Origin of the sequence: Methanofollis sp. W23 (assembly GCF_017875325.1) — an archaeon.
Lineage (GTDB): Archaea > Halobacteriota > Methanomicrobia > Methanomicrobiales > Methanofollaceae > Methanofollis.
This window is the reverse complement of sequence record NZ_JAGGMN010000001.1, coordinates 1781789-1839459: the sequence shown is the minus strand read 5'-3', so window position 1 is coordinate 1839459 and position 57671 is coordinate 1781789. Positions and strand designations below refer to the sequence as shown.

53 protein-coding genes, 1 tRNA gene and 1 CRISPR repeat array (1 of these 55 cut by a window edge) are annotated in these 57671 nt (G+C 62.4%); of the genes, 36 read left to right on the top strand and 18 right to left on the bottom strand.

Annotated features, from left to right (window positions below; genetic code table 11):
* The first annotated feature begins 335 nt into the window (after positions 1-335).
* Genes acpS through J2129_RS07845 form a run of 3 tightly spaced genes read left to right on the top strand, consistent with a single transcriptional unit; the run spans position 336 to position 2589 of the window.
* Entirely contained in the window at positions 336-800 is a 465-nt protein-coding gene (gene acpS, locus J2129_RS07855) for a holo-ACP synthase (RefSeq protein ID WP_209630341.1), read from the top strand.
* Positions 773-1024 (top strand): acyl carrier protein, encoded by a 252-nt coding sequence (locus J2129_RS07850; RefSeq protein ID WP_209630340.1) that lies wholly within the window; start codon positions 773-775, stop codon positions 1022-1024. The genes acpS and J2129_RS07850 overlap by 28 nt, the downstream gene beginning before the upstream one ends.
* Positions 1021-2589 (top strand): class I adenylate-forming enzyme family protein, encoded by a 1569-nt coding sequence (locus J2129_RS07845; RefSeq protein ID WP_209630339.1) that lies wholly within the window; start codon positions 1021-1023, stop codon positions 2587-2589. The genes J2129_RS07850 and J2129_RS07845 overlap by 4 nt, the downstream gene beginning before the upstream one ends.
* On the opposite strand, the gene J2129_RS07840 is transcribed toward J2129_RS07845, so the two are convergent.
* The 3 genes from J2129_RS07840 to J2129_RS07830 form a co-directional block, all read right to left on the bottom strand.
* Complete coding sequence (locus J2129_RS07840; RefSeq protein ID WP_209630338.1) at positions 2517-3605, bottom strand: hypothetical protein; 1089 nt, start codon at positions 3603-3605, stop codon at positions 2517-2519. The two genes, J2129_RS07845 and J2129_RS07840, sit on opposite strands and share 73 nt — an antisense overlap.
* A 5-nt stretch (positions 3606-3610) precedes the next feature.
* Entirely contained in the window at positions 3611-4576 is a 966-nt protein-coding gene (locus tag J2129_RS07835; protein WP_209630337.1) for a polysaccharide deacetylase family protein, read from the bottom strand.
* A gap of 610 nt (positions 4577-5186) precedes the next feature.
* A complete protein-coding gene (locus J2129_RS07830; protein ID WP_209630336.1) occupies positions 5187-5768 on the bottom strand; it encodes a YIP1 family protein in 582 nt (193 codons plus the stop codon).
* A gap of 286 nt (positions 5769-6054) precedes the next feature.
* Positions 6055-7121: direct repeats of the CRISPR family, unit length 29 nt; unit sequence GTGTTCCCCACACGCGTGGGGATGAACCG.
* A gap of 668 nt (positions 7122-7789) precedes the next feature.
* Here J2129_RS07830 and J2129_RS07825 point away from each other — a divergent pair.
* From J2129_RS07825 to J2129_RS07755, 15 genes are all read left to right on the top strand, one after another.
* Complete coding sequence (locus J2129_RS07825) at positions 7790-9118, top strand: D-aminoacyl-tRNA deacylase (protein ID WP_209630335.1); 1329 nt, start codon at positions 7790-7792, stop codon at positions 9116-9118.
* Entirely contained in the window at positions 9102-10196 is a 1095-nt protein-coding gene (ftsZ, locus tag J2129_RS07820; protein WP_209630334.1) for a cell division protein FtsZ, read from the top strand. The genes J2129_RS07825 and ftsZ overlap by 17 nt, the downstream gene beginning before the upstream one ends.
* A gap of 9 nt (positions 10197-10205) precedes the next feature.
* On the top strand, positions 10206-10406 hold the full coding sequence (locus J2129_RS07815; RefSeq protein ID WP_209630333.1) for a protein translocase SEC61 complex subunit gamma: 201 nt from the start codon (positions 10206-10208) through the stop codon (positions 10404-10406).
* A gap of 5 nt (positions 10407-10411) precedes the next feature.
* Positions 10412-10882 (top strand): transcription elongation factor Spt5, encoded by a 471-nt coding sequence (locus tag J2129_RS07810; protein ID WP_209630332.1) that lies wholly within the window; start codon positions 10412-10414, stop codon positions 10880-10882.
* Between the two features lie 125 nt (positions 10883-11007).
* The gene (locus J2129_RS07805; RefSeq protein ID WP_209630331.1) at positions 11008-11484 is read left to right on the top strand and encodes a 50S ribosomal protein L11; all 477 of its coding nucleotides are present in this window, start codon (positions 11008-11010) and stop codon (positions 11482-11484) included.
* A 53-nt stretch (positions 11485-11537) separates the two neighbouring features.
* Positions 11538-12182 carry a 50S ribosomal protein L1 gene (locus tag J2129_RS07800; RefSeq protein ID WP_209630330.1) on the top strand — a complete coding sequence of 215 codons (645 nt, stop codon included), beginning with the start codon at positions 11538-11540 and terminating at the stop codon, positions 12180-12182.
* Position 12183: 1 nt separating this feature from the next.
* The gene (locus J2129_RS07795; RefSeq protein ID WP_209630329.1) at positions 12184-13206 is read left to right on the top strand and encodes a 50S ribosomal protein L10; all 1023 of its coding nucleotides are present in this window, start codon (positions 12184-12186) and stop codon (positions 13204-13206) included.
* Between the two features lie 45 nt (positions 13207-13251).
* Entirely contained in the window at positions 13252-13584 is a 333-nt protein-coding gene (rpl12p, locus tag J2129_RS07790; RefSeq protein ID WP_209630328.1) for a 50S ribosomal protein P1, read from the top strand.
* 358 nt (positions 13585-13942) lie between these two features.
* Entirely contained in the window at positions 13943-15079 is a 1137-nt protein-coding gene (locus J2129_RS07785) for a hypothetical protein (protein ID WP_209630327.1), read from the top strand.
* 595 nt (positions 15080-15674) lie between these two features.
* On the top strand, positions 15675-16847 hold the full coding sequence (locus tag J2129_RS07780; protein WP_209630326.1) for an aminotransferase class V-fold PLP-dependent enzyme: 1173 nt from the start codon (positions 15675-15677) through the stop codon (positions 16845-16847).
* On the top strand, positions 16819-17187 hold the full coding sequence (locus J2129_RS07775) for a hypothetical protein (protein ID WP_209630325.1): 369 nt from the start codon (positions 16819-16821) through the stop codon (positions 17185-17187). The genes J2129_RS07780 and J2129_RS07775 overlap by 29 nt, the downstream gene beginning before the upstream one ends.
* A 52-nt stretch (positions 17188-17239) precedes the next feature.
* A complete protein-coding gene (gene thiM, locus J2129_RS07770) occupies positions 17240-18046 on the top strand; it encodes a hydroxyethylthiazole kinase (RefSeq protein WP_209630324.1) in 807 nt (268 codons plus the stop codon).
* Positions 18046-18720 carry a thiamine phosphate synthase gene (gene thiE / locus J2129_RS07765; RefSeq protein WP_209630323.1) on the top strand — a complete coding sequence of 225 codons (675 nt, stop codon included), beginning with the start codon at positions 18046-18048 and terminating at the stop codon, positions 18718-18720. The genes thiM and thiE overlap by 1 nt, the downstream gene beginning before the upstream one ends.
* Positions 18721-18729: 9 nt before the next feature.
* A complete protein-coding gene (locus J2129_RS07760) occupies positions 18730-19587 on the top strand; it encodes a 4Fe-4S binding protein (RefSeq protein ID WP_209630322.1) in 858 nt (285 codons plus the stop codon).
* Positions 19588-20005: 418 nt separating this feature from the next.
* Positions 20006-21205, top strand: a complete 1200-nt coding sequence (locus J2129_RS07755) for an aldo/keto reductase (protein ID WP_209630321.1) — start codon at positions 20006-20008, stop codon at positions 21203-21205.
* Between the two features lie 8 nt (positions 21206-21213).
* On the opposite strand, the gene J2129_RS07750 is transcribed toward J2129_RS07755, so the two are convergent.
* The 4 genes from J2129_RS07750 to J2129_RS07735 form a co-directional block, all read right to left on the bottom strand.
* A complete protein-coding gene (locus tag J2129_RS07750) occupies positions 21214-21774 on the bottom strand; it encodes a hypothetical protein (RefSeq protein ID WP_209630320.1) in 561 nt (186 codons plus the stop codon).
* Between the two features lie 690 nt (positions 21775-22464).
* Positions 22465-22794 carry a CGGC domain-containing protein gene (locus J2129_RS07745; protein WP_209630319.1) on the bottom strand — a complete coding sequence of 110 codons (330 nt, stop codon included), beginning with the start codon at positions 22792-22794 and terminating at the stop codon, positions 22465-22467.
* Positions 22795-23651: 857 nt separating this feature from the next.
* The gene (locus tag J2129_RS07740) at positions 23652-24167 is read right to left on the bottom strand and encodes a hypothetical protein (protein ID WP_209630318.1); all 516 of its coding nucleotides are present in this window, start codon (positions 24165-24167) and stop codon (positions 23652-23654) included.
* 611 nt (positions 24168-24778) lie between these two features.
* Positions 24779-24849 (bottom strand) — tRNA-Gly (locus J2129_RS07735).
* Positions 24850-25095: 246 nt separating this feature from the next.
* Here J2129_RS07735 and J2129_RS07730 point away from each other — a divergent pair.
* From J2129_RS07730 to J2129_RS07705, 6 genes are all read left to right on the top strand, one after another.
* A complete protein-coding gene (locus tag J2129_RS07730) occupies positions 25096-25554 on the top strand; it encodes a 30S ribosomal protein S15 (RefSeq protein ID WP_209630317.1) in 459 nt (152 codons plus the stop codon).
* Between the two features lie 3 nt (positions 25555-25557).
* Entirely contained in the window at positions 25558-26784 is a 1227-nt protein-coding gene (locus tag J2129_RS07725; RefSeq protein WP_209630316.1) for a DHHA1 domain-containing protein, read from the top strand.
* Positions 26781-27017 carry a KEOPS complex subunit Pcc1 gene (locus J2129_RS07720; RefSeq protein ID WP_209630315.1) on the top strand — a complete coding sequence of 79 codons (237 nt, stop codon included), beginning with the start codon at positions 26781-26783 and terminating at the stop codon, positions 27015-27017. The genes J2129_RS07725 and J2129_RS07720 overlap by 4 nt, the downstream gene beginning before the upstream one ends.
* A gap of 64 nt (positions 27018-27081) precedes the next feature.
* A complete protein-coding gene (locus J2129_RS07715) occupies positions 27082-27681 on the top strand; it encodes a 30S ribosomal protein S3ae (RefSeq protein WP_209630314.1) in 600 nt (199 codons plus the stop codon).
* A gap of 122 nt (positions 27682-27803) precedes the next feature.
* Positions 27804-28712, top strand: a complete 909-nt coding sequence (locus J2129_RS07710; RefSeq protein WP_209630313.1) for a polymer-forming cytoskeletal protein — start codon at positions 27804-27806, stop codon at positions 28710-28712.
* Positions 28666-29505, top strand: a complete 840-nt coding sequence (locus J2129_RS07705) for a hypothetical protein (RefSeq protein WP_209630312.1) — start codon at positions 28666-28668, stop codon at positions 29503-29505. The genes J2129_RS07710 and J2129_RS07705 overlap by 47 nt, the downstream gene beginning before the upstream one ends.
* Positions 29506-29530: 25 nt before the next feature.
* Here the strand turns inward: J2129_RS07705 and J2129_RS07700 are convergent, their stop codons facing one another.
* From J2129_RS07700 to J2129_RS07685, 4 genes are all read right to left on the bottom strand, one after another.
* The gene (locus J2129_RS07700) at positions 29531-29695 is read right to left on the bottom strand and encodes a hypothetical protein (protein WP_209630311.1); all 165 of its coding nucleotides are present in this window, start codon (positions 29693-29695) and stop codon (positions 29531-29533) included.
* Positions 29696-30780: 1085 nt separating this feature from the next.
* Positions 30781-32799, bottom strand: a complete 2019-nt coding sequence (locus tag J2129_RS07695) for a DEAD/DEAH box helicase (RefSeq protein ID WP_209630310.1) — start codon at positions 32797-32799, stop codon at positions 30781-30783.
* Positions 32796-33608 (bottom strand): MarR family transcriptional regulator, encoded by an 813-nt coding sequence (locus J2129_RS07690; RefSeq protein ID WP_209630309.1) that lies wholly within the window; start codon positions 33606-33608, stop codon positions 32796-32798. The genes J2129_RS07695 and J2129_RS07690 overlap by 4 nt, the downstream gene beginning before the upstream one ends.
* On the bottom strand, positions 33589-34059 hold the full coding sequence (locus J2129_RS07685) for an ArsR family transcriptional regulator (protein WP_348632338.1): 471 nt from the start codon (positions 34057-34059) through the stop codon (positions 33589-33591). The genes J2129_RS07690 and J2129_RS07685 overlap by 20 nt, the downstream gene beginning before the upstream one ends.
* Positions 34060-34157: 98 nt before the next feature.
* On the opposite strand from J2129_RS07685, the gene hypF reads away from it, so the two are divergent.
* Complete coding sequence (gene hypF, locus J2129_RS07680) at positions 34158-36377, top strand: carbamoyltransferase HypF (protein ID WP_209630307.1); 2220 nt, start codon at positions 34158-34160, stop codon at positions 36375-36377.
* Between the two features lie 732 nt (positions 36378-37109).
* Here the strand turns inward: hypF and J2129_RS07675 are convergent.
* The gene (locus J2129_RS07675; protein WP_209630306.1) at positions 37110-37796 is read right to left on the bottom strand and encodes a hypothetical protein; all 687 of its coding nucleotides are present in this window, start codon (positions 37794-37796) and stop codon (positions 37110-37112) included.
* A gap of 139 nt (positions 37797-37935) precedes the next feature.
* Here J2129_RS07675 and J2129_RS07670 point away from each other — a divergent pair, with 139 nt between their 5' ends.
* The 4 genes from J2129_RS07670 to J2129_RS07655 all read left to right on the top strand — a co-directional run bounded on the left by J2129_RS07670 (position 37936) and on the right by J2129_RS07655 (position 44352).
* Positions 37936-38130, top strand: a complete 195-nt coding sequence (locus tag J2129_RS07670; RefSeq protein ID WP_209630305.1) for a hypothetical protein — start codon at positions 37936-37938, stop codon at positions 38128-38130.
* A gap of 851 nt (positions 38131-38981) precedes the next feature.
* Complete coding sequence (locus tag J2129_RS07665; protein WP_209630304.1) at positions 38982-39749, top strand: hypothetical protein; 768 nt, start codon at positions 38982-38984, stop codon at positions 39747-39749.
* On the top strand, positions 39746-42919 hold the full coding sequence (locus J2129_RS07660) for a tubulin-like doman-containing protein (protein ID WP_209630303.1): 3174 nt from the start codon (positions 39746-39748) through the stop codon (positions 42917-42919). Before J2129_RS07665 ends, J2129_RS07660 begins: the two co-directional genes overlap by 4 nt.
* Entirely contained in the window at positions 42916-44352 is a 1437-nt protein-coding gene (locus J2129_RS07655) for a hypothetical protein (protein ID WP_209630302.1), read from the top strand. The genes J2129_RS07660 and J2129_RS07655 overlap by 4 nt, the downstream gene beginning before the upstream one ends.
* A 746-nt stretch (positions 44353-45098) precedes the next feature.
* Here J2129_RS07655 and J2129_RS07650 read toward each other — a convergent pair.
* On the bottom strand, positions 45099-45437 hold the full coding sequence (locus J2129_RS07650) for a P-II family nitrogen regulator (protein WP_209630301.1): 339 nt from the start codon (positions 45435-45437) through the stop codon (positions 45099-45101).
* On the bottom strand, positions 45434-46795 hold the full coding sequence (locus J2129_RS07645) for an ammonium transporter (RefSeq protein WP_209630300.1): 1362 nt from the start codon (positions 46793-46795) through the stop codon (positions 45434-45436). The genes J2129_RS07650 and J2129_RS07645 overlap by 4 nt, the downstream gene beginning before the upstream one ends.
* A 233-nt stretch (positions 46796-47028) precedes the next feature.
* Here J2129_RS07645 and J2129_RS07640 point away from each other — a divergent pair, with 233 nt between their 5' ends.
* Positions 47029-47334, top strand: a complete 306-nt coding sequence (locus tag J2129_RS07640) for a zinc ribbon domain-containing protein (protein WP_348632311.1) — start codon at positions 47029-47031, stop codon at positions 47332-47334.
* An 824-nt stretch (positions 47335-48158) separates the two neighbouring features.
* Here J2129_RS07640 and cca read toward each other — a convergent pair.
* Together cca and thpR are read right to left on the bottom strand one after the other, a co-directional pair.
* On the bottom strand, positions 48159-49529 hold the full coding sequence (cca, locus tag J2129_RS07635) for a CCA tRNA nucleotidyltransferase (protein ID WP_209630299.1): 1371 nt from the start codon (positions 49527-49529) through the stop codon (positions 48159-48161).
* Positions 49519-50088: an RNA 2',3'-cyclic phosphodiesterase gene (thpR, locus tag J2129_RS07630; protein WP_209630298.1), complete on the bottom strand. Its 570-nt coding sequence runs from the start codon at positions 50086-50088 to the stop codon at positions 49519-49521. The genes cca and thpR overlap by 11 nt, the downstream gene beginning before the upstream one ends.
* A 149-nt stretch (positions 50089-50237) precedes the next feature.
* Between thpR and J2129_RS07625 the strand changes: the two genes are divergently transcribed.
* The 4 genes from J2129_RS07625 (at position 50238) to J2129_RS13150 (ending at position 55444) form a co-directional block, all read left to right on the top strand.
* Positions 50238-50507, top strand: a complete 270-nt coding sequence (locus J2129_RS07625) for a glutaredoxin family protein (protein ID WP_209630297.1) — start codon at positions 50238-50240, stop codon at positions 50505-50507.
* Between the two features lie 2 nt (positions 50508-50509).
* Positions 50510-54016 (top strand): anaerobic ribonucleoside-triphosphate reductase, encoded by a 3507-nt coding sequence (gene nrdD, locus J2129_RS07620; RefSeq protein WP_209630296.1) that lies wholly within the window; start codon positions 50510-50512, stop codon positions 54014-54016.
* A gap of 3 nt (positions 54017-54019) precedes the next feature.
* A complete protein-coding gene (locus J2129_RS07615) occupies positions 54020-55051 on the top strand; it encodes a DUF1786 domain-containing protein (RefSeq protein WP_209630295.1) in 1032 nt (343 codons plus the stop codon).
* 267 nt (positions 55052-55318) lie between these two features.
* Positions 55319-55444, top strand: coding sequence for a hypothetical protein (locus J2129_RS13150; RefSeq protein WP_281069798.1), 126 nt, complete (start codon positions 55319-55321; stop codon positions 55442-55444).
* 264 nt (positions 55445-55708) lie between these two features.
* On the opposite strand, the gene J2129_RS07610 is transcribed toward J2129_RS13150, so the two are convergent.
* A complete protein-coding gene (locus tag J2129_RS07610; protein ID WP_209630294.1) occupies positions 55709-55870 on the bottom strand; it encodes a hypothetical protein in 162 nt (53 codons plus the stop codon).
* Between the two features lie 106 nt (positions 55871-55976).
* On the opposite strand from J2129_RS07610, the gene J2129_RS07605 reads away from it, so the two are divergent.
* Both J2129_RS07605 and J2129_RS13145 read left to right on the top strand, forming a co-directional pair.
* Positions 55977-56276: a hypothetical protein gene (locus tag J2129_RS07605; protein WP_209630293.1), complete on the top strand. Its 300-nt coding sequence runs from the start codon at positions 55977-55979 to the stop codon at positions 56274-56276.
* 742 nt (positions 56277-57018) lie between these two features.
* Positions 57019-57150, top strand: coding sequence for a hypothetical protein (locus J2129_RS13145; protein ID WP_281069797.1), 132 nt, complete (start codon positions 57019-57021; stop codon positions 57148-57150).
* Between the two features lie 187 nt (positions 57151-57337).
* Here the strand turns inward: J2129_RS13145 and J2129_RS07600 are convergent, their stop codons facing one another.
* Positions 57338-57671 carry the end of a Coenzyme F420 hydrogenase/dehydrogenase, beta subunit C-terminal domain gene (locus J2129_RS07600; protein WP_209630292.1) on the bottom strand. Its footprint extends 680 nt past the window's final position, so only the last 334 of its 1014 coding nucleotides appear in the window; the start codon falls outside the window, past its right edge — the gene reads right to left on this strand; it ends in the stop codon at positions 57338-57340.

The window sequence follows — 57671 nt, the reverse complement described above, 5'->3', positions numbered from 1 at the left end:
GGTGAAGGTCGCCCAATTCTGATCCGGCGGGTGCCGCCCCCGACCAATCTTCATGAGGAGGCGAGCGAGGAGGACCAGGCGGGTACTTTTGTATCGTTCGCCGGGGGCCTTGCCCCCGGACCCCCGCGGTGGTGATTGGCGGGGGATGGGAATCCGTGACCCTGGTGAGGGTCTCCCAGTTCTAATCGGGCGGGTGGTGTTCCTGCGTGATCTTCATGAGGAGGCGATCGAGGAGGATCAGGTACGTGTCTTCTCATCATCCGCCGGGGGACTCCGCCCCCGGACCCCCGCGGTGGTGATTGACGGGGGATGGGGATCTGTGGACCTGGCGAAGTTTGTTCAATTCTAATCGGGGGGGTGGCGTCCTCCACAACATCTATATCCCCCTCCCGACAACCCCCGGCCAGATGATACCAGGCATCGGGACCGACGTCGTCGTGATCACCCGATTCAAAGGAAAGACCCTCGACCACGACCGTCACTTCCTGGAACGAGTCTTCACCCCGGCCGAACTCGCCGCCTGCTTCTCGCGAGGAGACCCCGCCCCCCACCTCGCCGCCAGGTTCGCCGGGAAAGAGGCCGTCACCAAAGCCCTCTCTTCCATCGGTTTTGACCGCCTTGCGATGAACAAAATCGAGATCACAAACACCCCGTCAGGGGTGCCGTCCGTTACCTTAATATCCCCCAATGCCAGTATGGTCACTGTCCTTGTCAGCCTCTCGCACGACGGGGACATCGCGGTCGCCTGCGCAGTCGCGATGGAGGGGGACGGATGGAAAAAGGACCACATCAAAGAATAGAAAAAATCTTCTGCGAGATCATCGGCGTTCGAGCCTCAGACCTCACCGACGAGATCGGGTACAACACCCACGAACTCTGGGACTCGCTCAAACACCTCGAACTCGTGGCCGCCCTCGAGGAGGCCTTCGGGATCACCCTGGACATGGACGAGATCGTCGAGATGGAAGACTTCGGCAAGGTCAGGGCCGTCGTCTTCTCCCACCTGGAGGAGGGGGCGGTATGAACTTCGTCGACTACCTCTTCGAGCACACCAGGGAGCGTGACACCCTCTTTCTTGCCGGGCCGAAGGAGACGATCACCCACCGTGACCTCTTCTGGCAGGTGAACGCCCTTGCCAGACACTTCGGAGAGACCTACGGACAGGGGAACCGGATCCTCGTCCTCGCCGAGAACAGCCTCTACTTCACTCTCTGCTACCTCGCCGCCATGAAAAGCGGGAACATCGCCGTGCTCGTCGAGACCAGGGTCGCACAGGACCAACTCGCAAAGATCGGCGCCCTCTGCGAATTTTCCTGCTGCTGCGTCCAGGAGAAGTTCAGGCCCAAACTCGGCGAGGAGTGGCCGGTCTTCTCTGAGGCCGACCTTGCCGCCCTCGTCGCCCTTCGTCCCACCGACGAGGCATGGGTGGACGAGACCGACGCCGACGAGACCGCCCAGATCCTCTTTACCTCAGGGAGCACCGGCGAGAAAAAAGGCGTGATGATCCCGCACCGCCACCTCATCACCAACTCTGAAGCGATCCTCGCCGTGATGCGCCTCACCGACGCCGACCGCGCCTGCGCCGTCCTGCCCTTCACCTACTGCTACGGGGTCTCGGTCCTCCACACCCACCTCAGGGTCGGCGGGAGCCTGGTCCTGCACACCTCGATCTTCCTTGGCACCGTCATCCCCGAGATCGAGGGCTACGGGTGCACCGGGATCTACGGCGTGCCGAGCACCTACCAGATCCTCATCCACCGCACCCCCTTCCTCACGAGCGCCCTCCCGAGCCTGCGCTACATGACCTGCGGCGGCGGGCACCTCGACGAGAAATATGTCAGGACGATCACCGAGACCTTCCCTGCCAAAGATCTCTACATCTATTACGGCGCCACCGAGGCGACGGCACGGATCTCGATCCTCGACCCCGCCCTCCTCCACGAAAAGATCGGGTCGCTTGGCAAGGGGATGCCAGGCGTCAGCCTCGAAGTCCTCGGCCCAGACGACCGGCCCGTGGCGCCCGGCGAGGTCGGCGAGATCACCGTGCTCGGCCCGACCCTGATGCAGGGCTACTTCAAGGACCCCGAGGCCACCGCCGCAAAACTGCGAAACGGCAGGCTCTACACCGGCGACCTCGGCACCGTCGACGAAGACGGCTACATCTATTTCAAAGGCCGGGACAACACGGTCATCAAGTCGGCCGGACACCGGATCACCCCCCGCGAGGTCGAAGACCTCATCAACACTCATGCCGGGGTGAGCGAGACCGCGGTCGTCGCCGTCCAGGACACCCTCATGGGCGAGGCGGCGGTGGCCGTCGTCCAACCGGTCCGCGACCCCTCGGCCGCGCTTCACGACGAGATCATGAGCCTCTGCCGCGCCTCCCTCCCGTCGTACAAGGTCCCCAGGGCCGTGGTCTTTGCGCAGGCCATGCCGCTCAACGCCTCAGACAAACTGGACCTGGTCAGGCTCCACCATGTGGTCGCCGCCCTCAAGGCCGGGGACGAGGTGCAGGGCTACAGCGTCCCGCGGTCAGGGTCGACGGTCGAGGGGAGCAGCACCGCCGGTCCGGCCCGGCCCCAGCGGTAGAAATACCCGTAGTCGGTCTGCCTGGAGGTGGTGGCCTCGGCCTTGAGCACCTCCTCCATCCTGCGCGAGGCCGGCCAGAACGCAACGGTGGCGGCGTCCTTCTCCTCGGCCAGCGCCTTCCCTGCGGCGACGGCGGTCCTGGCAGTCGCACGGTCAGGGAGGAAGGCGTCGCGGAGGATGAGCACCTGCACCCCGGCGCCGTACGGGGTGAGCAGGTCGAAGGCGCAGTAGCCGGCGAGTTCGCCATCTTTGTCCCGGCACGCCACGACGGTCCGTTTCCCGGCGACGGGCTCTGAGAAGTAGAGCCATTCCAGGGTCTGTGCGTCGCGGGCGACCGAGGCGGTGCCCGGCCGCCTGAACTCTTCCCAGCAGGCGGTGAACTCTCGCCCGCACCTGGTGCAGACCTCCCATGCACCGGCGGCGGCCTCGGGCCCGCCTCCGGCACGGTGGCGCAGGAGGAGCGGCGAGACTGCGGTGAGCGGGCCGCGGGCAAGGGAGGTGAGCGCCCGTTTTGTCCCGCCGGTCCCCGGACTTGCACCGTACAGCGCCGCCGCCCCGCCATAGTCGCGGACGCACAGATATTCCCGGCCGCCGACCGGGAAGGCGGCCCGTTCGAACCCCAGACGCGGGAGCATCGCCTGGACCAGTTCGTTCGGGGTCGTCCTGATAAAGAGGTCGGCGTCCTTCTGGCGCGAGTAGGCGATGTTGAGCTGGAGCCCGAGCACCCCCCGCACCTCGGGGCGGACATACCAGGAGGAGGCGGCACGGGCGAGAGCGAGGTGGCCGTCGACCCAGAAGGGCACCGGGATGTTGCCGAGGAACCCGGCGATCTCGTGCTCGTCGTCCTCGATCACCCATCCCCGCGGGATCCCTTCGGCCATGGCGGGGTTGTTCTCCCACCACATGCCAAACCTGCTCAGCCAGAGTTCGGCCGGGTCGGTCTCGACCTGCGTTGCAAGGAAGGCCGCAAGGCCTTCATACTCGTCGGTGTTGATGGTCCGCACCTTCATCTTCATACTAATCACCGCCTGAAATGGAACCTGGCAAGATCGGCAAACGCCCCTGAACCGAAGAACTTGAAGGTGTCGAAGTCCCAGCCAGAGAAGACCCGGTTGAGCATGAAGGGGTTGGCCCCGGCCCTCACCTGCCCGGGCACCCCGCAGAAGGCCGAGAGGTACCCGGCCTCCTTGACCAGTGTCTGGACCTCGACCGAGGTGTCGGTGGCGCTGCCATTGGGGTAGGAGAGGAAGTGGACCTCGGTCCCGGTCTCTTCCTCGATTCGCCGTTTCGAGTCCCTGATCTCGGCCGCTGCCTGCCTGACCGGGAGGTGGGTGAGCTGCGGGTGGGTGACGGTGTGCGAGCCGAAGGTGACGCTGTCCTGGGCCATCTCCCTGACCTGGTCCCAGGTGAGGATGTAGTCGTCCCCGATCTCGGGGGGGTCGACGGCGAGGTCTTCTTCGATCGCACGGATGTATGCGAGTTTCTCGGCCTCCTCGGCGACCTTGAGGACCGAGCGCTCGATTGAGGTGACGGCCCTGAACCTGTCGGTCTGGGTCCGAAGCGGGAACCTGCCAAACCCTTCCATCTCAAAGCCCCTCTTCTCGGTGGTGTGGATGATGTGCCTGAACCGGTCGAACCAGAAGAGTTCCCGGCGGTCCATGGGGCCGGTGGTGAGAAAGACCGTGGCCGGCACCTTGTAGTTCTGGAGCACGGGCCAGGCGTGGGTGTAGATGTCCTGGTAGCCGTCGTCGAAGGTGATCGCCGCGGTGCCGTCGGGCAGGGCCCGGCCTTCCTGGAGGGCGGCGACGATCTCGTCGAGGGGGAGGAGGCGGTGGGTCCTGGTCAGCCACCTGACCACCTGCTCGAACTCGGGGGTCTCCATCGTCGGGATGAGCCAGTCGTGACGCTGGGGGCCGACGCGGTGGAAGGTGTAGATGGTGGCTCCGCCCTGGATGCCGCCCCTGATGTTTCTGTATGCGTCGAACACACCGGAAGGACTCAGTACGGATGAAAGAAGAGAGATGGCCCGGCGTTCAAGATTGACTTCCCCCCGCATGTCCCCATCTGGATAGGTAGCAATATATATATGTTTCCCGATGCGGGATTCCTATGGGATTTTACAGGCTGGCGAGGAGATGCGTGCTCGTTTCTTCTTCGTCGTGAAGAGGGAACCGGGGCTGGTGGGAGGGGGGAAAAATGGGTGCCGTCCATCCGACCTGCTGGTCGACGATCTCTTATTATTCGTCCTCCTGGGGTGAGGCCTGTGCGGTGTTCCCGACGATGGTCGATCGTTCTCTCCATGCCAGGGGCCGCGGGGTTTTCCGATCTATTCCATTGCTCTCTTCTGCGAGGGGGAGGGGGGGGAGAGTGGTGGGATGACCCCGATATGAGACTCCTCACCTGCACCCACTCTCCCTCCCTACACGGGGCCATGGGGGCTTTCGGCCCCAGGTCTCCCTCTCATGAAGATCGGGCGAGGACGGCACCCGCCTGATCAGAATTGAACAAAGGTTACCTGGTCCGCCGATCCCTGTCCTCCCCCAATCGCCTCTTCTCAGGTGCGGAGGATATAAAAAAAAAGATGGGGGGCGTCGTGTTCAGGCCGCCACATTGGCGGCGATCACCACTGCGGCGATGGCGGCGATGACGAGGACGAAGAGGACCGCGAGGGCGACCACCGGCAGGACGACGGCGACCGCCGCCCGTCCGGTCGTGGTCTCGTGGAACTCCCTGATCCCGATGACCGAGAGGATGACGGTCCAGACGAAGGCGAGGGGGCCGATGAACGGGATCCAGCCAAAGAGCATGCTGGGGGTGGAGGCATATGCCAGGGCCTTGGCCGTCGCTTCGATGCCGTTGCCGCCGATGAAGAGGGCGACGAGGACGTGGATGATGAGGGTGACGACGAGCAGCCCGATGATCTCGCCGACAAAGGTTGCGAGGATCACGCCGATCGCGGTGCCGATCCCGACGCTGCCGAAGGTGTCGAGGAACCCGGAGGTGTCGAGGTATACTCCAAACCCGCCCATCGTCATGAGTCCGGTGAGGCCGGCGTAGATGGCGAGGATGACGGCGTAATATTTAATCGCCTCGCCGAGTTCGTCACCTCGTGCGTTCCTGAATGTCTCTACAGGGTCCAGGATGAACCCTCGTACTTGTTCGATGATGTCAGGTGACATGATAGAAATGCAAGGGGTGTGGATTTATCTTTTCCGCGTGAATGCTGGAGAAGAGGGGCGGATATCAAGGTTTGCCAGGATTCTGTGAGAGATCGGTAGCCTCGCGCCATGGTCGAGGGGTAGGGGAGACTGAATCCAGAAGGTTCATCTGATCGCTCTTCTAAAGTGAGACGTAATGACGCCGTGGTCTCTTCTGTTCCCAGGGCATTGTGGTGGTGCCGGGAATCCACGGGGTCATGGGGTCGGGTAGGAAAGAAGGTTCTTTCCGGGGGTCATAACCAGTAGAGTGTTCCCCACACGCGTGGGGATGAACCGAACTGCAGGCGAAACTCAGGGCTCTGAACCGCGTGTTCCCCACACGCGTGGGGATGAACCGACCACCCTCCCTGAATTGCAGCAACAACTCTCGTGTTCCCCACACGCGTGGGGATGAACCGGTCCCTCTCCGGGGCGGGGGGTACGCAGCGGTGTGTTCCCCACACGCGTGGGGATGAACCGGACGACTCGCCCGCGTCGATCTGGATCGCTCCGTGTTCCCCACACGCGTGGGGATGAACCGTACGGTGTCCCGACGCCCCAGCCGAGAAGTTCGTGTTCCCCACACGCGTGGGGATGAACCGAGGCCGGCGTCGACCATCCGGACGACTACATCGTGTTCCCCACACGCGTGGGGATGAACCGGAGGCTGGGGAGCGTCTGATAAACTGGACCGCGTGTTCCCCACACGCGTGGGGATGAACCGGCGTAGGATGTGGGCAGGGTCTGTGCTGACGGGTGTTCCCCACACGCGTGGGGATGAACCGATGGCGGATTCAGAAAGGGATTCAGAAAGCAAGTGTTCCCCACACGCGTGGGGATGAACCGCCTAATATCTCCTTGACTCTAGGGATAGTGACGTGTTCCCCACACGCGTGGGGATGAACCGGGAGTGATCGGTGATCATGGGGGTGTCGGTCCCGTGTTCCCCACACGCGTGGGGATGAACCGAACGCGCTCTGTGCGTTAGAGAGGAAAAGGATGTGTTCCCCACACGCGTGGGGATGAACCGGAGGCCCCGTGCATGAGGAGCCAAACCACCCAGTGTTCCCCACACGCGTGGGGATGAACCGTTCAGCCTGTCTAACAGGAAGGTGGACTTGCCGTGTTCCCCACACGCGTGGGGATGAACCGCCGAACACAGACGACAAGGGAGTCACTCTCAAGTGTTCCCCACACGCGTGGGGATGAACCGAAGTACAGAATAAACCCGACGATTGCGAGCGTGTGTTCCCCACATGCGTGGGGATGAACCGGATTCTCAGTGCTCTACGGGCGGCACGAAACAGTGTTCCCCACACGCGTGGGGATGAACCGCTCGGTCGATACGCCTCTACGTCTGACGACCAGTGTCGTGTCATCACTCACATATCCGACCAGGATGCCGCGGATCACACTCTTCACGACAGGACCGCGAGCGGGATCGCCGCTTCCTCGCCGCCCCCCCGATCCCCATCGTGAGGGGTCAGGGGGGTCTCCCCCAGCGCGAGAGAGTGACAACAATGTCTTCGTTTTTCTGTGGGGGCGGCACCGTGGATCGACGTCCCTTCCCGCGCCCTCGCCCCTGGGGCGCGGCTCCCCCTGAGCCCGGGATGACGAGAGGGGCGAGAACATGAAGAGGATAATATCACGACCGCTCTTCACGCGAGGAGAGAGCCCTCTCGTTCTATTGCATCGTGGTGACGACTTTTCGTTCTTGACTCGACACTGGTGTTCCCCCCACGCGTGGGGATGAACCCGCCCTCCTCCCCCACACAAAAGGCCACCCCCCTCATGAAGAAGAGCGTGAGACCACAGGGCACCAGGCCAGAGTACGATCAGACCCCCCATGTGACCCATTCCACACTACATACCTCCCCCCTCGATCTCATCTCATAGAACAAAAACCGATACCTCCCGGCCATGCACCCGCCCCCAGAAAACCCCGCGAACCCCTCCCGCCCCTCACTGACAAGACTTTAGCCCTGCAGCACCGATCTTGTACCATGCATATCGCACTCCTCTCGTCCCGACTCGACCCCGCCGGCACCAACCTTGCCCGGCGGCTCAGCGCACTCCTCAAGGAGCGGGACGACTGGCCCCTCCTCGGGGTTGCAGACCTCACCTTCCACGAAATCGACGGACGACTCATCTACGCCGAGGCGATCGACCACGACCTCGACGCCGACCTCGTCCTCTTCCTCTCCAGACACAGCAGCAGCCACCCCACCCCGGCCCTCACCGTCCACGTCACCGGGAACTTTGGCGACGCCGTCTACGGCGGCGACGCCCAGACCCTTCCCCCCGCCGCCCCGGCCATGATGCACGCCGTGCTCCGCGGCCTCGCCCGCCACGCCCCGCCAGGCTACCGGGCCAGCTACGAAGCCACCCACCACGGCCCCACCACCCTCGCCACCCCCTCGCTCTTCGTCGAGATCGGGTCGACCGAGACCGAATGGAACGACCCCGCCGCCGCCGACGCCGCCGCGCGCGCCGTCCTCGAAGCCGTCCCCGAGTCCGTGATCCCGCTCGTCGGGTTCGGCGGCACCCACTACGCCGTCAGACAGACCGAGATCACCCTCACCTCCCGCGGCGCCTTCGGCCACATCGCCCCCACGCGCGTCGTCCCTGACCTCGACCGCGGCCTCATCACCCGCATGACCGAAGAGACCGGCGCCCTCGCCGCCTACCTCGACCGCAAAGCCCTCTCGAAACACGAGGCCGCCACCCTCGAAGCGCACCTCGACGCCCTCGGCCTCCCCATCCTCTCAGAAGGAGAGATCGCTGAGATCGGCGCCATCTCATGGGAGACCTACACCGCCCTCAGAACCGCCGCCGCCGATCTCGTCCCAGGCGGCCGGCTCCATCCCGGCGGCCTATCCGGCGACGGCGACCTCATCGAGGTCCAGGTCCCTCACGCACTCCTCAAAGAAGCCGAACGCTCAGACCCGCACACCTTCAGGGAGCGCCTCGCCTCTCTCCAGGCCGCCCACATCGCCACCACGACCGGCGCCACCTCCCCGACCTTCATCACATTCAAGAATCAAAGCGAAGAAATAATACATGATGTCATATCCCTGTGTATTGAAATCATAAGTGTACGGTGGAGCACTGCCGCCGACGGGGACGACCTTGTGATCACCAGAACACGTTTTGATCCACAGAAGGCCCGGGCGCTCGGAGTTCCCAAAGGCCCCCTCTTTGGAAAACTCTCCGGCGGCCGTAGCGTCGAAGTCGGGGACGAGACGGTCACCCCGTCCATGGTTCAGTCACGCAGTGTAACCCGCATCCACATCCCGGGGTTGGAGAGGTATATCAATGAAGTCCATTGTTGAAGAGGCATTGTCACGGGCACAAGATGAATATGAAGCGCCCGTCCAGCCTGACGACGAACTCGAGGCACTCCTGCAAGAACTCAGGACCGAAGTCGTCGTCGTCGGGTGCGGCGGCGGGGGCTCGAACACGATGAGCAGGATCGCCGACGAAGGCATCAGCGGCGCCGAACTGGTGGCAATCAACACCGACGCCCAGCACCTGATCCGAACAAAGGCCGACAAGCGGATCCTCATCGGCAGACAGCGGACCCGCGGGCTGGGCGCCGGGTCGATCCCCCAGATCGGCGAAGAGGCCGCCCTCGAGAACGAAGACCAGATCAAGGGCGCCCTTTCCGGGGCCGACATGGTCTTCATCACCACCGGACTCGGCGGCGGGACCGGGACCGGTTCCGCCCCCGTGGTCGCCAAGGCCGCCAGGGAAGAAGGGGCACTCACCATCGCCGTCGTCACGCTCCCGTTCACCTCAGAAGGCACGATCCGTGCCGAGAACGCCGAAGCCGGCCTGGAGCGGTTGCGCGACGTCGCCGACACCGTCATCGTCGTCCCCAACGACCGTCTCCTCGAAGTCGTCCCGCGCCTGCCGGTCCACGCCGCCTTCAAGGTGGCCGACGAAGTGCTGATGCGGGCGGTCAAGGGGATCACCGAACTGATCACCGTCCCCGGACTCGTGAACCTCGACTTCGCCGACGTGCGCACCGTGATGGAACGCGGCGGCGTCGCCATGATCGGGATGGGCGAGTCCGACTCAGAGGACAAAGCGGCCGACGCCGTCAAGAAGGCGCTGCGCTCCCCGCTCCTCGACGTCGACATCTCGGGCGCCACCGCCGCCCTCGTCAACGTCGTCGGCGGCCCAGACATGACCATGTCCGAGGCCGAAGGCGTGGTCCAGGAGGTCTACGACCGCATCGACCCGAGTGCGCGGATCATCTGGGGCGCGCAGGTCGACCCCGAGATGGAGGGCAGTATGCGCACCATGCTCGTGGTCACCGGGGTCAACTCCCCACAAATATATGGGCGAAACGAACGCAAATCTCTCCCCAAGGTTTCCAAGGAATTTGACATCGACTTCCTGAGGTGAAAACTATATATGGCTATCAGCACTGAGTCAGTGAAGATGAGCTCCATCAACGAGGAGTTCTTTAAAAAGTACCTGCGCGTCCTCAAGCTGGCGCGGACGCCGACCCGGGACGAGTTCACCAAGATCGCCATCGTCGCCGCGATCGGTGTCCTGATCATCGGACTCTTAGGGTTCATTATCTATGTGATCATGACCGCGCCGATGCACTGATACGCATGACAGAAGAACCTGAAATCAAAATCTTTGCCATCAAGACGACGGCAAAACAGGAGCGTGCGGTCGTGGACTCGATCTACCGTGCAGTGCTGCACGATCCTTCATTTAAAGTGCTCTCTGTGCTCTCGCCAGACGAACTGAAAGGCTATGTCCTCGTCGAGGCGGCCGAACCGTTTGCGCGGATCGCCGAACTGATCGAGAGCGTGCCGAGCGCCAGGACCGTGGTGCCGGGCGCGACGAAAATTGAAGAGATCGCGCATTATCTCGAGCCCAAACCGGTGGTGGCCGGGATCGACGAGGGTACCATCGTCGAGTTGATCGCCGGACCGTTCAAGGGCGAGAAGGCCGTGGTCAAACGGGTCGATTCAAACAAAGAAGAGATCACCGTTGAACTCTACGAGTCGATGGTCCCGATCCCGATCACCGTGCGCGGCGACAATGTCAGGGTGATCGACCGGGGCGAATCCTGATCTTCCACCCCCCTCTTCTGACACGTCTCCCCCTCACGGGAATGTGATACTTTTAATAGTCTGCCCGGGAAACCTTAGTCAACCCAAGCAAAGTACCCTTACGGGGAACGCATGGTGATAGATCTATGGCAGAAACGGTCGAGGTATTGGTACCCGGAGGCAGAGCGACTGCAGGTCCACCTATTGGTCCTGCCCTGGGTCCCCTCGGTATCAACGTAAAAGCGGTTATTGACGAGATCAATAAGAAAACCGCAGAATTCAATGGCATGCAGGTGCCGGTGAAGGTCGAAGTCGATGACAAGAAGAACTTCACCGTCTCGGTCGGTGTCCCACCGACTGCGGCCCTGGTCAAGAAGGAAGTTGGTATCGAGAAGGGGTCCGGTGAGCCTGCCACCCAGTTTGTGGGTGATCTGCCGCTTGAGGCCGCTGTTCGGATCGCACGCATGAAGTTCGACGACATGCTCTCCTACCGTCTGAAGATGGCAGTGAAAGAAGTCGTCGGGACCTGTGTCTCTGTCGGAGTGACGGTCGAAGGCCGTGCACCCAAGGAGATGCTGGCCGCGATTGATGCGGGCGAGTATGACAGTGTCCTTGAGGCGTAAACGGTATTCATCCATAGGAGATCGAAGACGGTCGCAAACTATGGAGGTCCTCAATGGTTGAGAAACAACAGATATTGGAAGCCGTGAAAACGGCTCTGGAGACTGCACCTGAGCGCAAGTTTCAGGAGAGCGTCGATATTACCATTAATCTCAGGAATATCGACATGTCCCAGCCCAAAAACCGTATCGACGAGACTATCGCTCTCCCGAACGGTCTGGGCACCCAGAATAAGGTTGCAGTCCTCGGAAAGGGCGAGATCACGACCCAGGCCAAGGAGGTCGGGGTCGATCTGATCATCAGCCCTGAAGAGATCGAGCGGCTCGGCGGCGAACCTCGCGAGGCGCGCAAGGTCGCAAACGAGTATCGGTTCTTCCTTGCAGAGACGAGCGTGATGGGCCAGGTCGGTCGTTGGCTGGGTCCGAGGCTCGGTCCGCGCGGGAAGATGCCGATGCCGGTCCCGACCGGCACTGATGTCCGCCCCCTCATCGAGCGCCTCAGGGTCTCGGTGCGGGTCAGGTCGAAGGATAAGAAGGTCTTCCACGCCCCGGTGGGCAGCACGCAGCAGTCCGCCGAGGAGATCGCAGACAACATCGACCTGATTCTCAGGAAGGTCGAGTCAGCGCTGGAGCAGGGGTCGCAGAACCTCCGCTCGGTCTATGTCAAGACGACGATGGGCCCGGCAGTGAGGGTGATCTGAGATGAGTCTGTACACGCACCACCTGCCCGCGTGGAAGCGCGAGCAGGTCGAGGGGATCAAGCAGCGCTTTGTGGACTACCCGGTGGTCGGGCTGGTCAATATGCACGGGATTCCGGCAACCCAGCTCCAGGACATCAGGCAGAACCTCCGCGAGGTCGCTGAGATCAAGATGGCCAGGAAGACCCTCACCAGGCATGCGCTGGACGAGATCGGCGGCGACGTCGTCGAGATGGGAGAGCACATCTCGGGCCAGAGTGCGCTCATCTTCACGAAGGAGAACCCCTTCAAGCTCTACAAGCACCTGGAGCTGACGAAGACGAAGATGGCCGCGAAGCCGGGCGAGGTCGCACCTGAAGATATTGTCGTCCCGAAGGGGCCCACGAGCTTTAAGCCGGGGCCGATTGTCGGGGAACTCCAGCAGGCTGGGGTCCCGGCGATGATCGAGGCCGGCAAGGTCAAGATCAGGGAGACCAAGACGGTCGTCAAGAAGGGTCAGGTCATCGATGCGAAGATGGCCGGCGTGCTGGCGAAGCTCGAGATCAAGCCGATGGAAGTGGGCCTGATCTTGCAGGCGGCGTTCCAGGACGGCACGATCTTTGCGCCTGAGACCCTGGCGATCGACGAGTCGGCGTACCTCGCCAAGGTGACGCTGGCGGCCCAGCAGGCATTCAACCTCTCGGTGAACGCTGCGATCCTGACGCCGCTTACGGCGGAGACCATCGTCGGTAAGGCAGCTCAGGATGCCAGGAACCTGGCGGTCGAGGCGTGTATCTACGAGAAGGATGTCGCGGACCTCATCGTCGGCCGGGCATACCGTGAGATGCTGGCTATCGCCATGAAGGCCTCGGAAGGCGGGTTCGAGCTCGACGAGTCGATTACCCAGGCCGTTGCGGCAGCTGCTGCCGCACCTGCAGCCGCAACGCCGGCTGCCGAAGAGGCCCCCGCCGAGGAAGAGACCGAGGAAGAGAAGAAGGAAGAAGAGGAAGAGTCCGGGATGGCCGGTCTTGGTGCCCTCTTCGGGTGAACATGAATACAATTTCAAGTTTGTAAATCGAGATAGGTGAGAATCATGGAGTACATCTACGCTGCACTGCTCCTGCACAACGCAGGCAAGGACATCAACGAGGAGAACGTCAAGGCTGTTCTCTCCGCTGCTGGTATCGACGCTGACGACGCCCGTGTGAAGGCCCTGGTGGCCGCACTCGACGGTGTGGACATTGAGGAGGCTATCTCCAAGGCTGCGGTCGCTCCGGTCGCTGCCGCTGCGCCGGCCGCTGCGCCGGCCGCCGCGGCCGCCGCCGCACCTGCCGAGGCTGCTCCGGCTGCCGAGGAGGAGTCCGAGGAAGAGAAGAAGGAAGAGGAAGAGTCTGGCATGGCCGGGCTCGGTGCCCTCTTCGGCTAAATTTTTTTTTCTTTTCTGTGCGGGTCCGCCGGCGCATGGCCGGTGCCGTGAGTATGTGCATTCTGCACGACCGTGAGGTGACGCCACGGCGACGTCGGGGTGTCACTCCCCTAGTCCTCATCTGAAAGAGCGTCGGCGACGGCGAGTCGTCGGGGTGGTCAGGTGCAGCGCTATTTCTTGGTAAGTGCTCTCTTGTGGGGGGATCCCCGCAGCACTCTCATCGCCGCCGTCCACATTGTGCCTTCCTGGTCCTCTCATCATCTCGGGGGTCAGGGGGCAGCGCCCCAGGCGCGGAAGGGGGCTCAGTTCAGATCATTTCGGAATGTTCATGGGCTCTCTAGGGGAAGAGAGGTTCTGAATGAGTATGCGGCGGATCAAGTTCTTCTCTTTTATTGTTCTTTCCATTTTTCTCTGCACGTTTCCGGTGGCGGCGATTCTCCCTGACGATCCCGACCCGGTGAGCGGGATGATGACGGCCCTCGTCATACTCGCGGTGTTGCTCACACTCGCGTGCATCTTTGCTGCGGTCTGGGGTGCGGTGGTTGCGGGGATCTTTCTCCTCCTTGAACGTCTCCCGATGCCGCGGGTGCGTGCGGCGATCCCGCCGGTCGTCCTCGTCCTCATCGCGGGGGCGGCGCTGGTTGGGACGTGGGGGCGGCACTCCATGCCGTTCCTGGTCTCGATTCTCATTCTTGCCATGGCCGTGCTCGTGCCCTGGCCGGTGGTGGCGTCGAGGTTTGGAGCAGGGCGGCGGCCCTGGGTGCTGGTGCTCGTCGCCGCGTTCACGACGCTTATCCTCGCCAATCCGTTGCACTTCTTCCCCTATGCCGGCGGGCCTGGCGGGGTCCCCTACTTTTTCCCTGGCTCGCAGGGCATGTTCCTTGAGATCGGCGAACTGGTCTGTATTGCGTGCTTTGTCTGGGTGCTGATGCTCCTGCTCAGTTATCTCGAAGAGGGGGAGCGGGTCTTCCTCGCGGCGCCGGCAGTCGCCCTTGCATGGGTCGTTCCCAGCGGGGCGCTGAGTTCGGTCTTCCCTGAGGGGGCGTTCATCGCCGGCGGGGTGGCGGCGGTGCTCCTCCTTGCCGCCGCCCCTCTTGTCGGTCGGCGGCGGCGGGTCTGGGCGCTTCTGCTCGTCGTCTCGGCGGCCCTCGCGGTGGCGGGCGGGCATCCTCTTCTCCTGACGCCGGGAGGCGAGTGGGCCATCCTCAGCATCGCCCTCTTCATCGTCCTGATGATCGGCTTCGGCACGGCCGCCGGGGTCCTCCTTGTCCCTCCAGGAGAGTTTCCCTGGTGCATGGGCGCGGTCTTTGCCGCCCCGCTCCTCGTCACCCTCGTGTACCGGCTTGTCGGGGGGACCAGGACTGAGATCTGGGAGCAGGTCGGGGCGTCGGTCCCGTCGCTTCTTCTGCTTGGTGCGGTGAGCGTCGTTGCCGCGGCGGCGGTCGGCGGGGTGGTGCGGTGGGCGAGGTCCAGATATCGAGGGACGGCCCCCTGACCTTTGGAGAAATCCTCATGACGGCTCTCTCTGCGGGGGACGTCCCGCCCTCCTCGTAGGATCTTTCCTGTCATCTCGCGCCTGGGGGCGAGTGCCCCCCGAACCCCCCGCGATGAAGATAGGGGTGGGGCGGCGATGGAACGAGGTATCATAATGGGGGAGATCAAGTGACGAGAAATCTATATTGCGTATGCGTGAGCCCGAGGTTCATGCCCGATTCTACAGAACCGAACCAACAGGATTCCCGTATCGAACGCGCCCGTGGACTCACTCTGCAAGGCCGCCGCTCCCAATCACAGGATCTTCACCGTCGTCTCTGCGGGGGGGTCGCGTCGTCCGGACCCCCGCGACATGATGGGGTCGAGGACGGGACCTCTCCTTCTTCATGCTCGTCAGTCGTGCTGTCCCGGCGCAATCTCTGGAACGTGCATCTCCGATCAAGGACGCACCGCCTTATCCCGGCGGGTTGAGTATGCCGACATCGTCCGGTGCCTGATCACCGACATGGACCTCGGCTACGGGGTGGTCCGTCCTGTTTGAACCCTGATCATCATATTTTTGGTGCGTTCGGTTGAGTACAGTCACAGAGCAGAGCATGAAAGAGAAAAAACCATTGATATACCTGAACAACGCTGCGACGACCTGGCCCAAACCCCCTGCGGTCGTCGAGGCGGTCACGGCCTCGCTTGCCGCCCCGGTCTTTGGGGCCGGGCGGACCGCCGGGACCGAGGGGGAAGACTACCCGAGCCTCGCCCGCGAGGCCCTGGCCCGCCTCTTCCATGCCGGGCCTCCCGAACACTATATCTTCACGCAGAATGCCACCGACTCGCTCAACCTCCTCATCCACGGATTTCTCGCCGCCCATCCCGGGCCCTGCCATGTCCTGACCACGGCCCTCGACCACAACTCGGTGCTGCGCCCGCTCCACGAACTGGAACACGAGGGGCGGATCAGCCTCACCGTCGTCCCCTTCGACGAGGACGGGACGGTCTCGCCCGCGGCGGTGCGGGAGGCCGTCCGCCAGGAGACGCGGCTGATGGTCATGGCGCATGGGAGCAATGTGCTCGGCACCGTCCAGGACGTCGGGGCGATCGGGGCGATGCTCCACGAGCACGGGGTCTACTTCATCGTCGACGGGGCGCAGACCGCCGGGCACATCCCGGTCGACCTCGGAACACTCCAGGTCGACGCCTACGCCTTCACCGGGCACAAGGGCCTCTTCGGGATCACCGGGACCGGCGGGTTCTATCTGCGCGACCCCGACGCCGTGGCCCCGGTGCGGGTCGGGGGCACCGGGACCGACTCGTTCTCCCTCCTCCAGCCGCGGGAGATGCCTGAGAAGTTCGAGGCCGGGACGCCCAATTACCCGGGGCTTGCGGCGCTCGCGGCCGGGGTGGAGTGCGTCCTCTCGGTCGGGACCGAGGCGATCGCCGAGAAGGCCGAACGCCAGACGGCCATGATGATCAGGACGCTCAAGGAAGAACCCAACATCCTCGTCCACACCGCACACCCGGCGCTCCCGATCGTCTCCTTCTCCGTCACGGGGATGGACGACGACGACCTCGGGTTTGTCCTGGCCCGCGCCTACGGGGTGGTCGGGCGGACCGGGCTCCACTGCGCCCCGCTCGTCCACCAGGCGATCGACGGCGGGAAAGGATGCGTGCGGCTCAGTCTCTCGTGGTTCACGACCGACGACGAGTGCAGGACTGCGGCCAGAGCGATCACGGAGGTGGCACGCCATGCGGATCATTCGGTCGATTCGGCATAAGTCGTGTGCCGACGGCACCATGATGAAGGAGTTCGTGCTGAGCGCTCCCCTGACCGAGGAGTTCTTCATGTACCTCAAGGGGTTCGGGGAGGTGACGGCGAAGCCCGGCATCGGCGAGGGGTTCTACACCTTCGAGAAGCCGGATTGTTTCTCCATCAAGGGGTTTGTCGGGGACACGAGCGTCGAGGTGCGGTTCAGGCGCGAGGTGATCGACCTGACCACCGACTTCGTCTACTCGCTCTTCTCGCTCTACCGCGACGGCGACCCTGACCTCGTGACGCTGCACCGGCGCGAGGCCAGGGTCGTGGCGCGGGTGCACGAGCACCTGTACGGCAGGTGAGTGCCCCCACCGCAAGACCTCTCACCTCACCCGCCCTATTTTTTTCACAATCATGGACGCGAAGATCTGCGCTGCCCTCCTCTCGCAGGTGCGAGAGACCAGGCCGCTCGTACACCACATCACCAACACCGTGACGATCAACGACTGCGCCAACATCACCATCTGCGCCGGGGCCGCCCCGGTGATGGCCGAGGCCGCCGAGGAGTCTGCCGAGATGGTCACGGCGGCGGGGGCGCTGGTCCTCAACATCGGGACCCTCAACCCTGCCCAGGTGGAGTCGATGCTCCTCGCGGGCAAAAAGGCGAACGAACTCGGGGTGCCGGTCGTCCTCGATCCGGTCGGGGCCGGGGCGACCGGACTGCGGACCGAGGCGGTGCTGCGGATCCTCAGAGAGGTGAAGGTCGCGGTGCTGAAAGGGAATGCCGGGGAGATCGGCGTTCTCGCCGGGGCCGGCGGGAAGGTGCGGGGCGTGGACTCGTGCGGGCTTGCCGGCGACCCGGTCGAGACGGCGAAGGCCTGTGCACGGGCGACCGGGACCGTGGTGGCGATGACCGACGAGACCGACGTCGTCACCGACGGCGCGCGGGTCGTGCTGGTCAGAAACGGCCACGTGATGATGGAACGCCTCTCAGGCACCGGGTGCATGGCCTCCTCGGTGGTCGGGTCGTTCGTGGGCGTCGCCGACGATCCCCTCGTCGGGGCGGCCGCGGCCCTGGTCGCCTTCGGGCGTGCCGGGGAGAAGGCGGCCGCGGCGACGGGCGTGCGGGGGCCGTACTCTTTCAGGACGGCGCTCTTCGACGAACTCTATGCCCTGACCCCTGAAGACCTCGAAGCGGAGGGGCGCCTGGAGGTCGCCTGATGGGCTACGACCTCTATGTCGTCACCGACCGCGAGGTCGGCGGCGGGCGTTCGCACCTCGACCAGGCCCGTCTGGCGGTCGCCGGCGGGGCCGACGTCGTCCAGGTGCGGGACAAGGAGATGAGCACCGCCGATCTCCTGAGGACGGCGCAGGCGGTCAGGGCGGTCACGGCGTCGGCCGGGGCCCTCCTCATCGTCAACGACCGCCTGGACGTCGCCCTCGCCGCCGGGGCCGACGGCGTCCACCTGGGGCAGGACGACCTGCCGGTGGCGGCGGCGCGGGCCCTCGCCCCGCCTGGGTTCGTCATCGGGGTCTCGGTCGGGGACGTGGCCGAGGCACGGGCCGCGGTCGCCGGCGGGGCTGACTATCTCGCGCTCAGCCCCATCTTCTCGACCTGGACCAAGGCCGACGCCGGGCCAGGCCACGGCCTCGCGACCCTCCACGAGATCAGGGGCGCGGTCTCGGTCCCTCTTCTCGGGATCGGGGGCATCGGGCCTGAGAACGTGGCCGAAGTCATCGCCGCAGGTGCCGAAGGGGTGGCGGTCGTCTCCGCGGTCGTCGGACAGGAGGACGTGGAGGGCGCGGCCCGCCAGATGAAAACTCTCATCGCGGCGGCAAAGGCGGATCTCCCGGCAGCTACGGGCAGATTGATGCCCGGTCAGGTCGAACCATAACAGAGAGCGATGACTGGGAAGAAACTGGGCGGCATCCTGCCGCAGAAAGAGAAGGGCTATGTCTCGGTGAGGGTGAAGAGTCAGGCCGGGAACCTCACGACCGAACAGATGGAGGCGGTCGCGGCGGCGGCCAGGGAGTACGGCCGGGGCTATGTGGGAGCGACTGTCAGGCTGAACCCCGAGATCCCCTGGGTGAAGCGCGAGGACGCCGGGGCCGTCGCCGCCGCCCTGGAGGCGGTCGGGCTTGAGACCGGGAGCACCGGTCCGACGGTGCGCTCGGTCGTCGCCTGCAAGGGCACGGTCTGCCGCCACGGGTGCGCCGACACCCAGGGGCTTGCCCGCACGATCGAGGCGGGGCAGGGCGGACGCCCCCTCCCGAGAAAGATCAAGGTCGGGATCGCCGGGTGCCCGAACAACTGCGCCAAAGTCCAGTTCAACGACATCGGGCTGATGGCCCGTGCCTACCCGGCCTTCGACCCCGACGCCTGCACCGGGTGCGGGGCGTGCGCACGGGTCTGCCGCGAGGGAGCGGTCGAGGTCGAGGAGGAGGTCTGCACCTTCTCGCCTGCGCACTGCATCGGGTGCGGGGACTGCATCGCCCTCTGCCCCAAAGACGCCATCGCGGTCCGCGACCAGGGGCTCACCCTCTTCCTCGGCGGTCAGGCCGGGCGGCGGGTGCGGGCCGGCACCCGCGTCGCCGGGCTCGTCCCTGAAGCGGAGGCCGCCGCCCTCGTCGAGAGGGTCATCGACTACTTCGCCGAGCACACCCAGGAGGGCGAGCGTCTCGGCCAGATGCTCGACCGTCTCGGGCAGGACGAGGTCTTTGCGGCCCTCGGGCTTGCGGCGGCCGCTCCAGAAGAAGACTGAACGCGGCGGGAGGGCGTCAGGTGCCCTCCTCCCCCTGATTTTTGTGTATATTTGGCTCTGTAGAAACCCTCACCTCTTGTGTGGGGGAGACATGTGTCACCCACCTTCCTCCCCCTTTGGCCGGGGGCACTTGCCCCCGGACCCCCCGGCGATGAAGATTGGCAGAGGATTGCGTCCCGTCTTCATGATCTTAACTCTACCCTCCTGTCCCCATCGCCATCCCTGGGGTGCGGGGCGGCCCTCGCCCCCCACTCGTCCCCGGCGCGAACATGAGGGAAGGCGTGATGATCAGGCGTGCCGCCCTCGACCGATCTTCATCATGAGAGGCCGGGGTATACCGTCTTCTGCGATCGCCTCCCTGCACCCTGAGAGATCCAGAGCCCTTTTCCCCTCTCCTGACCCACCGACGTGGAGACCCATGCACTACAGGACCGTACCAAAAAACGGCGACAGACTCTCCGCACTCGGGTATGGCGCCATGCGCCTCCCCACCCGGATGGGCCGGGTCGACGAGGGCCGGGCAATCCGCCAGATCAGGAGCGCCATCGAGGGCGGGGTCAACTATGTCGACACCGCCTACCCCTATCATGGCGGCGAGAGCGAACGAGTCCTGGGCCGGGCCCTCAGGGACGGCTACCGGGAGCAGGTGAAGATCGCCGACAAACTCACCCCCTGGCTCGTCGCCTCGCGGGCCGAGATGGAGACGATGCTGGCGGTGCAGCTCAAACGGCTCCAGACCGATCACATCGACTACTACCTCCTCCACATGCTCGACGCACGCTCGTGGAAGAAACTCGTCGACCTCGACGTCTTCGCATTCCTGGAGGCGGCCCGGGAGGCAGGGACGATCACCAACATCGGGTTCTCCTTTCACGGCGACCGCAAGACCTTCAGGGCGATCATCGACGCCTATGACTGGACCATGTGCCAGGTCCAGTACAACCTCCTCGACGAGGACCTCCAGGCCGGACGGGAGGGGCTGGACTATGCGGCGTCCCAGGGGATCGCCGTGATGGTGATGGAACCTCTGCGGGGCGGGATGCTTGCCCGCGACCTGCCGGCCGGGGCGCAGGCGGCCTACGACCGCTCTGGACTCGCCCGCAATCCCGCAGACTGGGCGCTGCGCTGGGTCCTCGATCACCCAGGGGTGACGACCGTCCTCTCTGGCATGAACGACGAGCGCCACATCCAGGAGAACCTCCAGACCTGCGAGGACGCCCTGCCAGGGTCGATGACCGCCGCCGAGCATGCCGTCGTCGACGAGGTGAAGGCGGCCTACCGACGACAGATCAGAATCGACTGCACCGGGTGCGCCTACTGCATGCCCTGCCCCTTCGGCGTCGACATCCCGCAGTGCTTCCACTTCTACAACCAGTATCACATGGGCGGCACCCGCCTCCTCACCCGCGGGTTTTACATTGGGCAGGTGATCGGGTTCGAGGGCGACCCTGCCAATGCCTCGCGCTGCAGGCACTGCGGGAAATGCCTGGAGGCATGTCCGCAGGGGATCGCGATCCCCGACGAACTCGAGAAGGTCGCCCATGACCTCGACGGGCTTTCTACAAAATTGATGATCCCGCTGGTGAAGATGGTGATGACGAAGCGGCAGAAAGAGTGAGGGGGGGATCAGGAGACGATCCCTGAGATGATCCCGTCGAGGAACCCGCCAGACCCGTAGTGCTCACGATACAATTTTTTTGCCAGAGCCAGGTGCCACAGAGACTCGTCCATGGCACGGTCCTCCAGTCCCCAGATCTCTTCTTCCCTGGTCGTGTTCCCCTCCGTCAGGGCCCTGGCACGCTGCATCTCGTAGTCGCAGGCGAGCAGACCGTACTCGTCTGCCAGGCGGTACTCCTCCTTGATCTCCTCCAGGTCCTCTGAGACCGGCATCGAGGCGAGCGCCTCCATCCTCTTCTCATAGACCTCCTTCTGGGCCAGGGCGATCTGGTACATCTCCTGGTAATGTCCAAAGATCTCTGCGCCATTGGTCGCGTCCCACTTTCCCATCGGGAGGTCTTTGCATGCCTCCAGGTAGGCGGCGTCCTCTGGAGTAAGGTTCAGGTCAGGGGCTTCGCTCCTGGCGTGGAGGCACCCTGCCGACGCCGAGGCGAAGAGAAGAACTATAACTCCAGAGATCAGGATGATTCTAGAATGGGCACGCTCCCCTCCAGCATTTTTTCGGGCCATTCATACCTCTCTCCGATGCTCATATGGCTTGTCCCTCTCCTCAAGAAGGGGGATGGGAAGACGCATCATCATGCGCCGCCACATGGCAATTCATCAGGGGATATACAAGATGTTGAATATTTCGATCGTTCTTGATCTGGTGTTGATCAAAAAGACTCCTATTGTCGTGTCATCACTCACATGTCCGACCTGGGTGCCGCGGATCACCCTCTTCACGAGTGGGCGGGGAGCGGGATCGCCGCTTCGTCGCCGCCCACCCCTATCTCCACGGGGGGTCGCCCCCGGACCCCAAGGATGAAGAGCGGGACGAGACCATGAAGAGGATAGTGGCGCGACCTCTCTTCAGGCGGGGAGAGAAATCTCTCGATCTATTGCATCACGGTGACGACTTTTGGTTCTTGACTTGACACCAGGAGGGCTCTGTAGATTTGCTTCATCCTCCAGAGGTCTAGTACGAATTCATATGCAGATGCCGCCCGGAGAAATTCTACAAAGCCAAGATATCTCTGCTCGAGGTTTGTAGAATCTGGCATGAACCGTGGGCTCAGGAATACGCGATGAATCTGATCATGGGTCTTTGAATCGTGCACTGATCTGTGTTTTTTCTTTGGAGCACGACACCATGGGGGAACCACCGGATGGTCGCCCTCGTCTATCCTGGGGGGCGGCGGCCCCACCAGAAAAGAGCTCTCAGTGCGTCCACTCGATGACCGGGACCTCGGGTCCGACGGCCTTCATCACGGCGTCCCTGAGATTGGCGAAATGCGGGCATGGATACCCGATCGGGTTCCCCTTGCTGATGCAGGACGCCAGCACGATCGCCTCCGCCCCCCGTTCGACAAGCATCTTCGCGCGCGGGATGGCCCGCTTTCCAGGACACCCCCCGCAGGTCACGAACCCGACGATCTCGACCGGCCCGGTCTCCTGAAACGCACCTTTCCCCTCCCGTGTCACGATGAAGTCCATCGTCCCTGGACAGACGTCTTCGGTCATCATGCACCTGATAATCCCGACTTTCATGGAGAGGGTTCTGTGCTCTATAGAATTATATCACATGGTCTGGTCCAGGAGAAGAAGAGAGGGAGACCGTGTAGTGATCCCTCTTGATGGGGTCCGGGGGCAGGGGAGTGGCCGATGCGAGTGTGACCCTCTCTGTCGGGGCCGGGAGAGCACTCTTGATCTTGCGACGTGGGAAAGAACGGCTCTGTTGAATTGCTCATGAACCCTGGGTTCAAGCATACGTGATGAAAATTTCTCGTTGCTTGATCACTGATTTTCAAGACCGAAGAATCGATGGGCACCTCGCGCAATCGTCACCTCCACCTATCTTCGGCCCGTAGGGGGTCCGGGGGGTGCAACCCCCCGGCGCGAGAAGGCAGGGAAGATTCTACAATTGGGGGCGCGGCTTTTCTGATCGACATGCCTTCCCGCACACTTGCGCCGGGGGCGAGTGCCGCCCGAACCCCCGGGATGAAGATAGGACCAGGAAGGCAGAGGGCCGATCGCTCTGCAGAAATTTCTATTCTCCGCATATCAACTTCAACAGGATATGGCGAGTTTAAATTTTCGTGCAAACCGAAAGAGAGGATCTTCAGGATCATTTTCATTCGTAGTAATTGCTCATGAGGCGAGAGCACATCTCACGCATACTGGATGAAAATTTATTGTCACTTGCTGTCTCATATCACGACAGAAGAATCGGCGGCGACCGTGTTCGCTTTGCCGCCCCTCCCCTCTCCTCGTCGTGGGGGGTTTTGGGGTGCGCCACGCCCCCTGGCGGGTGGAAGAGAGGGTATAGAATTTCTGAAAGGAAGCACTTCGGTTCGAGGGGATCTTCACCCCATGAGAGTTCTGGGATATGCCCCTGGGGTATGATTTTAAATCCGCAGAATGTCTCTCTTAGCATTATGGTCCCCGTTTTCATACCATCTCAAACTGAGGTTCATTGTGTCTGGGTCTGGTTTGTTTTTTCTCGGTATAATCAATTGAATCCCAAAATCATATCCATAGTTTCCGGATTTATCAGTGAATTCTTTTAATTCTTTATCATCATCTTCAGTATTCTCTCCGCTCTTTTTTACTTCAATTATGAGCAGATTGTGATTCGTGTTTCTATGATGCACAACAATGTCTGGTCTTTTATTCCGATCCGACTTATCCTTCTTGACATCTAATTTCTTACGGTTGTATTCGCAATCGACATCCCAATCAGAAAACGGTTCTTTGAGATAGCAAGCGATCTGGTGAGTTACTGCCCATTCACTTACTTCGAGGTCTATGAGTTCTGCATCATTCTCTGCAAATTTTAGCAATGCATAGCAGAGTTTCCTTTTAATATCTTTATGATCCATATTATCTACAAAAAATACATTGGGTAGGATTAATATATCCATTTGCTTTTAATCTCGTGTCCCCACCGTATCCCCCATACCAAGGCCGACATTCTATTTCTTCTCCTGCAGAGGACATTCAAAAATCCTTGACTGTGGGGCTGACCGCTCCCCGAACCCCTCACCACATAATTTAGAGGAAGGAAAGAAGTTCCCCTCTTCATAGTCGTCTATTCAGCCTTCTCTGTCTCATCATTGCTCAAAATGGATCTGGGGGGGCCGCAACTCCCGCAAGGGACTATGGAAAGGCGGATGACACACATCCCCCCACAACAAGTGAGGCTCTCTACAGAGCCCATGAAAAGAGAGGTGCAAATCCACTGCTTCTCTTTGTAGGCGATCTTGAGGGGCGGGTGGTCAATCCCTGCCAACGTGAGATGCTACTGATCGAGACAGCCATCCCCCCCGTCCCATCATGGAAAGACGGCCTGATTCCAGGATGAAGAGGAGGATCTGGTTGGAAAACATGCGAAGAAAAGGCTGTCACCTCCGTTCGATCTGTCGTGAGACACTCCTCAGCGCCAGAGATCGTTTTTCCTGTGGGCGCGACCCCCAGTCGCGAGAGAACTTTCGATCTTACGACTTGAGAAAGAACCGCGCTCTGAAAACAGGTATGCGATAGCCGGGATTCGAACCCGAGTTAGTGGCTTGGGAAGCCACTGTCCTACCACTAGACTACTATCGCCTGACCATATCAGATTGGCGTTCACGGATTATAAAGGTTCTTTCTCCACCCTCGCTCCCCTCGCCCGGCAGACCCGGCGACACCCTTAAGTCTCAGGGGCGGCATTTTATATACAGCACTGAACGGTGCTGGCTGACGTAAGTCCGACGTGTCCCATGACACGGCCCAAAGTGGCTCGGGATTACAGAGAGGTCAGTAGCAATACTGCTCTTTTCTGGACTTACTCTGGTCAATGTGAGGTAGAATATGGCACGAATGCATGCACGGCGGAGGGGCAAATCCGGATCGGTCGCACCATACCGCACCGAGGCACCAGAGTGGTGCGGGGTCTCTGCAGATGAGGCCGTGAAGATCGTCGTTGATCTTCGCAAGATGGGCAAATCCAGCAGCGAGATCGGATTTATCCTCAGAGACAAGTACGGTATTCCTGACATCAAACTCGTGGCCGGCAAGAAGATCGGCGAGATCCTCGAAGAGCACGATCTTGCCACCGAGATCCCTGAGGACCTCAGGAATCTCATTCTGAAGGCACTTGCCATGCGCAAGCACCTTGCCGAAAACAAGCGCGACGTCCACAACAAGCGGCAGCTCCAGCTCACCGAGTCCAAGGTGCGCCGCCTTGTGAAATACTACCGGTCGAGTGGAAAACTCGCCGCGGACTGGACATACAAACCTGAGACTGCTGAAATTCTCCTCTCCAGATAAGTCATGACAATCCAGGCCGTCGCCGAAGAGGTCGCAGACCAGATCCGCGCCGCCGACTTCATCGAAGTCTACGCCCATCACGACGCCGACGGGATCGCCGCAGGGGCGATCCTCTGCCAGGCGATCCTCAGGGCCGGCGGACGGTTCAGGTTGCGGGTGCGCCAGAGCATCAGGGCAGAGGACATCATCCACCCTGAATCGACGCTCCTCTGCGACCTCGGCGCCGGTCTTGCCGACCTGCCTGAGCGCGTGATGGTCGTCGACCACCATGTCCCCCATTTCGAGGGGGCCTACCACGTCAACCCGCACCTTGCGGGGATCGACGGGGAACGCGAACTCTCGGCGTCAGGGACGGCATACCTCGTGGCGCAGGCGCTCGGCGACCACCGCGACCTGGTCGGGCTTGCGCTCCTCGGCGTCCTCGGGGACAGGCAGGAGTTTGTCGGGACAAACCGCGAGATCCTCAACGAAGGGATCGCCAACGGCTACATCTCTCCTGACACCGGACTCCTCCTCCCCGGGCGCGGGGTGCGCGAGGCCCTTGAGACCGCCATCGACCCCTATATCCATGGGGTGAGCGGAGACCCCGAGACCGTGACGAAGATCCTGGAGCACGCTGTCGGCGAAGGGGAAGACGAGGTCGACGACGACCTTCTCCTCTCCCTGCTCGTGCTCGACGCCGGTGCCGACGTTGCACCCTCGGTCTTCTCACGCCTCTACGGGACGCGCTACCGCCTGGAACGCGAAGTCGTCGAAGACGCCCGCACCCTGACCGCCCTTGTCGAAGGGTGCGGTCAGGAAGGCCGGGGCGGGCTTGCCGCCTCAATCTGTCTCAGGTCGCCCGACGCCGTCGAGGAGGGCTTCCGCGTGGCCGAAGGCTACCGGCGGCGCGTCCTTGCCGGCGTGGCAGACGCACGGCCGGTCGACGACGGGGCGGTGCTCTACGCCGTCACCGACGCCACTGTCGCCAGCGGCGTCGCCGACTGCCTGGCCTTCGACCTGCGGCGGGACACCCCTGTCGCGGTCATGGCCCCGTGCGGCGGCGACGAATGGCATGTCTCGGCCCGCGCCCCACCGGGCGTGGAGGTCGACCTTGAGGCGGTCCTGCGCGACCTTGCAGGCGCCCTCGGCGGGACCGGCGGCGGGCACCGGGACCGGAGCGGGGCCTCGGTCCCGGCCGACCGGATCGAAGAGTTCAGGGACGGGTTTGTGAAGGCGGTGGCCCTATGATCGAGGTCACGGGCACGATCACCACCGAGAGCGCACAGAGTGCGTGCGTCGGGCCTTCGCTCGCCCCTGACAACCTCACCGGGATGGAGACCAGGGCAGAGGACGGGCGAGTCGTGACCGCGGTCCGCGGCACCCACCTGCGGTCGGTGATCGCCTCGGTGGACGATTATCTCATGAACCTCGCCATCGCCGAGGAGATCTGCGCCTCTGTCGTGGGCCGCAAGACGGTCTGAATACATGGCATATCAGGGAGAAGAACACACGCAGGATAGTACATTCATATAATTTGGTGATTTCATGGCAAAGAGAAAACAGGTTGGAAAGCGGGTCGAGGGCTGGAAGGCCAAGTCCTGGTACAAGGTCTATGGTCCTGAAGCCTTTGGCAAGGCCTATATCGGCGACGTCATCTCCGCCGACCCGGCGAACGTGTCCGGGCGCGTGCTGCAGACCACGCTCGGCGAGATCACGCAGGACTACGGGAAGCAGCACATCAAGATGCGCTTCAAGGTAAAGAATGTGGCCGGCGACGCGGCATATACCGAGTTTGTCGGGCACGAGATCACCCGCGACTATATGCGCGGGCTGGTGAAGAGAAAGACCTCACGGATCAGCTCCATCGTCCTGGTCACCACCAAGGACGGGAAGAATGTGCGGGTCACCATCACCTGCTTCACTATCAACCGGGCTGAGAGCAGCCAGACGCATGCAATCAGGGCGATGATCTCCAAGACACTCACCGAGATGGCGGCAGAAGCCACCTTCGACGAGTTCACCAAGATGATCGTCTCTGGTGAACTTGCCAAAGAGACGTTCAAGGCCATCAAGACCATCTTCCCGGTCCGCCGGGTCGAGGTCATCAAGAGCAAGGTCGAGACTCCGGTCTCGATCACGGCCTGAACCCCTTTTTTTCAGGCTCCTGGCCGGGCCGTGAGGTATGATCAGGTTTCATATTACCTGCTCTATTCATCGGACAGATTGAAAACCCTCATAAGGCCTGGAGATGAGAACTATACAGTTTCATGGAGAACGGAGTTCAGGACTGGCTCCACCAGTGCTCGCTCCCTGACAGCACCGAACTCCAGGAGCACACCCTGAAGACCGAGAGAAATGTCATCGTCGGGGATAGGTGCACCATCGATTACGGGCTGAAAGGGAACGACATCATTGTATGCGAATTTTGCACGCTCAATGGGAGCGTGATCGCAGACGGAGATGTGCGGATCGACAACTGGTGCGAGGTCAACGGCGATGTCATCGTGGCCGAGGACGCGTATCTTGGGGAAGGGGTAAAGATCCACGGGCGACTGGTCGTGCAGGGCGACCTCGATATCGGGGACAATGTGCTCATCGACCGCGGGTTCGAGGCGAAGGGCTGGATCTCGATCAGGAACCCGATGCCGGTGATCGTGTACCTGCTCGTCTATGTGATGACGCTCCTCAAGATCGAGGAGAACGGGGATATCGAGAAGGCCCTTGCAGAACTCTTCGGGGAGGACGAGGAGGAGTGCGGCGAAGATGAGATGCCCCTGCTCATCCCGCCGAACTCGTCCCTCAACATGAAGGTCTTCGCGGTCCAGGCGCCGATGAGCATCGGGAACGGGTGCAGGCTTCACGGGAATATCAGGGCCGACTCGGTCGAGGTGGGGACCGACACCACGATCTTTGGGAGTCTGCGGGCACAGGGCGCCATCGATATCGGGCGCCAGACGATGGTGCACGGGAAGGTCGAGGGGAGAGAGACGGTGAGCGTCGCCGAGCGAGTCCGTATCCTTGGCGATGTCGTCGCCTCGTCCCTGGTCCTCCATGAGAATGCGCATGTCGACGGTACGATCCGGGCCCCGCAGGGGGTCAGGATCACCAGAAATGGGGAGAAGGTCAGCGATGAAACTACACACGATCCTGGAACTGGACAGCCTGAAATTTGTTGAAGAGTATTTCGCGGACCTTGCAGACCCTGCGTCGGCCGAGGTGGTCCTTGCATGCCGGCCTCTTGAGGGAAAGGTCCTGATCGACGAGGACGAGGACCTGCTGGCGGTCGCGTTCAGGACCGACGAGGGCTGGGTCGGGGCGAACTATCTCTTCCACCCGCCTGATCCCGAGGTGCTCGATCTCTTTGATGAGGTCGAGGTCGGGATCTACCAGGAGACCAGGGAGGTCTTTGCGGCGGCGGTGCGCGAGTATTATAGCGCCGATATCGTCCAGACGGTGAGTCCGGCGATGGAGGATATTCCGCCTGACCGGCAGGAGAAGATCACGAGTCTCCTGGGGGAGGTCTGGGGCGAAAATATCGACGGCGTCCGCTGTCTGGACTGTTGTTGTGGGTCAGGGGTGGGAGCGGCCGCACTCAGGGAGATGGGGTTGTGTCCGTTGGCCTACGACCACGATGCGACCTTGCTTGCCCGTGGGTTCGAGGAAGGAAGGCTTCTGCCCGGTGAGACGGCGTGCATCGATGCGACGGCGGCGACGGCGTATTTCACGCCGGTGCCGTATGGTGCGGTCTTCATGATGGGGACGATCCGCTCCTTTGATGCCGGGCTGTGGGAGGCGATCACCTTTGAACTCCTGGATCTTTCTGACGAGACGCTGGTCACGGTCGCCACCGAGGACGAGGCCCGCATGGTGGCCGGGTGGTGTCGCGCCGCCGGGAGGGTGCCTGAGGTCTGGGAAAATTCGCGGGACCCGATCTATGACCGCTGGGTCTGCGTGGCAAGAAGAGAGTAAGAGGGTCGATGAGGGGGGAAAATGTTCAGGCGAGAGGATCGAATTTTTGTAGCCGGTCGATCATCATCTCGGCGGGCGGAAGTGCGTCTGCGTGCTTTTCAATGAAGGTCCGCACGTCTTCTTCGCCCTGAACGATTTTTCCACAGTCAAGTCCGTCTCCCCTGATTTCTCTGGTAAATGACCACGACATCTCTTCTCCCTGCTCCTGGGGGGGTACCGATTCCTCGGTCATGAGAAAATATACGCATTTTATGGTATATGAATGATCCGATTCTGAATGTATTATTTAATCTGCGAGGAATTATTTGGAATATCTAATCCCAATCTATTTTGACATCAAAGCCTTGAGGTCGCACTCCGTATCCTCCGCCCTCATGCCCCCCTCACACCCTGTGGGGGGGAGGGGCGGGAGGTCCTGTCCTCCTCCTCTGGTGCGGTGAGAGGGGGAATGCAGACGGTTCATCTCATCGCTCCTCGTAGGGGAAGGGAGATGCCGCAGGTCAGGGGGTCCTGTCTGGTGTGCAGGCACAGGCGTGGCGGGGACTGTGGGGTCTGGTTGTGGCAAGGGGAAAAAATCGGCCCTGTAGAAACCCTCACCTATTCTTGGTGCGAGCGTGATTCAACCGCCTTCCCTCATCTTCTCGCCGGGGACTCTGCCCCCGGACCCCCGGGATGAAGATAGGGTCGGGAAGGCAAAATCAATCGCCATGAAGAGTGTAATGCCGTCCCTCGCCTCTCTTCGCACGGGGGGACCGGGGGGCGGCGAGCCCCCCGCAGAGATGTTCAACAAGAGGTTTTCTACAAAGCCAAAAAATCCCTTTCTTCCATCACCATCGCGCCATCAGGGTGTCCTCTTTTCAAAGAGTGATACGAACCGGCACCGGCCAGAGAAAAGACCAAAATGATCCTGGTAAAAGTTCTGTAGAATTCGGCATGACGCGAGATCGCGTCTCACCCATGCAGATGAAAAGATTTCGTGGCGTGATCCCCCATATGAAGACAGGAAAATTGGTGGGGGCCGTGTTCACTTCGCCGCCCCTGCCCCTTCTTTTCGTTGCAGGTGCATGCATGCGTTCCCACCCCCTGTGCCGGGGGCGAGGCTCCCCCGGGCCCCTCCTGGGATGACGATGAAGAAGGAGGGCGTCCTCGACCTATTATCGTGTGGTAGGGCGGGGGGTTTGGGAGAGGCGGCCAACTCCCCACAAGAGAGATTCATCAAGAGGATTTCTCCAGAGCCGAAAAAAAGAAAAGAAAATATCCGCGAGACCCGACTGCTCAGGCCTCTTCCCTGACCTCGGTGCAGTTGATCTCCGCGACAATATCCAGCGGATCCTTCTTCGAACTGACCAGTTTCCTGACGAGCAGCAACCGCTCGACCCCGATGAAGTGCCTGGCCATCACCCCGGCAAGGTCAGAGAGCTCGATATGCCCCTTCTTGCGCCTGACCAACCGGTGCTTCTGGAGCGTCTCGAGGACCGGTTCGTTGGTCCCGACCATCTTGCGTTCCATCCACTGGATCTCGGCCTCGTCGCCCTTGCAGACGATCGCGTTCGCGGCGAACTCCTCAGAACTCCCTTCAAGCCCATAGACCGGGGCCACCTCCTCCATCTCGCCCTTGAGCAACGCGATCGCCATCTCCTCCTCGGTCACCTTGGAGGTCCGCGAATACGTCGCCCCAGGTTCGGCAAGGATGACGACCCGCCCCTGGTCATGGAAGTCGGGCCGCCCCGCACGCCCCAGCATCTGGTTGAACTCCTGGACCGTGAGCCACTTGATCCCCATCGCCAGCGCATCAAAGACCACCTGCGACGCCGGGAAGTCCACCCCTGCCGCCAGGGCCGCGGTGGTCACCACGCAGGCGATCTTCTGCGACCCGAAGAGTTCCTCGACATGCCGGCGTTCCTTCGAGGTCAGTCCGGAATGATAGGGCCTCGCCGTATTCGAGCCCATCGCCTTGGCCAGCGTATGGCACCGCGCCCGCGAGTTCGTGAAGACGATCGTCTGCCCACGGTAGCCCTTCGAGGACCGCCTGGCAAACTCCTCACGCACCATCGACTTGATGAACTGGACCTTCTTCTTCTTCTCGCAGAAGATGAGGTGGCGGTCCAGCGGCACCGGGCGGCTGTCGTACCTGACCAGCTTCGCCTCCAGCTTCCCGGCCAGCACATTCGGCGACCCGATCGTCGCCGACAGGTAGAGGAACTGGGCATTCGGCGAGGTCTTTTTGATCCTTGCGATCAGCCCGTCCAGACGGTGGCCGCGCTCGGGCTCCTCCAGGTTCTGGACCTCGTCGATGACCACCGTCCCGATATCCTTGAGCCGCCGACCATTCCGAAAGATCGTGTCAAGCCCCTCATAGGTCCCGACGATGACCTGCGCCCGGGTGTTCCGCTCGCCCACCGGCCTTGTCTCGGGCAGGTTGAGCCGACTCGTTCCGGTCTGGAGGGCGACCGACGCCAGGTCTTTGTAACGCTCCCTGAACCTGAAGTATTTCTGGTTTGCAAGGGCGACGAGCGGCACCAGGAAGAGCAGACGCCCCCGTCCTTCGAGCAGGTTCTTCATCCCGGCCATCTCGCCGACGAACGTCTTCCCGCTCGCTGTCGCCGAGACCACCAGGAGGTCCTTGCCCTCCAGCAGCCCGCCGTTCACCGCGAGCTGCTGGACCGGCGTGAGGTACTCCACCCCTGACGCCTTTGCAAACGCCTTCGGCACCGGCACCTGCGTGATATGGTGGGTCTTGACCGGCTTGACCGCCTCCATCCGGTCGAAGAGCGTCTGGGAGGGATCGCGCTGTTCGGGCTGGAGCAGCCCGAGCACCCGGTCGATGTCCTTATAGGTCTCCAGCAGCGCCCTGATATATTGGAATGACCGCTGCCCGAACTGCCCCAGGTAGCCCATCTCGCGGCGCAGTTCCCGCTCGGCGCAGTCCATACAGATCCGCTCGCGCCCGTAGCGCACCGCGTTCTTCTTGTTGAGCACCGAGACCCTGTCCTCGAGCAGACAGGTCCGGCAGAGCGGGGCCACCTTCGACGAGACCTGGAAGTCGCCGAGGAAGGCCATCAGCGCCGGTTCAGGCCTCGTGATCCAGATCTTCGAGGTGCGGACCAGGTCGACGAGCTGCTTGGTCGGGATATTCCTGTAATTTCTCCGCCCCGGTTTTCTCGTCTTGAAATTGACCGGCCTGTACCCTTTTGCCGTGGAAGAAAGCCCGAAGACTCCGGTGTTCAGGACTTTCTTCCCATTATAGATGATCAGCCGATATGACCCTCGCTGGGGGACGATGATGACCGTCATGGCAGGATCAGGTCGTGGATCACGTAACTGAGGCCGGCATTCTCGAGCCTCTTGAGGAAATCAGTGAACTCCTCATCGACGATGAGGATGGCACACTCCACCCCGTGGAAGGCGGCTTCGATCACGCCTTCCCGTGAGCCAAAAGAGATATCCGGTGTTCGTCCGATACTTTTCATCACGACCGACGCCTCGAGCCCGGCGATCCCGACCACCTGGACCCCTGCCAGGACCCCCCGCACTCCGGCCAGGTCCATCTTCCTGGAGCCGCCCCGCTCGATCCGCGGGACCTTGAGGACATGCACCGTCCCCTCGGTATGGTCGATGAGTCCGGCGAGCCGTGCAACCCCGACGTCCTGCCCGGCCTCGGCGTCGGCGATCACCGTACCCATCGCCGTCTGTTCGGTCTTCGAGGCATAGAGCCAGCCGTCTTTCATGAAGACCCCGACGGCGTCCCCCTCCTTGAGGGGCTCGGCGGCGACCGCCGGCCAGACCCGGACCTTCTGGATCACGTCGCGGGTGACATGGCGGGCATAGTTCTCCAGCACCTCGGCATTGGCAAGCACCCACTCGATCCCTTCCTTGGTGACCTCGTAGCGCCCTCTGCCGTAGGCCGAGACAAACCCGTCGTCGGAGAGTTCCCTGATGTACTCGGAGACCGCCTGGGGGGTCACCCCCATCTTCTCGGCGATCTCCTGTTGCCTGACCGCCGGTTGGTGCTCGGCGACCTCGACCAGGATCTGGAACCTGGTGATCTCCCGCTTGCTTCGAAGCAGGGTTGCCACCGGGTCTTCACCTGGTGTCTTCGACATACATCAGCCCCTGGCCCTTTACGTCAAGGTTCGGGATCCGTTTGGTAAGGCCCTTGACATAGAGGGGAGATACCCCGTATTTCCTGGCGATGTCGGCGATAGAAGTGTTCCCGATCTCCAGTTCGTCCTCGACGCAGGTGACCATCGTCCTGAGGTGCTCGTCGGTCGAGAGCGCCAGATAGATGAGGTCGGCCAGGTCGGTCATGGTGCACTGGAAGTTTGCCCTGAATCCGCCATACGTTGTCCGGAATTCTTTACTTGGCTTCTTGCCTGGTTCAGGCATCCGCCACTGCTCCTCGATGAGATTACCTTTCTTCAGAATTGAGAGACATGGGCCGACACACGTGCTGTCACACTCTTCACAGAGCTCTTGCTCAGTCATCCATTTCTTGTTTAAGAGTCCGTAGATCTCTTTGAATTTCGGATTATTGAAAGTCAACAAGAGAGGCACGATCTCAACTGGATCATTCACTATCCTGATATGACCTGTCACGCAAAACCCTATTTATATATCGCACTGTAAGCCAATAAACCTTTGCAGGTCGCGCAATGCAAAACAGAGGAAAAATCATCATCCGCGGGATCGTGCAGGGCGTCGGATTTCGTCCGTTTGTCTATGGTCTCGCCGAGAAATACGGCATATCAGGGTGGGTCAAGAACCTCGGGAGCAGGGTGGAGATCACTGCGTCCGGTGCGCGCTTTTCGGAGTTCTGCCAGGCAGTGGCAGGTGGAACGCCTCTCTCGGTCATCGACTCGGTCGAGGTGCTGCCTCTCGATGAAGAGGTCGAAACGGGGTTTATGATCCTGCCGAGCGGTACCGGGGCGCTGGACGGGTTGATCCCGCCTGATGTCGCCGTCTGCGATGAGTGTATCAGGGACATCTTCACGCCTGGGGGACGCTACGAGGGCTACTGGGCGACTTCGTGCGTCAACTGCGGCCCACGCTACAGCATCATCAGGAGTCTTCCGTACGACCGGGAGCGGACGGCGATGGAGGAGTTTCCGATGTGCGGGGCGTGCGAGGCCGAGTACACCGATCCAGGGTGCCGGCGGCATCATGCCCAGACGATCGCCTGCGGGGGGTGCGGCCCAGGCCTCGCCCTCCTCGGGCCTGACGGCGAGTCGGTGGGAAGCGAGGACCCGGTCGGGGCGGCGGCGGCGATGCTCGACGCCGGGGCGGTCCTTGCAATCCTGGGGGTCGGGGGGTTCCATCTTGCCTGCACCGAGGAGGCGGCAGGCACGCTCAAGGCCAGGTTGAACAGGCCCGAGCAACCCCTGGCGGTGATGATGACCAGGGAGGCGGTCGAGCGCTATGTCGAGCCGACGGCATGGGACCGCGAGGCGCTCACGAGCCGCGTCCGCCCGATCGTCGTGATGAAGAAGAAGGACGCAACGGCCCACGCGGGGCTCTCGTCCCTTCACACCCTGGGGGTGATGCTCCCGTACACCGGGCTCCACCACCTCCTCTTCGCCCGTCTCGACCACGACCTCCTGGTGATGACCAGCGCCAATGTGCCTGGGACGCCGATGATCACCGCCACTGATGACGCCCTTGCCCATCTCAACGGGACGGCCGACGGGTTCCTGGTCCATGACCGCCAGATCGTGAACCGGTGCGACGACTCGGTGGTGCGGGACGGGCATATCATCAGGCTCTCGCGGGGCATCGCCCCGAAGCGGGCGAAGATCGATCTCGGCGAGCGATGCATCCTCGGGGTGGGGCCTGAACTCAACGCCACCACGACGGTCTACCAGCACGGGTTCGCGGTCACCTCCCCGCATGTCGGGAATGTGAGAAACCCCCAGACCCTCGCCTACCTGCAGGAGACGGTGGAGACGATCGGCGGGCTCCTGGGTGCGGGGTTCGAGGTGATCGCCCACGATCTCCACCCGCAGTTCCTCTCGACGCGGTATGCCCAGAGGCTTGCCGAGGAGACGGGGGCGGCACTGGTGCCGGTCCAGCACCACCGCGCCCATATCGCGGCGACGACACGGGAGGAGTGCGTCGGGATCGCCATCGACGGCGTAGGTTACGGCGACGACGGCACCATCTGGGGCGGCGAGGTCTTTGCCGGGGCGGTGCCGGACCTCGAGCGGGTGGGCCATCTGGAGACGGTCGGGATGCCTGGCGGCGACCTTGCGACGCGGTTCCCTGAGCGGATGCTCTACGGGATCCTCCCCCACGAGCGGACCCTCGCCCTCCTGGCCAGCCGCGGCTGGGGCGAGACCGAACTCGGGGTGCTGGCCCGCCAGGTCGAGCGAGGGTTCAATGTGGCGCAGACCAGCAGCACGGGCCGGGTGCTCGACGCCGCCTCGGCCCTTCTCGGGATCTGCCGGGAGCGGACCTATGACGGAGAACCGGCGATGAAGTTCGAGGCCGTGGCGGCCGGGGGCACCCCTGAGACCTGGGACCTCTCCTTCGAGCGTGACGGCGACGGGTGCGAGGTGCTCAAGACCTCTGCCCTTCTCACGAGGGCCTTCGACGCCTATGATGCCGGGGCAAAGGTCGCCGATATCGCCGCCTCGGTCCAGTGCACCCTCGCCCGCGGGGTCGCGGCCCTCGCGGTGCATGCGGCGCACGAGCGCGGGATCCCGCGGGTCGCCCTCTCTGGCGGGGTGGCCTACAACCATATGATCAGGGAGACGGTCCGCTCGGTCGTCGAGGCCGAGGGCCTGGACCTTCTTGTCAGCCGCGACTATCCCCTCGGCGACGGGTGCATCAGTTTCGGGCAGTGCGTCTGGGCCGGGGCACTGGAAGAAGAGCGGTAAGGGTCGGCCCTTCGGATCTTCATGAATGGTGTCCCCCCGTCTTCGCCGGGGGGTGCACCCCCTGACCTCGAAAATCGGAGAATTTCTCACACTCGCTCTTGCTCGCTCCCCGCGATGGCGAGAGGGAGGGGAGTGCAGAGCAGGGGATCCTGACGAGGCTCACCCTTTTTTGAACGGGTGCCTGACGTTCACCACCCATCTTCATGACGAGAGACAAGGGGGCCGAAGGCCCATGAGCCCTATCGCCAGACGACCGTGAAAGGACATCGTCGAGAGGGTGCAAGGCGAGAGCCCTCCTCTTCTCTACCTGGGATGGCGGTCAGTGGATCAGGTGAAGATCATTTTTCCTTGGAGGTCATCCCAAAACTTCTCTGGCCTTGATCGGTGAGAAGAAGAAGTTTCTGAAGCACGGTGTTGTTCAAGAGATTGTTGCCGCCCCGTCCCTATCTTCGTCGTGGGGGGGTCAGGGGGGTCTCCCCCCGGCGGGAGGGAGCAAGGAACCATTCTTTATGCTCTCTGTGGGCGGCACCTCTGATCGGTCTGCCTTCCTCCGTCACTCACACGCGAGGCGTTGCCTCTGGAAACCCCTGGATAGCAATTGAAGCAGGGAAGGCAGACGAACGGCCGAAAAGAGTCTTGATCCAGATGATTGATCGAACGTGGGATACTTTTGGGATATGCTCTTGGTGTGGTCGTCTGACATTCCTCACCACTCATTATGATGAGAGGGATTCACCACCCCCGCGGCATCTGATACCGCCTTGAGACCCCACGGAGAAAGTCGTCCACCGCCCTGGCCTGCCGCTCGATCGTCCGGCGGTCGCACCCGCCGGCGGCCAGTTCGTCCTCGATGACCGCCTCCACCCTCTCCACCCAGGCGGCGGCGTACGCCGAGAGCCGCCCGTCCCTGAACCGTGAGACGGTCTCAAAGACGGTCTCGTGAAAACAGAATTTGTCGAAGAAGAGGTCGTCGATGCCAGACCGCACCCGGTCGCGCATCTGGTAGCGCACCGAGAGCGGCCCGAAACTGAGGCGGCCCACCGGGGTGCCGGCGTCGTCGTACCCGACGCAGGCGAGCGGCATGGGCCTGACCGGCACCCCGGCACGCGAGGCAAAGATCTGGTTTGTCGCCACGAGCGCCTGCCGGTCGGTGGCGAGGTCGTGGAGGGCGTACTTCCTGCGGGGGGTGATGAGGTACTCGACGGTGCAGGGGTCAGGGGTCGCCCTGACTCTTGTTCCGAATGTCAGGGCCCGCCGGCCATAGGGGCAGGAAGGCACCCCCTCATCGTTGAAGGTCTTTTTCACGGCGCCGGCAAGGTCATAGAGGGTGCAGGTAAGAGTATACTGCCCGGGCGGTTCAGGAAAGTGGCACTGCACCGAGAACCACAGGTCAAGCCAGGGCGTTCTGAAGAAGGGCACCTCTCCGGGATCCAGGTCTCCACCCCCACCACCTGGCGGCCTTGCCTCAGCCCGCCCGCCAGTGTCGTTGGGATATATCAATCATGATTTATAAAAGGTATATATCTTATGGGCGCAGAGAGGGGGATGGTGACGACAGATGCAATGCACGGCCTATGCCCATCTCTCTGACGAGAAATTGAAGACCCTCAAAAAATTTGAGGACGAGTTCGGGACTATCCTCGTGGCCTACGAGAAGGTCCCGGCATTTGCCGACCTCTCTAAGGACGAGGTCAAGAAGGTTCAGGAAGAAGAGAAGAAACTCGGCAAGATCCTCGTCGCCTACGAGCAGTAAGGCCCCGCGACTGAACCCGGGAATTTCTGTTCCCGGGGTGCGCCTTTTTATCTCCTCACCTTTTTCAGGCCAGGTATGATCGCTCTGTAGAATTCGTCGTGAGGCGAGATCACGTCTCACCCATATCTTATTTGGTGGAGGCCGTGTTCCATTGCCGCCCCTGCCTCTCCTCGTCGTAGGAGGTCTACGGGGTGCACCCCCCTGGCGAAAGAAATACGTTCAGAATTCCTGAAATGAAGGCCCTGTAGAGACCCTCACTTCCTCTCGGTGCAAGGGCGACTCACTCGCCACGACGCGCGTAATGCCGTCCACCGCCTCTCGAATCGCGCGGGGGACCGGGGGAGGAGGCGAGTGAGTCACGCCTATACCAGAAATGAATGAGTGAGGAGTTACCATGAACATGATCCTGACGATTATCTCTCCGGGTTTTTATGAGAATTTGAACCAACCAGATCTCGTTGAAGATGAGACGCAGATGAGAGGGACGCCTTCAGCATGATCAGTGTTCTGCCTTCCCGCTCCTCTATCGCCATCCCCTGGGTGCGCCGTATCATCCCCAGAAAGAACCTTCTTTCCTGCCAGACCCGGAGGCCCCGCTGGTCGCCGGCACCCCCGCACGACCTGGGCTCCATCTCGCACCCCGCCTGAGGGCGGGACAGGTCTGGTTGCCCACTTCGTTGCCTGAGAAATCTAAAAACCGCCTGAAGTGGAGCACCCGCGAGAGTCCACCTGAAAGAAACGATCTGATCGCCTGAACCTCCCTGAGGTCCAGGTCCCATGGAGGTATTCATTTGCAACTATGGGGTCGATTATATAGAACTTATTTAATCTTAGGATGCTATCCCAGGACTATGTCCCAGATCCCAGGGGTCGGCCCAACGACCCCTCCCAGATCGCACCGCACCCCTCTCATCGGGTGGTGCCTGCTCATCGTGCTCGCCCTCGCCCTCCCGGCATGCACCGCCGGGCTCCAGGTCGGCATCGCAGACGGAGACCTCACCGGTGACGTCGCCGAAGGAGAAGAGGTGAACTTCACCCTTACCATCGCCGGCCTCCCACCTGCGGCCGACGCCCTCGTCCTTGAGACCGACCTCGTCCCGGTGGAAGGCACCCCCCTCTTCTCCCTTGAAGGGACCGGGAACGTTACCAACAGCACGCCCTTCACCGTCCCGCTCCCGGCCGCCACCACCCCGGTGACCATCGCCGTCGCCGGCCAGGCCCCCACCGCCGCCCAGGTGCAGCAGTGCGGCGCCGTCACCCTTGTCACCTATGACCCCAGGCTGAGCGGTTACGCCTACTACCGCGTCAGGTTCACCGACGACGACGGCAACCGCCTGGCCGAGAGCGACACCCGAGTCTTCAGTCTCACCGTGGCGGCTATCGAGGAGTTCAACGAGAAACTGAACGCCATCTCAGACCCCTTCATGGACACCTACCTCCAGGACCTCTTTGACAAAGGACTGGTCAGGGAGGCGAACACCCTTGCCGACCACGAACGCTCGCAAGAGTCGGTCGTCCCGGTCCTCTGGACCGTCGGCGGGATCATCGTTGCCGCCGTCGTCGCTCTGGTCCTCGGGATCTGGATCGGCGGACGAGAACCAGGAGGTGAAGAAGAATGAAACGTGAGCGAGATGCCGGCGCCGCCCTCCAGCTCCCGACCGACCTGACCCTCTGCGGGCTTGGCGGGTGCGGAAAGAAATTGGTCGGCGAGATCTGCCGTCAGGAATGGTTCCTCACCTACTATTCGAGGACCGGTCGGCACCTGAGCATCTATACCATGGACACCGACGCCAACGAACGCTTCCAGGACGACGCCATGCGCGAGCGCGTCCTCGAGACCGTCGACGCCCTTGGCGGGAGGGGCAACATCGAGTACGACGCCCTCTATCTCCCCAACCTCGCCAACATCAGCCAGGTCTCAGACCTCGCCGGGCTCGACATCGCCGAGAAGATCAAAGGGACCAAGTCTGAACCCCGCACCGCCGTCTGGTGGCTCAACGACCCCGACGAAGACGGCCTGCACTTCGACGAACTCAGGACCATCGACCCCTTCGTCACCGACGACTTCGGCGGCGGGGTGCACCGGCGACGGGCGATCTCCAAGGCGATCCTGTACAAGGTGATCAACGAAGGCCAGGCCAGCGGGTTCCCCATGTTCTCGACGATGGGCACGACCGCCCTCGTCGTCGGGCTCGGCGGCGGGACCGGGTCAGGGATGTTCATCGACCTTGCCAGGTATATCAGGGGGCAACGGGGAGAGACCGCCCAGATCTGGCTGTACATCGTCCTCCCCACCACCATGGAAGGTGAGAAAGAGCAGCTCAACGCCGCCGTTGCCCTCACCGAACTGGAATACCTCAACCAGAACGAACGCCTCTTCAACTACATCGTGCTCACCCCGCTCGGCCCGACCGGCTACAAGAAGGGCGAGGAGGCGCGGGAGGAGGTGCACGAGTTCGACGCCGTCTTCCCGTACATCTTCAGCAACTTCCTCCATCTTGAGAAGGGCGACATCAACATCGGGGACGCCAAGAAACCCTACGCCTCGTTCATCATCGCCGACGCCCATGTCATCTCGTACCCGGTCGAAGAACTGCGGCGCCTCAAGGAGGAGTACGGGGTGGTCATCGAGGAGCAGGAGGAGATCACCGCGAGCAAAAAACATCTCAACCAGGCGGTCGGCGACCTCCTGGACGAGGCCGGACTGACCGCAGTCGTGCCGCCGACCCGGAGCGACTTCGACTATATCAAAAAGGAGTTCGGGACCATCGAGAAAGTCTGGCGAAACGAGATCGGCAGGCTCCTCGACTACCAGACCGGCAGCGCCGTCGAGTTCTTCATCGAGAACAATGTCCCGCCAGAACTCAGGCCCGACATGGTCAGGACCTACGACGACCTGGTCGACTTCCTTGCACGGGTCAGGACCTTTGCCCAGGCGGTGAAGGAGGACGAACTCAAAGACGACCTCGACCGCAAACTCTTCAGGAGTCTGCCCGAGTCGTTCCATACCCTCGAGACCACGGCACGACTCTTCAGGCGGGTGGCGGCCGTCGACGAGGAGGCGGTGCATGCCGCCCTGATGGAGACCCTCAAGGGCCGCGAGGAGATGGCGCCGTTTGTGCGGGAGGTGGTCGCGAGGCGCAAGGAGGTCCTGGACGAGGTCCACCTCCTCCAGGCGTCCCTGGCCGAGAAGAAGGCCGACCTCGACGGCATGGAGGTCCATCGCGAGGAGATCGGGCGGGGGGTCGAGCAGACCCTCTCTGACGTGGACCTCATGCTCGACCAGTTCGTCACCCTGAAGGAGAAGATCCGGGTGATCGAGGGGCCAGAAAAGGGGTTGCAGGAGATGGTCAACCGCAGCATCGAGGCCCTTCAGGAGAAGACGGTGAAGGCCGCGGACAAAGAGGGGTGGCTCAGGGCCGCCGGGGTCCCTGAGGTCCAGCAGGAGGTCACGGCCCTCTCCCACGAGAGCGGTGAACCCCTCGACGCCCTCTCTGACCTGGTCGAGGCGATCGCCCTCTATCATTATTATGAGATGCGGGTCGCACGGATCGACGCCGGCGGGTTTGGGAGCAAGGTCGTCGGGTACATCAACAAGAAACCGGCGCGGGAACGGAAAAAGTTCGAGGCGCTCAGGAGGGAGAAGGAGGAGTTCATCAAGGCGAACGCGAAATACTGGGGCCTTGACATCGCCCCCTCCTTTGCCCTCAGGTTCCCTGAGGACTTCATCGTCGCAGGACTTGTGCGGCGGGCCGAGGAGTTGAGGAGAAAGATCACCGAGACCCTCTATGCCCGCCTCCCGCTCGACGACCCCGAGGGGGTGGCGGCCCTCTTCGAGGCAGGCGAGCGCGGGACGATCAGGGCGGCGCTCAGGGACCGTCTCACCGCCACGGCCCTGCACCAGGAGGGGTTCACCGAGCGGCATGCGGCGTACGAGGCCGAGTACGCGGCGCTGCATGCGCAGGTGGAGGAGAAGGAGGCGGCGGTCCGCGCCCTCGAAGCGACCGAGGAGGTGGCCGATCAGACCTTCCCGTATCGGCGTGAACTCAACCGCCACTACCGGACCTTCTCAGAGACCCTTGTCAGGATCAACGAGGAGAAGACCTATGGGAAGCACACGAGGAAGGGGCTGTACCTCACGAACTTCGGGGAGATCAATCCCAGGATCCTCTCGCTCATCCACGAGAATTCCTCACTGTGGGACCTGGACTGGGAGGAGAACGGCCGCAAGGAACTGGACAAACTGGTGGCCGAGATCACCGGGAGTTACAAGCACCTCATCGACAACTACAAACTCGGGATCCACAACCTGATGGTCCCGATCAGCGCCACCGAGCGGTGGAACTTCGGGAAGGTGGGGCTGGTCGTGGCCTCGCCCTCCGACTATATCGGCCGGACGATCGCGAGCGCCCGGGTGGGCGACCAGATGAACCGCGAGGTCAACGAGACGCTGGCCCTCAGGAACATCAACGACTCCCGCCTGGTCACGCACAGTCATACGAGGCCCTGGGAGATCGCCCTCACCTTCGTCGCCTCGGCCTCGTTCCTGGACAATATCTCGCCGCTCATTGCAGGCGGGGGCTACTGGGAGATCTATGAGAGGAACCGGGACAATATTCTCCATCATGTCCTCATGATGCATGAGGGGAAGTATATCACGAGGGAGCGGTTGCTCAACCTGAAAGAGGCCGGGAAACTTTCGAACCTGGAGAAGGACGGGACGAACGTCTCCGACGAGGTGCGGGGGCTCTATACGGTGAAGGGGATCAGGGAGGCACTGCCCAGATGAGGGTGCGCAACCGGGAGTGGGTGGCGAAGGAGGCGGCGGTCGTCGTCCTGGTCTTTGTCCTGGGGGTGGCGCGGGTCTGGGTCGCCCCTGGGGCCCTGGTCGGTCCGGCAATGCCGCCTCTCTCCCCCTGGGTCGAAGGGGCGGCGGCGTGTGCGTGGGGACTGCTGGTCCCTGGAGCGCTTGGGTTGCTGGTCGAGGAGCGGACGAGGCCGGGCGGGGCGGCGGTCGTCGCTTTTGTCCTCCCGCTCATTGCGTCGTCGGCGACTGCGTGGGCCCCTCCGGTCTCCCCCTTTTTTCTCGGCGGGCTTGGTGCGGGGGCGGCGCTCGTCTTCTGGACCTTCTGGGAGAACCGTGCCGACCGGCTCTCGCAGGCGGTCAGCCTGGAAGTCCTCCTGGGAGCGGCGGCGGTGCTCGTCCTGGTCGCCGTCCCTCTGGTCCGGGCGCCGACCTCTTCCCTGGCCTGGACGGCGGGGTTCTTTGTCCTTGCAGCCGGGCTGACGCTCTGGGCGATACGTCCGGTCAGGGGATCTGAGACGTTTCTTCTTGGACCGGCCGGGTCAGGGAAGACGCTCCTCTTCCTTGCGATGTATACCCATATGGTCAGGGAGTTTTCAGGGCAGAGGGAGGAGGTGATCTTTGCGGCCGGAGAGGGGGAGGAGGAGGAGAAGATGCGGATCGAGCGTCTCCTCTCTGATCTCGAGGATGGGCTCCTCCCGTCGCCGACCGGTGCGGCCGACCTCGGGGTGTACCGTCTCTCTGGGCGGCGGTTCCAGGTCGCTCCGGTCGAGTTCACGTTCCTTGATTATGCCGGGCGGTATGCGCCCCCGCTCTCGCGGTCTGAGTATGCGGGTGCGGTGAAGCAGGTGGCCGCGGCGGTGAAGGTCGAGCCGCGCCAGGTCGGGGACTGGATTGGGAGGTTCGAGTACCTGAAGCAGTTCAGGGAGCAGTATGGGGGGGAGGTTGCCGGGGTGATGGACGCCTTTGTCCCTGCCTGCGTCCACCGCCACCTGGAGCGGGCCGGGAAGGTGCTTTTCCTCATCGACGGCGATCATATCGTGGACTTCCACCAGGAGGGGCGCCGGGCGCTGACCCGGCTCTTCGGGCAGTACTCGCGGGTGATGGAGACCCTCGGCCGCGACCGGGTCTATGGGTTCGTGGTCACGAAGGCCGACCGGATCTATGACCTGGCCGAGATCGACGAGACCTCGGTGGGGGCGGCGCGGGTCGAGCATGCACTCTATGATCTGCTCCTTGAGATCAACACCTTCAACGAGATCCATAACAGGGCGCGGTCGGTCCCGGTCCATTTCCTGGCGGTCAGCACCGATGCCACCCTCAGACCGGTGGGGGCCGGGGAGAACAATGGAGAGGAGGAGCGGTTGAGGCAACTCTATCCCTGGCGGATCGGGGCGGTGGTGAAGTGCGGGTTTTAGGGGTCGTGCGGGGTGTGCCTGGATCCCTGTCGTGACGAGTGGCGGGGATGGTGAGCGGTGATCTGGTTGAGGGACCGGATTGATTCTTTGGGTGTTGGTGTTGTGCATCGACCGTCTTGAGAGGTGTACCGCCATCCCCCTCGCCGGGGGACTTCCATCGAACAATCGGGATCCCGGGGTCCGGGCGGCACTCGCCCCCGGCCAAAGAGATAGGGAGGCGGGTGGCACACGTCCCCCCACACAATCGGTAAGGGTTTACCATGAAAATGATCCTGACGATTATCTCTCCAGGTTTGCATGAGAATTTGAACCAGTTATATCTCGTTGAAAATAATATGCAGATGAAAGAGACGCCTTCCCGCCCCTATCCGCCGAATCTTCACCGCCATCTCGCACCGGGGGGGTTGCACCCCCCGGACCCCCCACGGACCGAAGAGAGGCGGGGGCGGCGATGGAATACGATCCCACCCCGATTCTCCTCTCTTAAAAAGAGAGAGAGCAGGTGACGAGAAATTTTCATCCCGTATGCGTGAGCCAGAGGTTCATGCCAGATTCTAAAGAGCGGGTTTTGTAGAACTTCTCTCGCTCGCTCTCGCTCACAGCCACCGGACTCCCCGCGGAGGGCGATTGGCAGGGGATTGCTGAAGGATGGACCAGATAACGGGTCGCAGGTCTCACCTCCAGTAACTCCACAAATAAAGTACAAAACGTTCTCCTTCTCCAGGAAAAAAAGAGGACGGTGCGGGCTATAAGGCCCTGTCATCCTCCTCGCCGGTCCTGACCCTGACCACCCGCTCGACCGGGACGACAAAGATCTTGCCGTCGCCGATCTGGCCGGTCTGTGCGGCCCGCACGATCGCGCTGACGACCTCGTCCACCTTCTCGTCAGGGACGACCATCTCGATCCTGGTCTTGGGGAAGAAGTCGACGACGTACTCGGCGCCGCGCCACTGCTGCCTCACGCCTTTCTGCTGCCCCCGGCCCTTCACCTCTGAGACGGTCATCGAGACCATCCCGATCTCTTCAAGGGCGGTCTTCACGTCCTCGAACTTCGTCGGCCTGATGACCGCCTCGATCTTTTTCATCGCTCCACCTCCATTGCCGGTTCAGTCGGGACAAAGTTCGGGTAGGCCGACATCCCGTGCTCCCCGAGGTCGAGCCCCTGGAGTTCTTCGGCGGCCGGGACCCGTATCCCCACGACTCTCTTCAGGAGGCCGAAGAGGAGCAGGCCGGTGCCGAAGGCCCAGGCGAAGTTGACCGCGACCGAGAGCGCCTGCACCGCAAAGAACCCGGCGTTGCCATACAGGAGCCCGGTCACCCCGCCATAGGTCCCGTCGGCAAACAGCCCGAGGGCCAGGAGACCCCAGGTGCCGTTGATCCCGTGGACCGAGATCGCCCCGACTGGATCGTCGATGCGGAGTTTCCAGTCAAGGAACCAGACGCCGAGGACGACGAGGGCGCCGGCGATGATGCCGATGAGCACCGAGACCTGCGGACTGACCCAGGCGCACCCGGCAGTGATGGCGACAAGCCCGCCGATCGCCGCGTTGCCTGACATCGAGACGTCAGGTTTGCCGTGCCAGGCCCAGGTGAACAGCATTGCGGTCACGAGGGCCGCCGCCGCCGCCAGGGTGGTGTTTGCCGCGATGACCGAGATCCGCAGGGTGTCTGCCGCAAGGGTCGAGCCGCAGTTGAACCCGTACCACCCGAACCAGAGCACGAAGACCCCCAGGATCCCGAGGGTCACCGAGTGGCCGGGGATCGCACGGGGCGTGCCGTCCTTTGCATATTTGCCGATGCGTGGCCCGAGCAGGAAGGCCGCGGCCAGGGCAAGCCAGCCGCCGAGGGCGTGGACCACGCCGGACCCTGCGAAGTCGAGGGCGCCGAGGTCGGCAAGCCAGCCGCCGCCCCAGAGCCAGTGGCCATAGAGTGGATAGATCACGGCGGTGATCACGGCGCTGGCAATGGCATAGGTCGAGAACTTGCACCTCTCAGAGACCGAGCCCGAGACGATCGTGGCGGCGGTCGCGGCAAAGACCATCTGGAAGAACCAGGACTGGATGGTCGTGACGTCGTAGGCATCGCCGATCAGGAAGAACCCTGACCAGCCGAAGAGCCAGTTCATGCCTTCCATCGTGCCATACATGATGGCGAACCCGACCGCCCAGTACGAGAGCGCCCCGACTGAGAAGTCCATCAGGTTTTTCATCATGATGTTGGCGGCGTTCTTCGCTCTGGTGAACCCGGTCTCGACCATCGTGAACCCGGCCTGCATGAACATCACCATGAACCCGCAGATCAGGACCCAGATGAAGTCCAGCACCGCACCAGGATTTTCTTCAAGGGTCGTCGTTCCGCCCGGGTCTGCCGCCATGACGGGCGCGGCAGAGAGGCCCAGGCAGGCGAGGACCAGAATCGGCAGGAGCCTGTGTCCGATATGCATGGTATGTTGCTCCCTCCTCCGCGAGGAGATAGAAGGAAGTTTCCACCTATCAAATATAAATTTTTGTGAAGCATGGGAGTGGAGTATGCCTGATCTGATATCTCAATTCCTTTCCGGATTCTCCAGGGAGATATCCGCGGGCCGCGGCGCGACCCCTGGCACCCACTCTGCCCGCAAACGCATATCGCCAGACATATAAAAGAACATGGATAACCGATCGGTGCGGGCCCGTGATGAATCGTCACCGGGTCACGTCACGAGGTCTGATGATGGAAGCATACAATGGTCCATTCTGCCAGAGCTGCGGAATGCCGATGAAGAGTCCCGACGTTCATGGGACTGAAGCGGACGGGACGCCCTCCGCCGACTACTGCACCTACTGCTACCAGCAGGGGTCATTTGTCGACCCTTCGATCACAATGGAGGAGATGGCCGAGTTCTGTGCAAAAGCGATGGCGGAGATGGAGATCATCTCCTATCAGGAAGCAAAAAACCTGATGGATTCATTTCTGCCGATGCTCAAACGCTGGAGGATGTGAAGGTCACGGCGGGGAAGGGGGGGCATGGTCCTCGCGGTCTTTCTCGTCTGCCCCCGGTCTGGACCTCCAGAGGTTGGGTCTTGAATATTGAGCTCTGGAGAATTCGGCATGAACCCGAGGCTCAAGCATACAGGATGAAAATTTCTCATCACGTGCTCTCTCTTTTTTCAAGATAGGAGAATCGGGGGGGATCGTGTTCACTTCGCCGCCCCTCGGCTATCTTCGGTCCGTGGGGGGTCCGGGGGGTGAAACCCCCCGGCGTGAGACGGCGGTGAAGATTCTATGACTGAGGGCGGCCGATCAGATCGACGTGCCTTCCCACACCCTCGGCCGGGGGCGATTGCCGCCCGGACCCCCGGGATTGCGATTGTGCGGGGAAGGCAGAGGACGAATCGTTCTGAGAGTGAGTGTATCTGTCCTCTGGGAATCAGTCATAAGGGGGCCTGGTGAGATCAGGCCCTCATGCAAATATGGAGAGCCGAACATCAGGATCATTTTCATGGTAAATGCCTGGGATGGCCATCTCTGATGGGGGGCGTGCCGCCCCCTGGTCCCCCTGCCACACGATAGGTCGAGGACGGCAGCCCCTTTATCATGTATCTATTCTGCCTTCCCGACCCAATCGTGGTCCCCGGGGGTCCGGGGACACTCGCCCCCGGCGTGTTCATAGGTGAAGGCGGGTGAATCATACTCGAACCAGAAGAAAGGGAGGATTTCTACAGAGCCCTTGCCGCAGGTCTTCTGGGGTGAACATCCCGTCGTCGCTGCTCTCCCCCCTTCTCAATCCTCAAAGAGGGGCGGGGGCGTACACCCCGCATGAGTGCCTACTCCCCCTGCGCCCGCAGCACCTTTGTCAGGGCCGTCTCCTTCTTCAGGAAAGACGTAAGGAACCCGGCGAACTCAGGACTCCAGCACTCCTGGCCCTCCAGCACCACCCATTCCTTCTCCATCGCCTTCTTCACATGCTTGCCCAGGCCCACCCCGAGCACCTCGGGCGAGCCCAGGAGGTCGGCGGCATGGGTGTACGTGCGCTCCACCTCGACGATATACCGGCCGTCCTCGATGTACGGCCCGGCGAACCGCTCACACTTCCGCCACTTGCCCGCGAATTTCTCGGCATTCGAGCGGCTCCAGACCGGCGGGCCGAAATGCCGCACCACCGCCGGCACCTCCTCGTTGAAGAGTTCGAAGAGGATCAGACATCGCTCCTCGCCCATCGCCTCCTCGGCACGGTTCACCACAAACCCGGACCGCTCAAGGAGGGCCCGCATCCCCTCCAGGCTCCGACGGAGCTGCGGGACCACGACGTCGGGGATGAACGGCGGCGTCTCGAACGCGACCGCAAAAAGATGCGTCCTGCGCCGGGCCGCCTCGACCCCGAACTCCTCCAGGGTGAAGGGCGTCATCGCCGGCGGGAAGAAAAAGGCATTGGACGGCGCCGTCAGGTAGCCCCGGCAGAGCTCGACAAAGGTAAACATCTGGGAGACCGAGACCGACGCCGCCACATTCCTCCTCGGGTCCACGGGATCGATGACCACCATCGGGTCGTCGAACGACTTGGCCGCATGCTCCTCGATATCGATGAAGAGCCCTGGGCGCCAGCGGGACGCCGCCTCGACCAGCGACGTGAACCCCCCATAATGAAGGACCAGGAGTTCGCAGAGGTACCCGGCAAATCCCTCGGTCATCTGGTCAGACCCATACACCCCGCCGGCCTTGGTAAACTGTTTGAGGAGCAGCACGTCCTCGACATAGGGGGCGATCCGCTCCCTGATATACCTGGTATGGAACGGCGTCCTGTCGACCGCGCTCTTGATCTCGGCCCCGCTCGTCACCCCATAACAGGGGACCAGGTCGACGTCCATCCCATGGATCGTGGCGTTGATATAGGGGTGCTCGGCGTACTTCTCGCGCCAGTCGGTCCCGAACCGCTTGGCGACGTCCCTTGCAAGCCCGAGTCCGTGCTCCTCCAGGACCTCGCGGGGGAGCGACGGGTCATAGAGCATGAAGATGTCCAGGTCGCGGTCGCCCCGCACCCAGGTGCCCCGCGCCACCGACCCGACCAGCATCGCCTCGGCCCGGCCTGAGAGGTTCACCGCGTTGATGATCTCCTCGGCCACTCCGAGCACCTCCTGTTGCTCACGCGGGCGCGGCTTGATCTGGGCGAGCACCGCCTCCTCGACCTCAGTCCTCACCCAGAGCCACCTCCATCAGGGTCTCGTAGACCGGGCCGGTCCTGGTCAGGGTGCTCTTCTTGAGGGCGACCGCCCGCACCTCGCACGCTCCCGGTTCGGCCCCGCCAAGATCCTCGATCGCCTCGAGGAGCGAAGGATCGAACTCGCGCACCCGTGCCAGGGTGATATGTGGGGTGAACCCCCGTTTCTCGCGCTCGAACCCGAGCGGCTCAAGGGCCTTCTCCACCGCCGCCGCCAGACGTGCCGTCTCGCCGCCGTCCGAGACCGTGCACCAGACGACCCGCGGTCGGCGCCGGTTGTTCCCCTCGACCCCGCCGACCGTCAACGTGAAGGGCGCCCCGCGCACCGTGCGCAGCGCCTCCTCCACCGCCTCGATCTGCTCGGGTGCGACTTCACCCAGGAACTTCAGGGTGATATGTGCCAGCGCCGGGTCCACCATCTTCAGCCGTGCGCGGCATTCTCCAAGACGCTCCTGTGCGTCTCGCAACCCATTTTTCACCTCATCTGTGAGTTCTATTGCGACAAAGGCCCGGACCATACCAGCATGATATGCCACCATTCTACAAAGCACCATCGCACGAGATCACAACCTTCATTCCTTCTCCCATCGATGGTCTTGCATCCTGATGGGAACAATCCATATGGTATCGTCCCGATACTATACGGGCTGAACTGATCACTTCCGAGGATCGTGGGAGAGTATTTTCCATGGCTGAACGTCCACAATTTACTGTTTATACCCTTGAATTCTGTCCGAACTGCGACCTCCTCAAGGCATACCTGACCGAGAAAGGGTATCCCTATGAGGAAGAGGACATGTCATCTGCCGAAGCCCTCACCGAGATGCGGGTGAACGGCGTCTTTGTCAACGAAGCCCCGGTGCTCAGACTCGGGGACGACTTTTACACCTCCTCAGACCTCTTCGAGGACGGACATGTACGCGGCGAGCTCGTCGACGGTCTTGCCTCGGGTGAGTGACGGTGGACCGGCAGAGCAAACAGGCGACGCTTGACGGTGTCTTCGTCCCGCCCCTGCCCAAGGTCCGCTCCACCGAGGGGCACATCTTCGAATGGGACCGCGCCAAGATCGTCGCCCAGATCGAGAACGAGACCAGACTTGTCGAGCACTTCTACGGGTATGCGCCGGCGACGAAGGAGCAGGCCGAGGAGATCGCACGGGTCGTCGAGGAGCGGATCAGGAACCTTGGTCTGCACTTCCTCTCCGGGGCGCTGATCCGCGAGATCGTCAACATGGTCTTCCTGGAGAAGGGGATGGTCGAGTACAGGAACGTCTGCACCAGGGTCGGCACCCCGGTCTACGACGCCCATCTCATCGACGTCGGCCGGGGGTTCGAGGCCCATGACAACGCCAACCTCCAGGAGAACGCCGAGACTTCGCACAAGAAGAAGGCCGACAAGATCTCCAAGGAGCAGTACCTCCTCCAGCTCCCGCCTGAACTCGCCGACCGCCACCTGGCCGGCGACCTCCATGTCCATGACCTGGAATATTTCGGGACGCGTCCGTTCTGTCTTGACGGGAGCACGGTCGTGCCGTTCCGCGCGGCCGGACGGCACCAGACGATGCGACTCGACGAGGTGCCCTTCGACGGCGACGAATATCTCCCTGACGACCTGGCCGTCCTCACCCCGCAGGGCTACCGGACGGTGCAGAAGGTCACCAGGCGCCAGGTCGAAGAGGGCGAGTTGCTCCAGATCTCCACGGCGACCGGGAAGAGTCTCCTTGCCACCCGTGAACACCGGGTCCCTGTCCAGGCCGAGGGAGGCATGCAGATCACGAAGGCCGGTGAGGTCAGGGAGGGCGCCCTCCTCTACGGGCTCAGCACAACCCCTGCACTCCGCGGCACGCCGGTGGACACGATCGACCTGGTCAAAGAACTCTTTCTCTCGGTCCCGCTTGCGTACCTGGAGAATGTGGTGGTGCGGGGGGCTCGCCCGATCTTCGAGCGGCTCTCCGCGATCGAGGGGAGTTTCACCGCCGTCTCGCGGGCCCTCGGCATCGAGCACCACAAGGAATGGTTCACCCGCGGGACCATGCCGCTCGTGGTCTTCAGCGCCCTCTGCGAGTATTACGAGATCACCGACTACGGCGACCTCAGGATCGGGGTCGCGGGCAGCGAGCGCGACCTCCCGGCGGTCCTGCCGGTCACTCCGGCCCTCTGCCGTCTTCTCGGTGGCTTTGTCGCGGGCGGGGGCTACGAGGTCGTCCCAGGAAGTTCGTACGGCCTGGTCGTCACGGAAACCGGTCGGTCTGATGCGGTCCTTGCCGATGTCAGGGGCGCTCTCTCTGACGAGAGGGCCGCCCTCGCAAGGCAGACCGAGGCGATGCGGGTCCGTTTCGGTGGGAAACTGGAGTGGCTCCTCTTCAGGTACGTCTTTGCCGTCCCTGAGGAAGCAGAGAAGAAGCATCTCCCCTGGCTTGTCTGGCACCTCGACGACGCCCACCTCAGGGAGTTCCTCTCGGCCCTCTTCACCGCCGGCGGCACCGTCTCTGGCGGCGCCGTCACCTACACCACCCCCTCGGCCACCACCAGGCAGGACCTCTCCCTCCTCCTCTCGGCACTTGGCATGCACCCGCAGGTCGTCGGGACCTCCTCGCCCTTCAGTCTCAGGCTTGACAGGGCCGGGGATCTCAGGACCTTTGCGACGTGGGTCAGGTTCCTCGACGAGAAGCAGGAGCAGTTCGAGGCCGGCGGTGCGGCGGTGCACGAGGCCGGGGCTTTCTCTCGCGAGGAAGTCGTCTCCTCGACTGCGGCCGTCCCCTCGGGGGAGTATGTCTATGACCTCTTCCTGGAGGGCGACGGCTCAGAGGAGAGCCACACCTTCTATGCCTCAGATGGTCTGCTCATTCACAACTGCCAGGACTGGGACCTCCGCTATTTCTTCTACTACGGGCTGATGCCTGACGGCAACGGCACGAAGGCCTCGGTCGCCGGCCCGGCCAGACGCGCCGAAGTCGCGGTCCTCCATGCGGTCAAGGCCCTCGGGAGCGCCCAGACCAACTTCGCAGGCGGGCAGGGCTACTACAACTTCCTCACCTTCCTCTCCCCGTACTTCGAGGGGATGGACTATGGCGAGATGAAGCAGTTGATGCAGATGTTCGTCTACGAGATGACCCAGATGATGGTCGCCCGCGGCGGACAGCTCGTCTTCTCCTCGGTCCAGCTCTCGCCTGGCGTCCCGACCCTCTGGCGGGACAAGCCCTGCGTCTACAAGGGCAAGGTCTGGGACGGGCGGCAGGCGCCGCTCCGGACCTACGGCGAGTTCGAGCGCGAGGTCCGTCTCCTCTTCAAGGCGATGATGGAGGTGATGCTCGAGGGCGACTACTGGGGCAAACCCTTCTCCTTCCCCAAGCCCGAGATCTCCATCGAGCCCGACTTCATGGAAGAGGACGAGGAGTTCAACCGCACCCACCCCGACCTCCCGTCCTACCAGGACCTCTATCTCCTCACCTTTGAACTGGCCTCCAAGTTCGGGACGCCCTATTACGACAACCAGCTCCCGCCGTACCGCGGCGCAGGGAAGGGGATCTCGTGCTACCAGTGTTGCGCCTATCAATTCTCCTCCACCTTCGAGAAGGACGACCACTTTGAGGAGAAACTCTACTTCAAGGACGGGTCGCACTTCTCGATGGGTTCATGGGAGGTCGTCTCGGTCAACTGCCCGCGGGCCGCCTACAAGGCGGAGGGCGACGACGAACGGCTCTTCGCCGAACTCCGCGCCCTGATGGACGTGGCCGTCGAGGTCTTCAAGGTGAAGCGTCGGTGGATGGAGACGATCCGCACGAACGGCCGGATGCCGTTTGCGATGCAGCGGCCGAAAGATCCGCAGACCGGCGAGCGGGGTGCGGTGGCCGTCGACCTCGAGAGCCTGGTCTACACCATCGGGGTCGTGGGGGTGAACGAGATGGTCCAGTACCATACCGGCCACCAGCTCCACGAGTCGAAGGACGCCTTCAAGATGGCGGTGCGGGCGATGACCGAGATGGAACTCTATGCAAAGACGCTCTCTGAGAAGAACGGCATGACCATCGCCCTGGCGCGGACGCCGGCCGAGACGACCGGCCAGCGGTTTGCGGTCGCGGATATGCTCGACGACGAGTTCAGGGAGGCGGCGCTCGGCGTGATGCAGGGCGACCCCGAGGCGGCGGTCGCGGACTGCGGGACGACGCGGGACCTTCCGGTCTATTACACCAACGGCACCCATGTCTCGCCAGGGGCCGATGTCCCGCTCACCAAGCGGATGGAGGTGGAGCATGTCTTCTTCCCGATCGTCGACGGCGGCAACATCTTCCATATCTGGCTCGGCGAGGCGCGGCCAGACCCGAGAGGGCTGTACGATATGGCGATGAACCTCTGCAAGAAGACGCAGATCGGTTATTTCGCCTTCACTCGCGACCTGACGGTTTCCCTGAAACGGTTCAAGGAATACCGCGGTGACCCGAAGGTCAGGGGAAAGCTGGAGGCGTGAACCATGGTTGATAGGAGGGTGCTTGCCATCGATGTCGGGCGGGGGACGCAGGACGTCCTCCTGTACGACCCCGAGGCGCCAGTCGAGAACTCGGTGAAACTCGTCCTCCCGTCCCCGACGGTCGTCGTCGGCAATGCCGTGCGCGAGGCCGCCCGGTCAGGCCGCTCGGTCCACCTGGAAGGGGCGTGCATGGGCGGGGGCGGAAGCGTGCTCGCGGTGAAGGAGGCCCTGGCCGCCGGTGTGAAGGTGACGGCCACGCCTGAGGCGGCCCTGACGGTCCATGACAACCCGGCACGGGTGGCGGCCCTCGGGGTCGAGGTCGCCGACGAGGCGCCTGAGGGTGCGGTCACGGTGCGGACCGGGGACTATATGGCCCGCGAGTTGCAGACCGCCCTCGCGCTCTTCGGCGTCTCATACCCTGAGCGGGTGGCGATCGCCGTCCAGGACCACGGGTTCTCGCCTGAGGTCTCGAACCGGGTCTTCAGGTTCTCGGTCTTCCGGAAACTCCTGGAAGAAGGAGACTGGGACCTCTTCTCCCTTGTCCCCGATCCCCCGCACCCGGCGATGAGCAGGATGCAGGCCGTGCTCTCGGCGGCGCCTGAGGCACTGGTCACCGACACCGGGGCAGTGGCGGCGATCGGCGCCCTCCTCGACCCCTGGGTCGCGGCGCAGGCGAACGCCGACGGCGTGACCCTGGTCAATGTCGGCAATGGCCACACCCTGGCCTTCACCCTGCGGGGCACCGAGGTGCAGGGGCTCTTCGAGCACCACACCTCCTCGCTCGATCCTGCACGGCTCACCCATTTCCTCGGGAAACTGCAGGACGGCACCCTCACCAACGAGGAGGTCTTCGAGGACGGCGGGCATGGGGCGGCGGTGCGGGAAGCGATCGGCGAGACCCCGGTCGCGGTCACCGGCCCGAACCGCGCCCGTCTTCTCCCTGACGCCTACCAGGCGGCGCCCTATGGGGACATGATGCTCACCGGGTGCTTTGGGCTGCTCGAGGTCTGGCGGCGGCGCCGGGGCGGGCTCTGAGATTTTTTTTCTCCGGGTTCTGTAGAAATCTTCACTTATTTTGGGTGCGAGCGCGCCTCCCCCGCCTTCTCCCCCTCATACGCGTTGGGATCAAGATAGGTCGGGAAGGCATATTCGAAACCCCTGAAGAGAGATTGCCGTCTTCACCTCTCGTGGCGCAGTCAGTTTGATCGGATCATTCTCGTGGTGCCAGGCGACGGCATGCAATCGAGATGATGAGAGCCAGGTTCTCTCTTCGCCTTCGTCATGAAGATTGAAATGTGAGGCATGCACCTGATTGAAATCAACAGCACTTCTCTGATCCCCTGGTCGGCGGTCCCACGCAAATTGCTCTCTGCCGTGGGTCAGGTGGAATCAAACGCCGGTGAGTTCGAGAAGATCTCTGATCTTTGACAGGGACCATGGGCCTCTGGCCTCTGGCCCCCTCACCATGAAGAAATTGGTCGAGGACGGTACCATCCTCGTCATGTTTGTCCATTATGTCTTCTCGACCCTATCTTCATCTGGAGGATCCGGATCCGGTGGCTGGGAGCGTCAGCGAACTTGAGAAAGCCGATGGCTTTCGAAGAACTTCTGGCGAGAGACTATGGGAAGGCAGGGGACGCATGTTCTCCTCACGAGAGGTGAGAGTTTCTATAGAGTTATATTTCGGGGCCTTCAGTCCTCTTCGCTCTTCATCACGAAGATTGACGGCGGACGGCGGCATTCAGAGTAATAACAGAATACTCCTGAGGTGGCTCCCGCAAGAGAGACGCCACAGACCACCCATGTTCCTGTCTCCTCGTCGGACTCGTATTGCCCACATCTCTGGGTGACCAATCTCTCTCCTTCTTTTCTTCTCATCATATGCCTCTCTAGAGGCTCAGATCAGAATAATAATATATTGTAAAATGTATTCTCACTATCAAGGTCTGGAGTCGGGAGCATGCACAGGACACACTCATTCTCATGGGCGACATGGCCCCCTATCCTCGTCATCGAAGCCGTACTCGTGATCATCGTGATACGCCTGGTCTTCGGCCTTGATATCGGTCACTGCATGCTCCTGTTCATGCTCGCCCTCCTCCTCGTCGGGGCCGGGGTGGGGGTGGAACAGATCAGGGAGAGGAGGCGTGCCGAGGCCGAAGAAAGGTACCAGGCCTTTTCAGCCTCGCTTGAGGGCATGGACGAAGTCGCACGGAGGATCAAGCCCGCCTCAGAAGAGGAGAAGTACTCGGAGCGGTAACGCCGCGGCTTTGCAGACCTGCATAATGGGTTGGTCTAGAAGATTGCTCGAACTCGCTCTCTTTTGTTCTCCCGCGACGGTGATTGACAGGGGATCGCTGAAGGGTGGATCCAGTGGAAAAGATTGCACCGTCCTTTGCGAATCTCTATAAAAAAAGGGTCCTGTAGAAATCCTCTTGATCTCTCTCTCTGGCGAGAGGCGTGCCGCCCCCTGAACCCCACGCGTCACGAGAGGTCGAAGACGGCAGCATCCTTGTCATGGTCATCGATTTTGCCTTCCCGGTCCTATCGTGGTCCCGGGAGGGTCTGGGGGCTCTGCCTCCGGCGAGAGACCATAGGAAGGCGGATGACACAAATTCTCTCCATGAGGTCATCCAAAACTCTCCAGCCCTCCTCCTCACCGGTGAAGAGCGATGGATGACAATGAAGAGATCCCAGTTTATTCATCGCGCACCCATGCATTCGTCGCCTCCCCCCTCGCCCCCGCCCCCGCCGGGGACTCTGCCCCCGGACTCCCGGGATAGCGATGAGGACGGGAAGATAGAGTTAAGTTCATGAAGACGGGACGCAATCCTCCGCCAATCTTCATCAGCGGGGGGTTCGGGGGGCGCTCGCCCCCCGGTCGAGGAGAGCGTGTAGAATTTCTGGAAGGAAGCACTTCAACTCGAGGAGATCCTCAACCCTTGAGAGTTTTGGGATGACCTCGGGGTCATAACAAGGGGATCAAAGAGGAGAGTAATAGGATGGTGCAGGAGGAATATACGCTTCTTATTCGCTGGGGCTTTGCGCCCCCTGGCTCCTGTGACGGGGATTGGCAGGAGATCGTTGACGGTGGACCCTGCGAGGTGATTACACCGTTCTGTCCTGTCGACTGATGTGCATCCACTCCACTCGTCATGATGGGAGGACAGGGCCGAAAGGCCCGTGGTCCCCGTTGAGTGGTGATCAAGGAGAAGACCAATGGAATGATGCAGGCGAGTGTACTCCCCTCATTCGCCGGAGGACGAGTGCCCCCTGACCCCGGCGACGACGATTGGCGGGATTTTTCCGTCCCCTGTCCTCTTACCCCCGCTCCATCTTCTTCTTCGCCAGCGCCTCCACGCGTGCGAGGTCGACCTTGCCGCCCACCTCGATAAGCCCGGCGTTCACCGCCCCCTCGAAGAAGCCCTGGCCCGCCGAGGTCCTGACGAGCAGGGTGGTATAGCCCTCGGGACTTCCCACCGCTCCCGCCGAAATGTCGGCACTCCATGCCGCAAAGTCGGTGCAGTGCCGGCACCCCTCAGGGATGCAGGCCTCGAGTGCGTCGAGCCGGAGTTCGAAAGTCTGCTCGCCGGCCGTCACCCTGAGGCTCCCCCGCACGTCCATCCTCTCGATCTCCCAGGGCTCGATCCCGAGT

Excerpts from the sequence above, each read along its gene's own strand:
- J2129_RS07850 (WP_209630340.1), top strand. The coding sequence starts at position 773 with ATGGAAAAAGGACCACATCAAAGAATAGAAAAAATCTTCTGCGAGATC.
- J2129_RS07845 (WP_209630339.1), top strand. The coding sequence starts at position 1,021 with ATGAACTTCGTCGACTACCTCTTCGAGCACACCAGGGAGCGTGACACC.
- J2129_RS07840 (WP_209630338.1), bottom strand. The coding sequence starts at position 3,605 with ATGAAGATGAAGGTGCGGACCATCAACACCGACGAGTATGAAGGCCTT.
- J2129_RS07830 (WP_209630336.1), bottom strand. The coding sequence starts at position 5,768 with ATGTCACCTGACATCATCGAACAAGTACGAGGGTTCATCCTGGACCCT.
- J2129_RS07825 (WP_209630335.1), top strand. The coding sequence starts at position 7,790 with ATGCATATCGCACTCCTCTCGTCCCGACTCGACCCCGCCGGCACCAAC.
- ftsZ (WP_209630334.1), top strand. The coding sequence starts at position 9,102 with ATGAAGTCCATTGTTGAAGAGGCATTGTCACGGGCACAAGATGAATAT.
- J2129_RS07815 (WP_209630333.1), top strand. The coding sequence starts at position 10,206 with ATGGCTATCAGCACTGAGTCAGTGAAGATGAGCTCCATCAACGAGGAG.
- J2129_RS07810 (WP_209630332.1), top strand. The coding sequence starts at position 10,412 with ATGACAGAAGAACCTGAAATCAAAATCTTTGCCATCAAGACGACGGCA.
- J2129_RS07805 (WP_209630331.1), top strand. The coding sequence starts at position 11,008 with ATGGCAGAAACGGTCGAGGTATTGGTACCCGGAGGCAGAGCGACTGCA.
- J2129_RS07800 (WP_209630330.1), top strand. The coding sequence starts at position 11,538 with ATGGTTGAGAAACAACAGATATTGGAAGCCGTGAAAACGGCTCTGGAG.
- J2129_RS07795 (WP_209630329.1), top strand. The coding sequence starts at position 12,184 with ATGAGTCTGTACACGCACCACCTGCCCGCGTGGAAGCGCGAGCAGGTC.
- rpl12p (WP_209630328.1), top strand. The coding sequence starts at position 13,252 with ATGGAGTACATCTACGCTGCACTGCTCCTGCACAACGCAGGCAAGGAC.
- J2129_RS07785 (WP_209630327.1), top strand. The coding sequence starts at position 13,943 with ATGAGTATGCGGCGGATCAAGTTCTTCTCTTTTATTGTTCTTTCCATT.
- J2129_RS07780 (WP_209630326.1), top strand. The coding sequence starts at position 15,675 with ATGAAAGAGAAAAAACCATTGATATACCTGAACAACGCTGCGACGACC.
- J2129_RS07775 (WP_209630325.1), top strand. The coding sequence starts at position 16,819 with ATGCGGATCATTCGGTCGATTCGGCATAAGTCGTGTGCCGACGGCACC.
- thiM (WP_209630324.1), top strand. The coding sequence starts at position 17,240 with ATGGACGCGAAGATCTGCGCTGCCCTCCTCTCGCAGGTGCGAGAGACC.
- thiE (WP_209630323.1), top strand. The coding sequence starts at position 18,046 with ATGGGCTACGACCTCTATGTCGTCACCGACCGCGAGGTCGGCGGCGGG.
- J2129_RS07760 (WP_209630322.1), top strand. The coding sequence starts at position 18,730 with ATGACTGGGAAGAAACTGGGCGGCATCCTGCCGCAGAAAGAGAAGGGC.
- J2129_RS07755 (WP_209630321.1), top strand. The coding sequence starts at position 20,006 with ATGCACTACAGGACCGTACCAAAAAACGGCGACAGACTCTCCGCACTC.
- J2129_RS07750 (WP_209630320.1), bottom strand. The coding sequence starts at position 21,774 with ATGGCCCGAAAAAATGCTGGAGGGGAGCGTGCCCATTCTAGAATCATC.
- J2129_RS07745 (WP_209630319.1), bottom strand. The coding sequence starts at position 22,794 with ATGAAAGTCGGGATTATCAGGTGCATGATGACCGAAGACGTCTGTCCA.
- J2129_RS07740 (WP_209630318.1), bottom strand. The coding sequence starts at position 24,167 with ATGGATATATTAATCCTACCCAATGTATTTTTTGTAGATAATATGGAT.
- J2129_RS07730 (WP_209630317.1), top strand. The coding sequence starts at position 25,096 with ATGGCACGAATGCATGCACGGCGGAGGGGCAAATCCGGATCGGTCGCA.
- J2129_RS07725 (WP_209630316.1), top strand. The coding sequence starts at position 25,558 with ATGACAATCCAGGCCGTCGCCGAAGAGGTCGCAGACCAGATCCGCGCC.
- J2129_RS07720 (WP_209630315.1), top strand. The coding sequence starts at position 26,781 with ATGATCGAGGTCACGGGCACGATCACCACCGAGAGCGCACAGAGTGCG.
- J2129_RS07715 (WP_209630314.1), top strand. The coding sequence starts at position 27,082 with ATGGCAAAGAGAAAACAGGTTGGAAAGCGGGTCGAGGGCTGGAAGGCC.
- J2129_RS07710 (WP_209630313.1), top strand. The coding sequence starts at position 27,804 with ATGGAGAACGGAGTTCAGGACTGGCTCCACCAGTGCTCGCTCCCTGAC.
- J2129_RS07705 (WP_209630312.1), top strand. The coding sequence starts at position 28,666 with ATGAAACTACACACGATCCTGGAACTGGACAGCCTGAAATTTGTTGAA.
- J2129_RS07700 (WP_209630311.1), bottom strand. The coding sequence starts at position 29,695 with ATGTCGTGGTCATTTACCAGAGAAATCAGGGGAGACGGACTTGACTGT.
- J2129_RS07695 (WP_209630310.1), bottom strand. The coding sequence starts at position 32,799 with ATGACGGTCATCATCGTCCCCCAGCGAGGGTCATATCGGCTGATCATC.
- J2129_RS07690 (WP_209630309.1), bottom strand. The coding sequence starts at position 33,608 with ATGTCGAAGACACCAGGTGAAGACCCGGTGGCAACCCTGCTTCGAAGC.
- hypF (WP_209630307.1), top strand. The coding sequence starts at position 34,158 with ATGCAAAACAGAGGAAAAATCATCATCCGCGGGATCGTGCAGGGCGTC.
- J2129_RS07670 (WP_209630305.1), top strand. The coding sequence starts at position 37,936 with ATGCAATGCACGGCCTATGCCCATCTCTCTGACGAGAAATTGAAGACC.
- J2129_RS07665 (WP_209630304.1), top strand. The coding sequence starts at position 38,982 with ATGTCCCAGATCCCAGGGGTCGGCCCAACGACCCCTCCCAGATCGCAC.
- J2129_RS07660 (WP_209630303.1), top strand. The coding sequence starts at position 39,746 with ATGAAACGTGAGCGAGATGCCGGCGCCGCCCTCCAGCTCCCGACCGAC.
- J2129_RS07655 (WP_209630302.1), top strand. The coding sequence starts at position 42,916 with ATGAGGGTGCGCAACCGGGAGTGGGTGGCGAAGGAGGCGGCGGTCGTC.
- J2129_RS07650 (WP_209630301.1), bottom strand. The coding sequence starts at position 45,437 with ATGAAAAAGATCGAGGCGGTCATCAGGCCGACGAAGTTCGAGGACGTG.
- J2129_RS07645 (WP_209630300.1), bottom strand. The coding sequence starts at position 46,795 with ATGCATATCGGACACAGGCTCCTGCCGATTCTGGTCCTCGCCTGCCTG.
- J2129_RS07640 (WP_348632311.1), top strand. The coding sequence starts at position 47,029 with ATGAATCGTCACCGGGTCACGTCACGAGGTCTGATGATGGAAGCATAC.
- thpR (WP_209630298.1), bottom strand. The coding sequence starts at position 50,088 with ATGGTGGCATATCATGCTGGTATGGTCCGGGCCTTTGTCGCAATAGAA.
- J2129_RS07625 (WP_209630297.1), top strand. The coding sequence starts at position 50,238 with ATGGCTGAACGTCCACAATTTACTGTTTATACCCTTGAATTCTGTCCG.
- J2129_RS07615 (WP_209630295.1), top strand. The coding sequence starts at position 54,020 with ATGGTTGATAGGAGGGTGCTTGCCATCGATGTCGGGCGGGGGACGCAG.
- J2129_RS13150 (WP_281069798.1), top strand. The coding sequence starts at position 55,319 with ATGCACCTGATTGAAATCAACAGCACTTCTCTGATCCCCTGGTCGGCG.
- J2129_RS07605 (WP_209630293.1), top strand. The coding sequence starts at position 55,977 with ATGCACAGGACACACTCATTCTCATGGGCGACATGGCCCCCTATCCTC.
- J2129_RS13145 (WP_281069797.1), top strand. The coding sequence starts at position 57,019 with ATGGTGCAGGAGGAATATACGCTTCTTATTCGCTGGGGCTTTGCGCCC.